Origin of the sequence: Chryseobacterium elymi (genome assembly GCF_003385495.1) — a bacterium.
Classification (GTDB): Bacteria; Bacteroidota; Bacteroidia; order Flavobacteriales; family Weeksellaceae; genus Chryseobacterium; species Chryseobacterium elymi.
Map to the genome: position 1 here is coordinate 1 of NZ_QNUH01000018.1, position 57671 is coordinate 57671.

50 protein-coding genes and 1 pseudogene (1 of these 51 running past the window's edge) are annotated in these 57671 nt (G+C 38.1%); 25 read left to right on the forward strand and 26 right to left on the reverse strand.

Going from position 1 to position 57671, the window contains the following annotated elements:
* Positions 1–427: pseudogene (locus tag DRF60_RS16730) on the reverse strand (prolyl-tRNA synthetase); the annotation flags it as partial.
* A 178-nt stretch (positions 428–605) separates the two neighbouring features.
* Between DRF60_RS16730 and proS the strand changes: the two are divergent.
* The 5 genes from proS (at position 606) to dnaJ (ending at position 6910) form a co-directional block, all read left to right on the forward strand.
* Positions 606–2081, forward strand: a complete 1476-nt coding sequence (gene proS, locus DRF60_RS16735) for a proline--tRNA ligase (RefSeq protein WP_116013324.1) — start codon at positions 606–608, stop codon at positions 2079–2081.
* Between the two features lie 119 nt (positions 2082–2200).
* A complete protein-coding gene (locus tag DRF60_RS16740) occupies positions 2201–3505 on the forward strand; it encodes an OmpA family protein (RefSeq protein WP_116013327.1) in 1305 nt (434 codons plus the stop codon).
* 113 nt (positions 3506–3618) lie between these two features.
* Positions 3619–4950: an Nramp family divalent metal transporter gene (locus tag DRF60_RS16745; RefSeq protein WP_116013329.1), complete on the forward strand. Its 1332-nt coding sequence runs from the start codon at positions 3619–3621 to the stop codon at positions 4948–4950.
* A gap of 198 nt (positions 4951–5148) precedes the next feature.
* Complete coding sequence (locus tag DRF60_RS16750; protein ID WP_116013332.1) at positions 5149–5685, forward strand: nucleotide exchange factor GrpE; 537 nt, start codon at positions 5149–5151, stop codon at positions 5683–5685.
* A 106-nt stretch (positions 5686–5791) separates the two neighbouring features.
* Positions 5792–6910: a molecular chaperone DnaJ gene (dnaJ, locus tag DRF60_RS16755; RefSeq protein ID WP_116013335.1), complete on the forward strand. Its 1119-nt coding sequence runs from the start codon at positions 5792–5794 to the stop codon at positions 6908–6910.
* A gap of 94 nt (positions 6911–7004) precedes the next feature.
* Here the strand turns inward: dnaJ and DRF60_RS16760 are convergent, their stop codons facing one another.
* Positions 7005–7904: a DUF808 domain-containing protein gene (locus DRF60_RS16760; RefSeq protein WP_116013338.1), complete on the reverse strand. Its 900-nt coding sequence runs from the start codon at positions 7902–7904 to the stop codon at positions 7005–7007.
* Positions 7905–8146: 242 nt separating this feature from the next.
* Here DRF60_RS16760 and DRF60_RS21905 point away from each other — a divergent pair, with 242 nt between their 5' ends.
* The gene (locus tag DRF60_RS21905; RefSeq protein ID WP_394337468.1) at positions 8147–9121 is read left to right on the forward strand and encodes a hypothetical protein; all 975 of its coding nucleotides are present in this window, start codon (positions 8147–8149) and stop codon (positions 9119–9121) included.
* Positions 9122–9218: 97 nt separating this feature from the next.
* Positions 9219–10088, forward strand: a complete 870-nt coding sequence (locus tag DRF60_RS16770) for an alpha/beta hydrolase (protein ID WP_116013341.1) — start codon at positions 9219–9221, stop codon at positions 10086–10088.
* Positions 10089–10124: 36 nt separating this feature from the next.
* On the opposite strand, the gene DRF60_RS16775 is transcribed toward DRF60_RS16770, so the two are convergent.
* The 5 genes from DRF60_RS16775 to DRF60_RS16800 all read right to left on the reverse strand — a co-directional run bounded on the left by DRF60_RS16775 (position 10125) and on the right by DRF60_RS16800 (position 16083).
* Positions 10125–10820, reverse strand: coding sequence for a DedA family protein (locus DRF60_RS16775; RefSeq protein WP_116013344.1), 696 nt, complete (start codon positions 10818–10820; stop codon positions 10125–10127).
* 87 nt (positions 10821–10907) lie between these two features.
* The gene (gene prfB, locus DRF60_RS16780) at positions 10908–12020 is read right to left on the reverse strand and encodes a peptide chain release factor 2 (RefSeq protein WP_116013346.1); all 1113 of its coding nucleotides are present in this window, start codon (positions 12018–12020) and stop codon (positions 10908–10910) included.
* Between the two features lie 216 nt (positions 12021–12236).
* Positions 12237–13343 carry an NAD(P)/FAD-dependent oxidoreductase gene (locus DRF60_RS16790; protein ID WP_116013351.1) on the reverse strand — a complete coding sequence of 369 codons (1107 nt, stop codon included), beginning with the start codon at positions 13341–13343 and terminating at the stop codon, positions 12237–12239.
* A 188-nt stretch (positions 13344–13531) separates the two neighbouring features.
* Positions 13532–14896, reverse strand: coding sequence for an ATP-binding protein (locus DRF60_RS16795; protein WP_116013354.1), 1365 nt, complete (start codon positions 14894–14896; stop codon positions 13532–13534).
* Between the two features lie 125 nt (positions 14897–15021).
* Positions 15022–16083, reverse strand: coding sequence for an alpha/beta fold hydrolase (locus tag DRF60_RS16800; protein ID WP_116013357.1), 1062 nt, complete (start codon positions 16081–16083; stop codon positions 15022–15024).
* A gap of 128 nt (positions 16084–16211) precedes the next feature.
* On the opposite strand from DRF60_RS16800, the gene DRF60_RS16805 reads away from it, so the two are divergent.
* The 4 genes from DRF60_RS16805 (at position 16212) to DRF60_RS16820 (ending at position 19395) form a co-directional block, all read left to right on the forward strand.
* Positions 16212–17123 (forward strand): ABC transporter ATP-binding protein, encoded by a 912-nt coding sequence (locus DRF60_RS16805; RefSeq protein WP_116013360.1) that lies wholly within the window; start codon positions 16212–16214, stop codon positions 17121–17123.
* Positions 17116–17961 carry an ABC transporter permease gene (locus DRF60_RS16810; RefSeq protein WP_116013363.1) on the forward strand — a complete coding sequence of 282 codons (846 nt, stop codon included), beginning with the start codon at positions 17116–17118 and terminating at the stop codon, positions 17959–17961. The genes DRF60_RS16805 and DRF60_RS16810 overlap by 8 nt, the downstream gene beginning before the upstream one ends.
* A gap of 146 nt (positions 17962–18107) precedes the next feature.
* Positions 18108–18746: a hypothetical protein gene (locus tag DRF60_RS16815; RefSeq protein WP_116013484.1), complete on the forward strand. Its 639-nt coding sequence runs from the start codon at positions 18108–18110 to the stop codon at positions 18744–18746.
* Position 18747: 1 nt separating this feature from the next.
* On the forward strand, positions 18748–19395 hold the full coding sequence (locus DRF60_RS16820; RefSeq protein ID WP_116013366.1) for a hypothetical protein: 648 nt from the start codon (positions 18748–18750) through the stop codon (positions 19393–19395).
* A gap of 172 nt (positions 19396–19567) precedes the next feature.
* On the opposite strand, the gene msrB is transcribed toward DRF60_RS16820, so the two are convergent.
* The 4 genes from msrB to DRF60_RS16840 form a co-directional block, all read right to left on the reverse strand.
* Complete coding sequence (gene msrB, locus DRF60_RS16825) at positions 19568–20659, reverse strand: peptide-methionine (R)-S-oxide reductase MsrB (RefSeq protein ID WP_116013487.1); 1092 nt, start codon at positions 20657–20659, stop codon at positions 19568–19570.
* Positions 20660–20679: 20 nt separating this feature from the next.
* Positions 20680–21123, reverse strand: coding sequence for a DUF417 family protein (locus tag DRF60_RS16830; protein ID WP_116013369.1), 444 nt, complete (start codon positions 21121–21123; stop codon positions 20680–20682).
* A gap of 79 nt (positions 21124–21202) precedes the next feature.
* Positions 21203–21475, reverse strand: a complete 273-nt coding sequence (locus tag DRF60_RS16835; protein ID WP_116013371.1) for a hypothetical protein — start codon at positions 21473–21475, stop codon at positions 21203–21205.
* 13 nt (positions 21476–21488) lie between these two features.
* Positions 21489–22043: a sigma-70 family RNA polymerase sigma factor gene (locus tag DRF60_RS16840; protein ID WP_116013374.1), complete on the reverse strand. Its 555-nt coding sequence runs from the start codon at positions 22041–22043 to the stop codon at positions 21489–21491.
* 306 nt (positions 22044–22349) lie between these two features.
* Here DRF60_RS16840 and alaS point away from each other — a divergent pair, with 306 nt between their 5' ends.
* From alaS to DRF60_RS16860, 4 genes are all read left to right on the forward strand, one after another.
* A complete protein-coding gene (gene alaS, locus DRF60_RS16845) occupies positions 22350–24953 on the forward strand; it encodes an alanine--tRNA ligase (RefSeq protein WP_116013376.1) in 2604 nt (867 codons plus the stop codon).
* 189 nt (positions 24954–25142) lie between these two features.
* Complete coding sequence (locus DRF60_RS16850) at positions 25143–27524, forward strand: peptidase associated and DUF5686 domain-containing protein (RefSeq protein WP_238640231.1); 2382 nt, start codon at positions 25143–25145, stop codon at positions 27522–27524.
* Between the two features lie 30 nt (positions 27525–27554).
* Entirely contained in the window at positions 27555–27791 is a 237-nt protein-coding gene (locus DRF60_RS16855) for a hypothetical protein (RefSeq protein ID WP_111956178.1), read from the forward strand.
* A gap of 9 nt (positions 27792–27800) precedes the next feature.
* Complete coding sequence (locus tag DRF60_RS16860; RefSeq protein ID WP_116013382.1) at positions 27801–29270, forward strand: M20/M25/M40 family metallo-hydrolase; 1470 nt, start codon at positions 27801–27803, stop codon at positions 29268–29270.
* A gap of 1025 nt (positions 29271–30295) precedes the next feature.
* Here the strand turns inward: DRF60_RS16860 and ilvA are convergent.
* The 7 genes from ilvA to folP form a co-directional block, all read right to left on the reverse strand.
* Entirely contained in the window at positions 30296–31552 is a 1257-nt protein-coding gene (gene ilvA, locus DRF60_RS16865; protein ID WP_116013385.1) for a threonine ammonia-lyase IlvA, read from the reverse strand.
* An 11-nt stretch (positions 31553–31563) separates the two neighbouring features.
* Entirely contained in the window at positions 31564–32610 is a 1047-nt protein-coding gene (gene ilvC / locus DRF60_RS16870) for a ketol-acid reductoisomerase (RefSeq protein WP_072922848.1), read from the reverse strand.
* A 47-nt stretch (positions 32611–32657) separates the two neighbouring features.
* The gene (locus tag DRF60_RS16875) at positions 32658–32939 is read right to left on the reverse strand and encodes an ACT domain-containing protein (RefSeq protein WP_116013388.1); all 282 of its coding nucleotides are present in this window, start codon (positions 32937–32939) and stop codon (positions 32658–32660) included.
* Positions 32940–32958: 19 nt separating this feature from the next.
* On the reverse strand, positions 32959–34686 hold the full coding sequence (gene ilvB / locus DRF60_RS16880) for a biosynthetic-type acetolactate synthase large subunit (RefSeq protein ID WP_116013391.1): 1728 nt from the start codon (positions 34684–34686) through the stop codon (positions 32959–32961).
* A gap of 7 nt (positions 34687–34693) precedes the next feature.
* Positions 34694–36388 carry a dihydroxy-acid dehydratase gene (gene ilvD, locus DRF60_RS16885; protein ID WP_116013394.1) on the reverse strand — a complete coding sequence of 565 codons (1695 nt, stop codon included), beginning with the start codon at positions 36386–36388 and terminating at the stop codon, positions 34694–34696.
* Between the two features lie 198 nt (positions 36389–36586).
* Entirely contained in the window at positions 36587–37459 is an 873-nt protein-coding gene (gene ilvE, locus DRF60_RS16890; protein WP_116013397.1) for a branched-chain-amino-acid transaminase, read from the reverse strand.
* Positions 37460–37793: 334 nt separating this feature from the next.
* Positions 37794–38681 (reverse strand): dihydropteroate synthase, encoded by an 888-nt coding sequence (gene folP, locus DRF60_RS16895; RefSeq protein ID WP_449384871.1) that lies wholly within the window; start codon positions 38679–38681, stop codon positions 37794–37796.
* A gap of 339 nt (positions 38682–39020) precedes the next feature.
* On the opposite strand from folP, the gene DRF60_RS16900 reads away from it, so the two are divergent.
* From DRF60_RS16900 to tpiA, 6 genes are all read left to right on the forward strand, one after another.
* Positions 39021–39584 (forward strand): DUF1599 domain-containing protein, encoded by a 564-nt coding sequence (locus DRF60_RS16900; protein ID WP_116013400.1) that lies wholly within the window; start codon positions 39021–39023, stop codon positions 39582–39584.
* A 6-nt stretch (positions 39585–39590) separates the two neighbouring features.
* Positions 39591–40700: a BT_3928 family protein gene (locus tag DRF60_RS16905; protein ID WP_116013402.1), complete on the forward strand. Its 1110-nt coding sequence runs from the start codon at positions 39591–39593 to the stop codon at positions 40698–40700.
* A gap of 4 nt (positions 40701–40704) precedes the next feature.
* Complete coding sequence (locus DRF60_RS16910; RefSeq protein WP_116013405.1) at positions 40705–41385, forward strand: DUF6058 family natural product biosynthesis protein; 681 nt, start codon at positions 40705–40707, stop codon at positions 41383–41385.
* A 1-nt stretch (position 41386) separates the two neighbouring features.
* Positions 41387–41737 (forward strand): TerB family tellurite resistance protein, encoded by a 351-nt coding sequence (locus tag DRF60_RS16915; RefSeq protein WP_116013407.1) that lies wholly within the window; start codon positions 41387–41389, stop codon positions 41735–41737.
* 29 nt (positions 41738–41766) lie between these two features.
* The gene (locus DRF60_RS16920; RefSeq protein ID WP_116013493.1) at positions 41767–43893 is read left to right on the forward strand and encodes a S9 family peptidase; all 2127 of its coding nucleotides are present in this window, start codon (positions 41767–41769) and stop codon (positions 43891–43893) included.
* A 106-nt stretch (positions 43894–43999) separates the two neighbouring features.
* A complete protein-coding gene (tpiA, locus tag DRF60_RS16925; RefSeq protein WP_116013410.1) occupies positions 44000–44761 on the forward strand; it encodes a triose-phosphate isomerase in 762 nt (253 codons plus the stop codon).
* A gap of 89 nt (positions 44762–44850) precedes the next feature.
* Here tpiA and DRF60_RS16930 read toward each other — a convergent pair whose 3' ends face one another.
* The 3 genes from DRF60_RS16930 to dnaG form a co-directional block, all read right to left on the reverse strand.
* Positions 44851–46113 carry an esterase-like activity of phytase family protein gene (locus DRF60_RS16930; protein WP_116013413.1) on the reverse strand — a complete coding sequence of 421 codons (1263 nt, stop codon included), beginning with the start codon at positions 46111–46113 and terminating at the stop codon, positions 44851–44853.
* A gap of 347 nt (positions 46114–46460) precedes the next feature.
* The gene (clpP, locus tag DRF60_RS16940; protein WP_116013418.1) at positions 46461–47147 is read right to left on the reverse strand and encodes an ATP-dependent Clp endopeptidase proteolytic subunit ClpP; all 687 of its coding nucleotides are present in this window, start codon (positions 47145–47147) and stop codon (positions 46461–46463) included.
* 120 nt (positions 47148–47267) lie between these two features.
* Complete coding sequence (gene dnaG, locus DRF60_RS16945; protein ID WP_116013421.1) at positions 47268–49250, reverse strand: DNA primase; 1983 nt, start codon at positions 49248–49250, stop codon at positions 47268–47270.
* A 266-nt stretch (positions 49251–49516) separates the two neighbouring features.
* Between dnaG and tsaE the strand changes: the two genes are divergently transcribed.
* The 4 genes from tsaE to DRF60_RS16965 all read left to right on the forward strand — a co-directional run bounded on the left by tsaE (position 49517) and on the right by DRF60_RS16965 (position 52688).
* Complete coding sequence (tsaE, locus tag DRF60_RS16950; RefSeq protein WP_116013423.1) at positions 49517–49924, forward strand: tRNA (adenosine(37)-N6)-threonylcarbamoyltransferase complex ATPase subunit type 1 TsaE; 408 nt, start codon at positions 49517–49519, stop codon at positions 49922–49924.
* 68 nt (positions 49925–49992) lie between these two features.
* Entirely contained in the window at positions 49993–51186 is a 1194-nt protein-coding gene (locus tag DRF60_RS16955) for an alanine dehydrogenase (RefSeq protein ID WP_111956148.1), read from the forward strand.
* Positions 51186–51581 carry a hypothetical protein gene (locus tag DRF60_RS16960; protein WP_116013426.1) on the forward strand — a complete coding sequence of 132 codons (396 nt, stop codon included), beginning with the start codon at positions 51186–51188 and terminating at the stop codon, positions 51579–51581. The genes DRF60_RS16955 and DRF60_RS16960 overlap by 1 nt, the downstream gene beginning before the upstream one ends.
* Positions 51582–51845: 264 nt before the next feature.
* A complete protein-coding gene (locus DRF60_RS16965; RefSeq protein WP_116013429.1) occupies positions 51846–52688 on the forward strand; it encodes a prephenate dehydrogenase in 843 nt (280 codons plus the stop codon).
* Positions 52689–52882: 194 nt separating this feature from the next.
* Here the strand turns inward: DRF60_RS16965 and DRF60_RS16970 are convergent, their stop codons facing one another.
* The 5 genes from DRF60_RS16970 to DRF60_RS16990 form a co-directional block, all read right to left on the reverse strand.
* Positions 52883–54301 carry an L-serine ammonia-lyase gene (locus tag DRF60_RS16970; protein ID WP_116013432.1) on the reverse strand — a complete coding sequence of 473 codons (1419 nt, stop codon included), beginning with the start codon at positions 54299–54301 and terminating at the stop codon, positions 52883–52885.
* A gap of 101 nt (positions 54302–54402) precedes the next feature.
* On the reverse strand, positions 54403–55746 hold the full coding sequence (locus DRF60_RS16975) for an ammonium transporter (protein WP_116013435.1): 1344 nt from the start codon (positions 55744–55746) through the stop codon (positions 54403–54405).
* 108 nt (positions 55747–55854) lie between these two features.
* Complete coding sequence (locus DRF60_RS16980) at positions 55855–56496, reverse strand: alpha/beta hydrolase family protein (RefSeq protein ID WP_116013437.1); 642 nt, start codon at positions 56494–56496, stop codon at positions 55855–55857.
* Positions 56497–56697: 201 nt separating this feature from the next.
* Complete coding sequence (locus tag DRF60_RS16985) at positions 56698–57327, reverse strand: YceI family protein (protein WP_116013440.1); 630 nt, start codon at positions 57325–57327, stop codon at positions 56698–56700.
* 78 nt (positions 57328–57405) lie between these two features.
* Positions 57406–57671: the 3' portion of a YceI family protein gene (locus DRF60_RS16990; protein ID WP_116013443.1), read on the reverse strand. The gene runs 301 nt beyond the window's last position; the window shows 266 of its 567 coding nt (coding positions 302–567); the start codon falls outside the window, past its right edge — the gene reads right to left on this strand; its stop codon occupies positions 57406–57408.

Here is a 57671-nt window from a genome sequence, read left to right on the forward strand (position 1 = left end):
AGCCCCAGGACATATTCATACCCCAGCCCCAGCCGCGATTCATCCCCCAAAAAGGGCCGAAACCACCATACCATCCCCAAGGAGAGCCCCAGGAATTATCATAGTAGTTGGTCTGAGACCCGGCAAATGTACCCCAATCTGAATCGGTCGCGTTCGTGTTCCAGTTACTATCACTCCATGTGCTATATCTGTTGTCCTGCTCTCTGGAATTTGCCTGTGCATTCTGGATCACATTAGACTCTTGGTAATAATCATAATTTTCTCCTACCCTGTTACCGCCATCATTAATGATCACCCCTTCTGGCAGCGTATCTTTATTGGGGTCATAGTATACCCCATCGGTCTCCGTGTATCCACCCATCTGGGCACCACAGGACACAAGCAGCAATCCACCTGATATTGCTAAGATCCCTTTGGATTTTAACATACCGAGCAAATTTTTATGTATATTTCTTTTCATGATAACGTAAAGATTTTTAATTTAAATTATATTTGCAATCTGTACCAAAAATGTACCAAAACACTGGTAAAAAAATCTATCAAAAATAGATTTTTATTTTTAGATTACAATAATGTACAAAAGTTAAAAAAATTTTAAAAAAATAATGGCAAAATTAACCTCAAGAAGCGAAGATTACAGCAAATGGTATAATGAGTTGGTGGTAAAAGCTGACTTAGCTGAAAACTCTGGAGTGCGAGGATGCATGGTGATAAAACCATACGGCTATGCAATCTGGGAAAAAATGCGTGATGAAATGGATAAAAGATTCAAAGAAACAGGTCACGTTAATGCTTATTTTCCGCTTTTCGTGCCCAAAAGTCTGTTTGAGGCAGAAGAAAAAAATGCAGAAGGTTTTGCTAAAGAATGTGCAGTAGTTACCCATTATAGATTGAAAACTGATCCGGACAATCCACACAAACTTATTGTAGATCCGGATGCTAAATTAGAAGAAGAACTTATCGTACGTCCTACTTCTGAAGCCATTATCTGGAATACATACAAAAACTGGATCCAGTCTTACAGAGACCTTCCGATCCTGATCAACCAATGGGCCAACGTTGTCCGTTGGGAAATGAGAACCCGTCTGTTCTTAAGAACAGCAGAATTCCTGTGGCAGGAAGGGCATACGGCACATGCTACCAAAGATGAAGCTGTGGAAGAAGCTGAAAAGATGAATGATGTATATGCAGATTTTGCAGAAAAATTCATGGCAATGCCTGTTATTAAAGGATTAAAAACGCCGTCTGAAAGATTTGCAGGAGCTGACGAAACCTACTGTATCGAAGCATTGATGCAGGACGGAAAAGCACTACAGGCAGGAACATCTCATTTCTTAGGCCAGAATTTTGCAAAAGCTTTTGATGTAAAATTCACCAATAAGGAAGGTAAGATTGAACATGCATGGGCCACTTCTTGGGGAACTTCCACCCGTTTAATGGGAGCTTTGATTATGACCCATTCTGATGATTTTGGATTGGTACTTCCTCCTACCCTGGCTCCAATTCAGGTAGTTATTGTTCCTATCTTCAAAGGAGAAGAGCAATTGGCTCAAATCAGCGAAGTGGCACTTGATATCGTGGCTAAGTTAAAAATAAAGGGCATCTCTGTTAAATTTGATGATGATACGCATAACAAGCCGGGATGGAAGTTTGCTGAATATGAATTAAAAGGTGTTCCTGTACGAATAGCTTTAGGGCCTAAAGATTTGGAAAACAAATCTGTGGAAATTGCAAGAAGAGATAATCTCACTAAAGAAAGCCGTTCTATTGAAGGAATTGATACTTATATTCAGGAGTTATTACAAACTATCCAGAAAGATCTTTATGAAAAAGCATTAAATTTCAGAAAAGACAACATTACAAGAGTTGACAGTTACGAAGATTTCAAAAAAGTTCTTGAAGAAAAGGGAGGCTTCATTTATGCGCACTGGGACGGAACTGCTGAAGAAGAGGAACAGATCAAGGATGAAACGAAGGCTACTATCAGATGTATTCCTTTAGATGATGACACTGAAGAAGGTATTTCTCTGATAAGCGGGAAACCGTCTAAGAGACGTGTATTATTCGCAAAAGCTTACTAATAATTTTTGCTGATTTCCAAAAAAAATGCTGGAAATTAAATAAATATTCAAAAAAAAGTGACTTTTGGACAGATTTTTGTTTAAATTTATGCAACATTAATCTAAAAAAATAATTTATTATGTCTTTAAATGTCATTGATTTAATTAAAGGACAGTTAGGTCCCGCTTTAATTTCGCAAGCAGCTTCTCAGTTTGGAGAAAGTGAATCCGGTATTTCAAAAGCAATTGGAGGATTGCTTCCTGCAGTTGTAGGAGGATTAGCCAATAATTCTGATAACCCGGGAGTTTTGGATGCAATTACCAATGCCTCTTCAAGCGGAATTTTAGGAAATTTAATAGGTGGTGCGTCCAATAGCCCTATAATTTCCAACTTATTGACCTCTATTTTTGGAGACAAAATTGGCGGTATAGTGAATGCTATTGCTACTTATGCAGGAATCAGCAATAATTCTTCCAGTTCACTGCTAAATTTAGTAACAGGAGCTACAGTAGGTACTATCGGAAAATATGCTGCTGATAATAATTTAGGCAAATCAGGTATTTCAAACCTGTTAGGAGAACAAAAAGGAATTATTTCTTCACTTTTACCGGCAGGACTTTCCCTGGCATCTCTGAATATGGGCGATTGGGCAAAAGGATATAAATTTGATAATGATAATGATGCTATCAGACCTACAACCAGTGAAGAGCCTAAAATAGAAGTTACAAGAAGTACTACATCTGAAGGAACCAATCCTGACAGAAATAATAATGAAGGCGGAGGTTCAATCTGGAAATGGTTGCTTCCGCTTTTACTTTTAATTGCTGCAGCTTATTTTATTTGGAAGCAGTGTGAGAAGAAAGAAACAACCACAACTACCACAGTAGCAGATTCTACAGGATCAACCACTGATACTGCGGCTACCATTGCTTCTGGTGATACTTCTGCAACAACGGCAACAACAACCAGAACAGATGAAAACATTGATCTTAATGGTGTAATGCTGAAAGGTTACAAAGGAGGTATGGAAGATCAGATGATCACTTTCCTTAAGTCGGGTGATTATAAAAATGCAGCTGATGATGCAGCATTGAAAGATAAGTGGTATGATTTTGACCATGTAAACTTCAAAATGGGAAGTTCTACTGAATTGGAAGCAGGTTCTCAAGGACAGCTTGATAATTTAGTAGCGATTTTGAAAGCATTCCCGGATGCAAAAATCAAAATCGGAGGATATACTGATAAAACAGGAAATGAAGCTTCCAACGTAAAATTATCTCAATCCAGAGCTGATTTCATCAAAAATGCTTTAGGAAAAGCAGGAGTTGGTGCTCAGGTTTTAGGAGCTGAAGGTTACGGAAGTAAATTTGCCACAGTAGATGCTACAGCTTCTGATGCAGAAAGAGCTGCAGACAGAAAAATGTCTGTAAGATTTGCAAAATAGATTTTTAGAATCTTTAAAATAGAATCCCGAAAATTAGTTTTCGGGATTTTTCTATTCCCTTACTTTTGTATTTATATTTATTTAATTAAATTTGTTAGTCATTTCTAACATTTATGAATTTCAAATTAAATAGCGCTTGGCGTAAAGATAAAACATCGCATTCCCTCTCTGAGGTCTATTCCTCTATAAAAGTTCCACGTAATGCTCCGTTTTGGAGAAAGTATCTGGCGTTTGCCGGTCCAGGGCTAATGATTGCCGTTGGATATATGGACCCGGGAAACTGGGCTACTGATATTGCCGGAGGTGCTCAGTTCGGGTATACCCTGCTTTCTGTGATTCTTATTTCAAATATTTTCGCAATGGTTTTACAGCATTTATCTATAAAATTAGGGGTTGTTGCCGAAAGGGATCTCGCTCAGGCCTGTCGTGATCACTTCAATCCCACAACTAATTTTATTCTGTGGGTGTTTTGTGAAATCGCTATCGCCGCCTGTGATCTCGCCGAAGTAATTGGTTCTGCCATCGCATTAAATCTCCTGTTTCATATTCCTCTTACCTGGGGAATCGTGATCACTACGGTGGATGTTTTGATCATTCTTCTACTTCAGGCTAAAGGTTTCCGGTGGATAGAAAGTATTGTGGGCGGACTCATTTTTATCATTCTCGCCTGCTTCATTTATGAAATTGTAATTTCACAACCGGCTTTCAATGAGATCCTTGGGGGACTGATTCCTCAAAAGGAAATTATTCAGAATCCGGCTATGCTCTATATCGCTATAGGGATTCTGGGAGCGACCGTCATGCCCCATAATTTATACCTGCATAGCAGTATCGTTCAGACAAGAGACTATCCGAGAGACAGGGAAGGAAAAAAAGAGGCTATAAAATTTGCTACACTGGACAGTACCGTTTCATTGATGCTGGCTTTTTTTATCAATGCTGCCATACTTATTCTGGCTGCTGCAACCTTCCATACTACAGGAAATAAGAATGTGGCTGACATTCATGATGCATACAAAATGCTAACTCCCATCTTAGGGGCTTCTATGGCAAGTATTGCCTTTGCCATTGCTTTACTGGCTTCAGGGCAGAACTCCACCTTAACCGGAACTCTTGCAGGGCAGATTGTTATGGAAGGATTCTTAAATATCCGGTTAAAACCATGGCTAAGAAGACTGATCACAAGACTTATTGCTGTTATTCCGGCTTTAATTGTAGCAATTATTTATGGTGAACAGGGAACAACAGATTTATTGGTTTTAAGTCAGGTAATTTTATCTATGCAGCTGAGTTTTGCGGTAGTTCCCCTGGTTATGTTTACCAATGACAAAATCAAAATGGGAGAATTTGTGAATAAGCCTTTTTTAAAAATATCTGTTTGGCTTATTTCTATTATCATTATCATTCTCAATCTGTATTTGCTGTACCAAACGTTTACCGGATAGAAAAGTGAAACATGGAAAGCGAAACGTGAATCGTTAATGGTGAATTGTGAATTCTTACCATACCGGTAATTGACCATTAACTTGCGTAGCAAAATTGACCATTCACAAACAATCAGCTTCTCCATTTTCTGCCTTAATGTCCATTTTTTATATTTGGCAGGTTCTTTGTCAATCAACTCTTTAAATAAATATTGAATTATGGAAAATCAGGATATTAACGAAGAAAGCATCAATAATCAGGAAGTAAACAACATTCAGGACGAAGCGGTATCTGGAGACAATGTGACAGCAGCTCCTTCTGCAGAGGAACTTTTGGCAGAAGAAAAAGACCGTTATATCAGATTGTACGCTGAATTCGAAAATTATAAAAAAAGAACAACTAAAGAGAAGATGGAATTCTTCCAATATGCCAATCAGGATATGATGGTTTCTATGCTGGGTGTTTTGGATGACTTCGAAAGAGCTTTAAAAGAAATTGCTAAAAACGGAAATCCATCTGATCTTCAGGGTGTAGAGCTGATCTATCAGAAGTTTAAAAACAAACTTACTGAAAAAGGCCTGAAAGCTATGGAAGTAAATGCAGGTGATACGTTCAATGTTGACTTCCATGAAGCCATTACCCAGATTCCTGCTCCATCTGAAGAGCTGAAAGGCAAAATCGTAGATGTTATTGAAACAGGATATACTTTAAGTGATAAAGTAATCCGTTTTGCAAAAGTAGTAACAGGAAACTAATATTAAAATAAATGATAAATGGTGATAGATAATTGATTGGCAGCAGGCTTTAGGTCATATGCAATAGGCATCAGTTATCATTTATCAGTAATCAATTATAATCAACATGTCAAAAAGAGATTATTACGAAGTTCTTGAGATCAGTAAATCTGCATCAGCTGACGAGATAAAGAAAGCATACCGAAAAATGGCCATCAAATATCACCCGGATAAAAATCCAGGAGATAAAGAGGCTGAGGATAAATTTAAGGAAGCTGCAGAGGCCTATGAAGTACTGAGCGATGAGCAGAAGCGTGCCAGATATGACCAGTTCGGCCATGCCGGAGTGGGTGGTAATGGCGGTTTCGGAGGCGGAGGCTTCGGAGGAGGTATGAATATGGAGGATATTTTCAGCCAGTTTGGAGATATTTTCGGTGGAGGCTTCGGAGGCTTTGGTGGAAATGGCGGAGGACGCCAGCAGGTGAAGGGATCTAATTTAAGAATCAGAATCAAGCTGAGCCTTGAAGAAATGGTGAACGGAACACAAAAAACCATCAAAGTAAAAAAAATGAAGATGGCGGAAGGTGCTACTTCAAAAGTATGTCCGACCTGTAACGGTTCCGGTGTGCAGCTCAAGGTAATGAACACAATGTTCGGGCAAATGCAGACGCAGACTACCTGTAGTACGTGTCAGGGAATCGGGAAAGTAGCAGATAAAATCCCTGCTGGAGCTAATGCACAAGGACTGATTAAGGATGAGGAAGAAATTTCCATCAATATTCCGGCAGGTGCAAGAGACGGTATTCAGCTTAATGTAAGAGGAAAAGGAAATGACGCGCCTTTCGGTGGAATTCCCGGAGACCTGTTGGTGATTATTGAAGAGGAAGTAGATAAAACAATTAAGAGAGAGGGAGATAATCTTCACCAGGAACTATATGTTTCATTTGCAGAGGCAGCTTTAGGAACTAAAAAAGAGGTGCCTACGGTAGGCGGTAAAGTGAAAATTACCGTTGATCCGGGTACTCAATCCGGAAAGATCCTCAGATTAGCAGGAAAAGGCCTTCCAAGCATCGACAGCTATGGAAAAGGTGATATGTTCATCCACATTAACGTATGGACGCCACAAAAACTGACAAAGGACCAGAAAGATTTCTTTGAAAAGCAGATGTCAAGCGGAGAAATGGTTGCAGAACCTTCCGGCAAGGAAAAAACTTTTTTTGATAAAGTGAAAGATTTATTCAATTAATATAGAGAGGTCTTATAACCTTTTTTATTTAAATACAAAAAAACTCAGCAGTAATGTACTGCTGAGTTTTTTGTTGCTATATATTTGTAATCAATTATTTCTTAACTGTCAGTGAATAGATCTTCTTCCCTGCCGTAAAAATAGCCACAGCTCCTAGTCCCCCTATAAGACCCAGAATGATTTCTTTTAAAATGGTCAGAAAATCATTAGAAGACCAGGAAGGTAAAACATGATGAAGGAATTCTATTCGGTGTGCAAAAATACCACCGGCTACCATAATTAAGGCAATGGTACCGATAACTCCCAAAGATTTAATAACAACCGGTAAAGCTTTCACTAAAAAGTGCCCAAGCTTTCCGAAGAATCCTTTATCATTACTTTTTTTGATTAACTTAAATCCTGCATCATCCATTCTTACGATCAAAGCAACAATTCCGTAAACGCCTACAGTTGCAATAAATGCTACCAAACTCGTTACCAAAATCTGTGTAATAAATGGGTGACTTTCTTCCAAAACTGTTCCCAAAGCAATAATAACAATCTCAATTGATAAAATAAAATCTGTAGTAATTGCCGATTTTATTTTTGTTTTTTCTATCTCTTCGTCACTTTTTTCATCTTCAACAATTTCCTCCACTACTTCATGACCTTCCTTTTCACGATGAAAAAGAAACTCTATAATTTTTTCAACACCTTCAAAAGCCAAATATAATGCTCCCAGAATCAATACGTAATTAATTGCCGGAGCATACAGCCAATTGAGTAAGAATACAACAGGCAGAATGATCAATTTGTTGATGAATGAGCCTTTTGTAATTGCCCACAAAACCGGAATTTCCCGTGAAGAAAGGAAACCTGTAGCTTTCTCTGCATTCACAGCCAGATCATCTCCAAGGATACCTGCTGTTTTCTGTGTAGCTATTTTACTTGTAACCGCCACATCATCCATCAGCGCAGCAATATCATCTAAAATTGCAAAAAAACCAGATGCCATATTATTTTAATGTTTTTTTAATATATGTTAAGTCGAGCAAAAATAATTATTATAATCTGTTTTTATTTGTTTCTGGATATTAATTTTAAATATTTCTGATGATGATGTATTTATCTGAACAAAACTCTGCTTACTTTTACCCTGTTTAAAAAATAAAATACCATGCACTGTAATCATTATATTAAGAATACTGGCAGAAAATGAAAACAGGAGAGAAACAATAAACAGATCTGGATTAAAAAATGAAACGATATTTTATATTTTTACTGCTTTCAGCACTCTGCTTATATTCTCAGGAAATAAAGAATAAAGAAGAGTTCAGGAAATGTAAAAAACAATATTCTAAAAAGACCTGCCTTTCGGATGAAGATCAGGACGGTATTATCTTTTATCTGGACAAATTTCCGAAAGAAAGTGGTTTCTCAGAAATTAAATTCTGCCCGTGGCCAGATCAGGATGCTGACGGTGTTATTGATAAGGAAGATGGATGTGTCAACGAAAAAGGTGATGCTGAAAACAACGGTTGTCCATGGCCGGATACTGATGGCGATGGTATCCCGGATAAAGACGATGCCTGTCCTGTGGCTCCCGGTGTTCCTGAGGGTAATGGTTGCGCTTCGGATCATTGTAAAGAGTTTTTTGAAAAGGAGGATAATATTTTAAAAGAATTTAAACAAAAACATACCCTGGAAAAAGAAAAGTTTGAAGCGTTGAGAATGGTCATATTCAACAATATTCCAAAAGAATTATTCCCCAAAAACAATATATCGGTAAGTATACATACCAGTACTTTTATCAATGATAACATAAGCAACTGTGCTTCGATGTCTGCTTTAGGATTCAGTAAAAGTTTATTTCTCGACCAGCTTTTCTGGACAAAAGAAACGTTTGATTATGTTGCCAAAAAACTAAAAAAAAATCTTTTTCCCACTTATGACTTTGGAAGAATGCCAATTAATAATGTTCTCTTAAATGATTACAAACAGGAAGGCTATTATAATTTTATAGAAAAATTTCCGCAAGCTTCTGAACCAACAAGAAATGTAATGGTATATTATTATCGCGGGAATAAGCAGAAAGCTGAATTCCACCCCTATAATACTAGATTTAAACTAGATTTTGGTCTTTATGCCAATAAGGATATCGTAATTATTGAAATAAGAAATATTCCCCGAGGTCATTATTTTTATACATTCTCATATATTGGCAACCAATGAAAACTAACTAAAAAGGAGGCACAAAATCATTAACCAAAATCATAAAAATCACGTTTTTATCTTCGGTTTTCATCTACATTTTGCCTAATTTTATCTTATGAAAAAGCTCGTTCTCAGATACCATTTTTTTGTTGTAGGATGTCTTAGTTTCGTGCTGCAGTCATGCAATACAAAATTCAGGGTCTGGGTAGGTACCGGCGGGCAACAGAAAATATATAATTTAAAATACGGTGAGCATAAAAGGCAGAAAATGGATGTTTTCCTTCCATTGGATTATGCAGAAGATGCCCCGGTAGTTCTTATCATACATGGCGGTGCCTGGACTCTCGGAAAAAAGGAACATATGATCAAGATCCAGAAAATTCTTTTTGAGTATAAGATCCCGAGTATCAATATGAATTACAGGCTGGTATCAAAACGGAAAAATATCACATATAAGCAGCAGCTGGAAGATATTGGCTCTGCGATTGAAAAGTTTAATTCTCTTGCGGAAAAAGCAGAGCTTCAGCCAGACAATTATATTCTTCTGGGAGAAAGTGCCGGCGGACACCTTGCCCTGCTATACGGATACAAACATCCTGAACAGATTAAAAAGATCATTTCCATGAGCGGCCCGACAGATTTTTACAGCCCGGAATACCTGAGTTCATTTTATTCAAAATATGCTTCACCCACTTTTCAGAAAGTGGTAGGAACAAAATTTGACCGTAAGAATATATCTGAAGCTTTTAAAGAGGCGAGCCCTATCGCCAACATATCCAACGTTCCCACATTATTGTTCCAGGGGAATAATGACTTTCTGGTGAATCAGCATCAGGGGCTGGCCATGGATTCTGCACTTACCCAACAGAATGTACCACACAAACTCATCTTTATGGAAAAAACGGGCCATGTTCCGAGGTTTTTCAGCAAAATAAAAAGAGACAGCATTATCTATCCGAATATTCTGGAATGGATAAAAAAATAACCTGCGAAAAGCAGGTTATCTATATTTTCTGTATTCTTATTCAGAATCTTTATCTTCGTATTTAGAGAAATCTTCCTTCTTACCAAAAACAAACTTGATAATTACCGGAAGTGTTGTTACCAGAACGATGATAATAATAATCAGTTCCAGCTTCTCTTTTAGATTGATTCCGAACTGCTCCTGGAAAAGCTTGTCTAGGTAATGTCCGGCAAAAATGAGGATAAATGACCAAAGAATTGCCCCGATAACGTTATCTCTCAAAAATTCTTTTTTGTCCATTTTCACAATACCTGCAACAATGGGAGTAAAGGTTCTTACCACCGGTAAAAATCTGGCCATGATGATCGCCAACGCTCCGTGCTTTTCAAAAAAGTCGTGGGCTTGGTAAAGATATTTCTTTTTAAACAGCAGGGTATCCTGTTTTTTATATAAAGCGGGACCTGTTTTCACTCCAAAATAGTATCCAATTTCGTTTCCTATAATTGCAGCAAGTGCTACACAGGAAGCCAGAATCGTTGTGTCCAGAAAATCGCTCCCTGTGGAGCCAAAAGTCTCTTTGATGATTTCAACGGCATAAATTCCTGATACGAACAGTAATGAATCTCCGGGCAGGAAAAATCCTACAAAAAGACCTGTTTCAGCAAAAACAATAAATAAAATAAGCCAGAACCCACCCATTTTGATATAAAACTCGGGGTTCATTAAATCTCTCCAGCTATTGAAATCTTCCATATATAACGATTAACAACAAAAGTAAGCGTAAAAAGTCTTAAACAAAAATTAATTATAAGATTTTAACTAAAATAAGGATATGATATTTTACAAGTCCATATCATCGTCTGAAACAGCGGTACCATCAGCCATCAGGAAGGCTTTCAGGAATGGCGTAAGATTTCCGTTCATGACGGAATCCACATCTGAAGTTTCATGACCGGAACGAACATCTTTCACCAGCTTATACGGATGCATCACATAGTTTCTGATCTGGCTCCCCCACTCTATTTTCATTTTATTGGCCTCTATCTCGTTTCTTGCCTTCATACGTGCCTCAAGCTCCATTTCATATAGTCTTGAACGAAGGAGCTGCATGGCTTTTTCTTTATTTTGAAGCTGGGAACGAGACTCGGAGTTTTCAATGATAATTCCTGTCGGTGCGTGGCGAAGACGTACGGCAGTTTCTACCTTGTTTACGTTCTGTCCTCCGGCTCCGGAAGATCTCATGGTTTCAAATGAAATATCTGCAGGATTAATGTTGATTTCGATGGTATCGTCTACTAAAGGGTAAACATATACTGAAACGAAACTTGTATGGCGTTTTGCATTGCTGTCGAAAGGTGAAATTCTTACCAGTCTGTGTACACCGTTCTCGCCTTTCAGATATCCGAAGGCATATTCACCATCAATTTCCAGCGTAACGGTTTTCACTCCGGCTACTTCCCCTTCCTGATAGTTAAGTTCACGGATTTTGTAGCCCTGTTTTTCGGCCCACATAGTATACATTCTCATCAGCATCGAAGCCCAGTCACAACTTTCTGTACCACCGGCTCCTGCCGTGATCTGAAGAACGGCAGAAAGCTCATCTCCTTCATTGGAAAGCATATTTTTAAATTCAAGGTCTTCTATTTTTTCTACAAGCTGTGGAAATGTTTCATCCAGCTCTTTTTCGGAATCGGGATCTTCTTTGGCAAATTCTGCCAGTACCTGCAGATCTTCAAACTGGGTACTGATCTCTTGATAATCCTCTACCCATCTTTTTTTGGAACGGAGCTGCTTCAGAAAGACTTCGGCTTCTTTTGGACTGTCCCAAAATTCCGGAGCAGCAGTTTTTTCATCATCATTCGCTATTTCTATCTTCTTTTTTTCGATCTGAAGGTATTTATATAAGTCTGTAATTCTAGACTGAACTTCTTTTATCTGGTCGTTGTTGATCACGAATTTTTTATTTTATGCAAAAATACGGAATTCTTTTGTGAGTTGAGAAGTGTTTGGTAGTTCCAGTGTGGGAGATTTTCTGAGTATGAATTTGGAGTACAAGGGATACATGTTTAGTATTATTATTGGATTAGTATCATTTTTTAATTCACAATCAATCCATTGACCATTCACTTGGGCAGCAAAATTCACCATTGATAAACCTCCCAACTTCCATCAAATCATTCCGGCCACCATCTCCCCTATCTTCGGAGCCAGTGCGACTCCCATTCCTGATAGTCTTACGGCACAGAACTGCCTTTCAGAAAGCTGTTTTACGATGGGAGTTTTTTCTGAACCCATGGCCATGATTCCTGACCAGCGAAGGGCAATCTTAAAGTCTTGCTCTGGTAAAATAACTTCTTTTAAAAAGGTTTCCAAGTGCTTCTGCAGAAACTCTGTGGTTTCAAAAGCTGTTGTTTCTTCGGTTTGAAAATCCTGATTCCGGCCGCCGCCTAAGAGAATCCTGTTTCCAAGGTTTCTGAAGTAATAAAATCCTTCATCATAATGGAATGTTCCTCCAAGCTTTAACCTATCTATTGGCTCGGTTAAAAGAATCTGTCCCCGAGCAGGAATAATTTCCTCTTTTTCAAGAAACTTTGAACTGAAAGCATTCGTACAGTAAATAATCTGCTCAGCCTTTACAGAAAGATCTTCCGAGAGACGGATCTCGATTTCTCCTGTATTTTCATTGATGCTTTTCACTTCTGTTCCAAAAAGAAATTCGACTTTCAGTTCATAACATTTTTCTAAAAGCTTCTGCAGTAATTTTCCGGAATGAAGGCTTCCTTCGCAAGGATTTTCAACCAGAAATTCAGATTTCCCCAGACCGAATTCCTTGATTTTTTCCTGATTCAGGAAATAAGTCTGATCAAGACCGGTAATTGTTTTCAGCTTTTCATTAACGGTATCTAAATGTTCTAAAGGTTCAGCATTATTTAAAATTTCATAACCTCCGTTCAATTCAAAATCTATTTCATCACTGTTAAAATATCTTTTGATTTTCTGCAGACCTTCAAACCTCATCTTCACAAGTTCCAGTGTTTTTTGCCAGCCCATTTTCTGAGAATCGGCAATCACTTCTGTCAAACTTCCAAAGCATGCAAAACCGGCATTCCGGGTTGAAGCTCCCAGCGGAACTGTACTTCTTTCAATAATTAATACCGATTTTTCAGGATATTTTTCCTTAATGGATACAGCAGTCCAAAGCCCAGAAAATCCTGATCCGATGATGACGATATCTCTTTTTCTGTAAAAGGTTTCCAGTTCCCAGATGCTATTCATTTTTTTGTAAAATGTAAAAAGTATTAATGTATTAACGATAGAGATAGTCCAGATTTTAGATATCAGATTTTAGACTGAGGATAAGATTAAAATTAAGAACGTTTTGGACATCCTGTATCCGAAAGCCCTCAAAAATACTATTACTCTCAAACTCTCCTACACTAAAACCCTCAAACCCGAAACCCGCATTACCCTTTTGCTCCATCATGTCCTTCTTCTCCATTATGCTGAAATCCAATTGCTCTTCTTGGTTCTTCAACGGCCTTATAGGTATCCAGCTCTTTTTTCAGGGCCTGAATCCTGAATTTAAATTCGTCGAAATTGTTAATAATAGTATCTGCCAGGAATCTTGCTACCTGATCCAGGTATTCTCCAGTCAGCTTTCCGGCAGCATCTCTCAGTGCAGCCTCCAAAAGTTTCTGATCGATCTTAAGATTTTCATTTTTGGTCTGCTGATATCTGTTTTTAAGACGCTTCTTCAGACTCTGTGTAAAATCAATGAGCATGGTATTGCTGAATGCCTTCATTTTAGATGAGATCTCATGCCAGAACGGAACTTTATCGGCTTTGTTATTTTTAAGAATTTTATACAGAAGGGAATCTTCTTCAAGCTCTCTGGTCATCGCATATAGAATAATCTCTGACCGCTCTGCAGCATTGGGTGGAAATATAGGAATCATTACATCAAATCTTCCCGGAGCAAGAATTTCTTCGTCAATCTCCGAAACAGAATTGGCGGAACCTACCATCAGCAGTTCTTCTTTTTCAAACTTCCCGATATAATGTAAGATCAGCTCCTGAGTTTCCAGATTACAGGAAGCAATATCCATTTCCGCTCTTCTTTCCATCATGATCTCATCAAAATCGTCAAGAAAAAGCAGAACTTTTTCTTCTTTCATCATCGTAAGAAGAAAATCATTAAAGTTGGTTTTATTCCCGTCTACGAAAGAGGTTCCTAAATAATGTTTTTTGACTTCTTTAAATTGATATCCGATAATCTCGGCGATTTTGGTTGCCCAGAATATTTTCCCGCTTCCGGGAGGTCCGTACAGAATAATTCCCGCGGGTTTGTGAATTCCCCAGTCTTTGATCTGCTGGGGATTTAAGAATGGCTCTAAAACGGCCGATATATAAAAGAATAAGTCTCTGTATCCTATAAAATCTCTGTGTTGGAGGGTTGTTTTCTGTCCGAAATAATCATAGACGAACTGATAATTGCCACCAAGCTTATTATCTATGCCATAACTTGAGATTGATGAACGGAAAAAACCATTATCAAAAATATTGGGATTTCCTTCTTTAATCGCTTCTTCAATTTTTTCTTTAGGCTGATGGATCACTTCAGCGATCTGTTCCAGGGTTTTATTTTTGTCCAGATCTTTTTCATAGAGCTTTAAAAAATCCAGGTTCTCACGGACAAACCTTTCGAAATCTTTCTTCACTTCAAAGTTTGTACTGATGCAGACCCCCAGCTCAAGATCAAAATCCTGAATAAACTGTTTGATGGCTTCTGCTGAAATATTAAGCTCTTTAGCTAACTCAATTAACTTCATAAACTACCGATTAATTCTATCAAATTTAATATTTTAATCTTAAAAATCTATTGAAAATATCTTAAAGTTTAACACGAGCCCACACCGATGTTGGGAAGAAAAAAATAAAAAAAGTAGGAACCATTTTACTTAACCGAAACTTTTTTAACCATATCGTTTACAGCCTCTTCTATCATCTTCGGCTGGTCCTGATTAATATAGTGTCCACTTTTAGGTATAATAATCTGCTTACTGTTGGTAGATAAATTCAGCAAATCTTTTTGCATTTTATCCCACGCTTCAAGCATTTCATTTTTCAATTTCTGATTTTTAATAAAGCTATCATATCTCGTCTTATCTCCCGCTGTAATCACATATAAAGGAATGGAGCCAAACGAGTTGATGGCGGCAGCTTCTGTTTTAATAGATTTCATATGATCCTGTTCTTCCAGAGTAGCATCGGCGCTTTTGTAAAGCAGCGCAGGCATTAGAGTATTTTGATACGCATACTGAGGCCCGGCTGGAAACATGTTTTCAAACATAAGTCTTGCTGCTCCAAAGCTATTGGCAAATTTTAATATACCGCCCGGAAGTCCCTGATTAACCATTTTATGCATCTCAGGCGAAAGATATTTTTCATCAGCCGGATACTGGCTGTCTACCAATATCACTCCTGCCACATCCGCCGGGTATTTTTGTACGAAAAAACGGGTAAGCATCCCTCCAAAAGAGTGCCCGACAAGGATATAAGGTTTCGGGGCTTTTGATTTTTCGAGCAGCGTATGAAGCTCTTCTGCTATTTTTTCGCCTGTTTTAGGATTTGTGCCTCTCTCACTCCACAGAATCCCGGATCTGTCATAGGAAAATGTAGTATAGTTTTTGGGAAGATTTTTCTGGATATGGTACCACTGCAGATGACCAGCGGGATCGAAGGCTGTTTCGAAAACTACTGTTGGCCCGCCTACTCCCTCCATCAGATAATGCATCTTATGATTTTCAATTTCTGCAAACTGACCGTCCGGCTGGATTTTTTCAGCAATTGAACGGGATATTCTTTCAAAAATAAATCCGGTAATTAATAACAGGATGACGACTAAAAGCAGGGCCATTAGCAGTCTTTTTATCCATTTCATGGTTTTCATAGTTCTGTTTTTTGATGTGATGGTTTCCTCAATAGGTCTGTATTCCATAAAAATAGTTACATCCATACAACAATGAGCCTGTAAATCTTGTTACATTAAATTTCAGTATTGCTTACACAACTCGATCTTAAAAATATTATAGTGTTGTAACAATCTCTTAATTATATAGACTACTACTATGTAAAACAAATTACATGGAAAAAATTTTGTCAGTAAAGAATTTAACCAAAAAATTCAAAAGAACTGTTGTCAACAATATCTCCTTCGACGTAGAAAGGGGAAATGTTTATGGGTTATTAGGCCCCAACGGAAGCGGAAAATCCACGACATTCGGAATGTTGTTGTCTACGATCAACCCAACCAGCGGAGATTGGTATTGGTTTGGGCAGAAAGGAACGGATCCGGATACGCTAAAGAAAATTGGAGCTATTATAGAACAGCCTAATTTTTATCCGTATCTGGATGCTGAAACGAATCTGAAGATCGTCGCTGAAATCAAAGGAACCCCTCACGCAAGAATTGATGAAGTCCTGAAAACCGTGGGCCTATTGGAAAGGAAAAAAGATGCTTTTAAAACGTATTCTTTAGGGATGAAACAGCGTCTCTCCATAGCCTCAGCCATGCTGAACAATCCGGAGGTGATGATTCTTGACGAACCTACCAACGGACTGGATCCTGAGGGAATTATCCAGATCAGGGATATCATCAGCAAAATTGCCAAGCAGGGTATCACTATTATCATTGCCAGCCATCTTCTGGACGAAATTGAAAAAATATGCAGCCATGTTATTGTTTTGAAGGAAGGAAATTCCATTTATTGCGGCCGGGTGGATGAAATAACAGCTAATAACGGATATTTTGAATTAAAGGCTGACAACAATACACTGCTTTTAACCGCTTTAGAGGACTTACAGTGGTTCAGTGCCGTGAAAGCTGACGGAGAGATCATCAAGGCTCAGATTCGTGATGATGCATCCATATCTGCTTCAACTTTGAATCAGAAGCTTGCCGAAAAGGGCATCTATCTGTCTCATTTAACTAAGAAAAAACTGTCTTTGGAGTCTCAATTCCTTGAACTTGTAAAAAACACGAATACCCATGCTTAAACTATTAAAACTAGAATATTATAAAAACCTGAACTACAAACCGTTCAAGGTTTTCACGATCTTATATTTTGCCATTCTGATTGCTCTTCTTTTCATCGGGCTGGTGGATCTGAATATTTTCGGAGGAACCGTTAATTTAAAAGAGCAGGGCATTTACAATTTTCCGGAGATCTGGAATTTCACTACATGGATAGTCGCTTTATTAAAGATTTTCCTTGGGCTGATTATTGTTTTTTCGATCTCTCAGGAATTTACCAACAGAATGTTTAAACAAAATACTATCGATGGATTAAGCAGGAAAGAATTTATAGGATCAAAGCTTTTAACGATTACTATTTTTACAACGGTTTCCACCCTGATTGTATTTATCATTGCGATGTTTTTGGGACATCAGTATTCTAAGGTAACGGATGCTTCAAAAGTTTATGCGGAAGTTTATTATATCGGGAATTATTTTGTAAAACTGTTTACATTTTTCTCTTTCCTGATGTTCCTTTCGATATTGCTGAGAAAATCTATGTTTGTATTCCTTGGTTTCTTCGCCTACTGGGTGGTTGAGAAGATTTTGGCGGGTATTGAAGCCTATCAGAAATTAACAGGAATACCGGAAGAACAAAGAAAAGCAGTCCTTGAGAATGATTTTTTCATCACCAGTCTTTTACCATTGGAAAGCATGTCAAACCTGATTCCTAATCCTTTAATGCGACTGAATATGCTGAAAGTTATGGGAGTAAAATATGATGCTCATTATCCTACGGAAAGTATGATAGCGTGTATCATTTGGTCTGTAATCTTTATTTTTGGGTCTTACTGGATCCTGAGAAAGAGGGATTGGTAGGTGTATGAGATTTAAAGATTGAATTGATTTAAATGATTTAAAAATTAAGTGGTCCTTTGGGATCACTTTTTATTTGGACAGTATTAAAAGTCAGGGATAATCATCCAGATAATCAATTTTTTATTAATTTTATCAAAAGGACAGGAGTGAAAAAAATATACTATTTACCGGGACTGATCAGCGCTGTATTAATTCCAGTGTTGTTCTGGTATTATGGAAGCCAGAGGGTACAACCCCAATATACAGTTGTAGATTTAGGACTTCCTGCCAAACATATATTTAATCCTGAAATCGACAATACATTTGAGCCCTATAGAAACTGGAATTATAAACAAATTGTTGTAAAATCCAATACGGCTCTTCAAAACCAAAAATATTATATTTCTGAGTTAAAAAAACTACAGGAAAGGAATCAAAAAGAAACAGGCATTGAGTTTATCATTGATGACCATAATAATTATCAGGATTTTATTGCTTTAATAGACGCTATGAAACTTGCAGACCAGGATAGTTATGGAGTTGATATGGATAAAACCAATCATTTTTTTGCGCTCCATTTTTATAAAGACCCAAATGGGGTTGAAAAAATCCATAGAATGGACTGCGGAACCAGAGATGCTACTATTTTTTACAGGCTAGATGATCATTATAAAGGGATTGAAAAGTTTAAATATCTACTCTATTTACCAAAACAGGCTTATTATATCATTTTCGGTTTTTTAGTGTTTCTGAATATCTCCATGTTCAGCATTAAAGAAAACCTTCAGATCCAAAGAAAATACTAGCATGAAAAAGATCTATTACTTTCCGGGACTGATCAGCGCTATTATTATTCCGCTGTTGTTCTGGTATTATGGCAACCGGAAGTTTGAGGAGGTGAATTTTAATGTTATGGATATCTGGCTTCCAGCAAAAACAAAAGCTGGAGAGAAGCCATACTTTTTAAGTTTTGAGCCTTACAGAAACTGGAATTATAAAAAAATAAACGTAGCTCCAAATCAAGCAAAGAAAAACACAAAGCTTTACGTTGCTGAAATTAAGAATTTGCAGAAGAGAAATGAGAAAAATTCAGGGATTGAATTTATTCTGGATGACCGCAATACTTATAATGATCTGGTTGCATTACTTAATGATGTAGAGCTTGCAGGACAATTCAGCTACACTCTGGATGTGGAAAAAACATGGCACTTTTTTGTTACCCATGATTATGTTGGTTCGAATATTCAGATACTGGATGATTCTTCATTTATACGATGCGGTACAGGACTTTTTGCTAATTACCAACCGAACAATGCGTGGCTAAAAGGATTTCAAACATTTGAATCGCAGCTTATTCAACTTCCCAAACAATCGTTTTATATCATATTCGGATTTTTATTTCTAATGAATATCTCAATGCTCAGCATTAAAGAAAGATTTCAAATTCATTACTAAAAGGTCTTTTATTTTGAGGCATGTCTTCGTTATTGATTACACAATAATTAAACCTTATAGGTTTAGTCAATAAAAACACAAACACCTGTGTCATCCGCAAAATCTGCGGGAGAAGTTTTTATATTTTAGTCTAAGCAAAAAAAGACCGCCTCACAGCGGTCTCTCATTCATATTACTTTTTATCTAACAACGGAATATAATCTCCGTAGCCTTTTTTCTCCATGTCAGCTTTTGGGATAAACTTCAGCGAAGCACTGTTGATACAGTAGCGAAGTCCTCCTTTATCTGCAGGACCGTCTGTGAAAACATGTCCAAGGTGAGCGTCTCCTGTTTTACTTCTTACTTCCACCCTTACCATTCCGGCAGATTTGTCCATTTTCTCATCGATCAGTTTTTTGGTAATCGGTTTTGAAAAGCTTGGCCATCCGCAACCGGATTCAAACTTATCGGTTGAAATAAACAATGGTTCTCCGGTGGTAACATCTACATAGATTCCTTCACGCGTTTCGTCCCAGTATTCATTCTGGAAAGGCCTTTCCGTTGCATTTTCCTGGGTTACCTTATATTGTTCTGCGGTTAGTTTTTCTTTCAAAACTTTTTTATCCTGCTTCTGGTATTTTGCTTTGGGAAGCGGGTTGGCATTTTTAGCCATTTCAAAAAGGCCCGGCTCAATATGACAGTAACCTCCCGGATTTTTGCCGAGATAATCCTGATGGTAATCTTCCGCTTTATAGAAGTTTTTCAACGGAATTGTTTCTACTACAACCGGCTTGCTGAAATTCTTAGATAATTTCGCAACTTCCTCTTTTACAATCGCCTCTGTATTTTTATCTGTAGAATAAATCCCTGTCCTGTACTGATCTCCCCGGTCATTTCCCTGTTGGTTTAAACTTGTAGGATCAATTGTTTTAAAATATAAATTAATCAGCAGCCTAAGATCAACCTGTTCAGGATCATATTTCACTTTTACCGTTTCAGCAAAACCTGTCGTATGGCTTACCACCTGCTCATACGTCGGATTTTTAACATTCCCGTTTGCGTAGCCAACTTCAGTTCCTACAACGCCACGAATTTGTTGAAAAAAATGCTCTGTTCCCCAGAAACACCCGCCTGCAAAATAAACTTCTTTTACATTTTTACTGTCCATAATGGTCTCATTTTCTCTTTTGGTTTCGGTGGATTTTATTTTTTTTGAATCTCCACAACTCATTGCAAATACTCCTATTCCCAGAATCATTCCGAGTAATATTAATATATTTTTCATTTTTATCTTTTTATTTGTATTCATTTTTTTTGAATTATCATTAATCCAAATCCTAAAAGCATTAGATCTTTCAGAATAAAAAAATCTGTGACAGGGACTCCATCTACTATTTTCCACATTCCGGGAGTGGTAAACAGATAGCTCAGTGTTACAAGAAATGTCATAATCATCCCGCCTCCGGCATACTTTCTTAGAAATGCAAATTTCACACTAAATATCAGTAGTAAAGCAATGATAATTTCTATCACTCCGATAGCATTTGACACCATCTGGATGCCTGCTATTTTATATACGAAAAAAGTAAGGAAATGGTTTTCGACCAGAGGTTTAATGGCAGCAGCTTCTGTGGGAGTGAATTTAAATATGCCAATCCAGAGTAAAATAAGCGCGCTCCCAAAAAACGAAATATAATATCCTGTTTTGTACGTCAGCGATTCTACGTTAAGTTGTGATGTTGCGTTCATGTCTTTAAGATTTTGAATGATCCTTTATTATTGTCAAAAGTATAGTCGGAAACATTTCAAAATCCTGACAGTATTTCTTCTAAAGATTTAATTTTTCTAAAACTTTATTTTTAACATCCTGAATATCAGAATCATTAATTTCAGTATTTTCTTTTTGAGACCGTTTACGTTTTAAAATATCATCCAAAATTTTAAGTTTCTCTTCATAAGCTCTGCACCATTTACAGATCCTCAGATGCATGGAAAGCTGCCAGTCTTCCTTTTGGGAGATCGCTTTGGCATTCCTTTTTTCCATCAGCATCGTTGCTTTGCTACATGGCAGGAACAGAATATGAATAAATTTTCTCAACATTTTTATGATATGGTTATAAGTTGGCAAACCAGTTGACCTCCAGGCATTCCCTCAGCTGCATTCTGCTTCTCTGAAGAATCTTCCATAGATTGGTCGCAGAAATCTGCAATTCCTGACTCACTTCCGGTGCTTTTTTTTCCTGAAGATAATACATTTTCATCGGAATCTTCCATCTGGCGGGCAAATCCTCAATGCAATCTTCCAGCGTTTTATTGAAATCATTATTATCCAAAAGCTCCGGCTCTTTATCCGAAACATTCCAGTCATTCAACACACCGTCATTCTTCCAGGAGCCTGTTTCATCAAAAAAATGATCCAGTCTGATCTCCGGCTCTGATTTATATTTTTTACGGTAAAAATCGGCAGCTTTTCTGTTTAAAATAGCCGTCAGCCAGGTTAGCGGCTGGCTTTTTTCTTTAAAAGAGTCATAAGACGAATAGGCCGCTAAAAACACATCCTGTACCAGATCCTCTGCTTCCGTTTTATCTGAAAGCAGATAAGCTGCTCTTTTCAGAAGAGGCCCGGAATATTGTTCTACCCAGCTTTTCAGCACTTCATTTTTCGTCATTTTTTATTCTTTAATATCATAAAAACTCATTTTATTGATTTGCACAGACCATTCTATTTTGGTTTCAAAATCATGAAAATCGGTCAAGTCTTTATTTAATATTAAAACGAATATAAAAAGTTAAATGATAATATACAAAGTTTTATTACGATCGTCATTGTAACTACAGGTGAAGCAATCTCAAAATATAAACACTTCCCGTCCTGCACCATTCAAAACATAACATAAAATTATTTACAAATCGCTTAAAAACATTAAATTTGCATCTTATCAAAAATTTGATAGTTTTAAAAGCAAAGCAATACTATGACATCACAAGAGATACGTCAAAAATTTTTAGATTATTTTAAAAGTAAAGACCACCTTATTGTTCCTTCAGCACCTATCGTCCTGAAAGACGACCCTACCCTTATGTTTTCCAACTCAGGAATGACACAGTTCAAAGATTTCTTCTTAGGCTACAAAACGCCTACGGCACCAAGAATTGCCGATACACAGAAATGTCTCAGAGTTTCCGGAAAGCATAATGACTTAGATGATGTGGGAAGAGATACGTACCACCACACCATGTTTGAAATGTTAGGAAACTGGTCTTTTGGTGATTATTTCAAAAAAGATGCTATTGCTTTTGCCTGGGAATTACTGACTGAAGTATTCGGAATTCCAAAAGAAAATTTATACGTAACTATTTTCGAAGGAGATGCTTCTGAGAATTTGGAAAGAGATCAGGATGCTTACAATTTCTGGAAATCACACATTTCGGAAGACAGAATTATCAATGGAAACAAAAAAGATAATTTTTGGGAAATGGGAGAAAGCGGACCGTGCGGACCGTGTTCAGAAATCCACGTTGACCTTAGAACTGAGGAAGAAAAAGCTAAAGTTTCAGGACTTGATCTGGTAAATAATGACCATCCTCAGGTAGTGGAAGTATGGAACCTGGTATTCATGGAATTCAACAGAAAGGCAGATAAAAGTTTGGAAAAACTTCCTCAGCAGCATGTGGATACTGGAATGGGCTTCGAGCGTCTGTGTATGGCACTTCAGGGCAAATCTTCAAATTATGATACCGACGTTTTCACTCCGCTTATTGCTAAAGTGGAAGAACTTTCAGGTAAAAAATATACAGGAATTTTAGAAGACGAAAAAGATATTGCGATCCGTGTTGTGGTAGACCATATCAGAGCGGTTGCTTTTGCAATTGCAGACGGACAGCTTCCTTCAAACGGCGGTGCGGGCTATGTGATCAGAAGAATTTTAAGAAGAGGAATTTCTTATTCTTATAGATTCTTAGGCATGAAAGAGCCTTTCCTTTATAAACTTGTTGCTGTACTTCAAGAGCAAATGGGTACTTTCTTCCCTGAGATCGAAAAGCAGGGGAAACTGGTTTCCGAGGTGATCAAAAGTGAGGAGGATTCATTCTTGAAAACTATTGAAAACGGGCTGATCAGAGTTGAAAAGTTAATTCAGCAGACTATTGCAGATAATTCAAAAGTATTACCAAGCGAAGAAGTTTTTGAATTATATGATACGTACGGATTCCCGGATGATTTAACCAGAATTATCGCAGAGGAAAAAGGACTTACCATTGATGAAGCAGGATTCAAAGTTGAAATGGAAAAGCAAAAACTTCGTTCCAAAGCTGATTCTGCCCAGAAAGTGTATGACTGGGTAACTTTAGAAACAAAACCTGAAAACTTTGTAGGATATGATCAAATTGAATCTGAAACCTATATTACACGATACAGAAAAGTAGAAAACAAAGACGGAGAATTTTACCAGGTAGTACTGAGCAGCTCTCCTTTCTACCCGGAAGGCGGAGGTCAGGTGGGAGACAAAGGTGTTCTTGAAAATGCCGTTGAAAGCTTTGAAGTTTTGGAAACTAAAAAAGAAAACGGACTGATCATTTCCCTGATCAATGGTCTTCCGAAAGATGCAGGAGCTGTTTTCTATGCTAAAGTTGATGCAACCGACAGAAGAAACTCCCAGGCGAATCACTCGGTAACTCACCTTTTACATGAGGCATTAAGAGAGGTTTTAGGCACGCACGTAGAGCAGAAAGGTTCTTATGTAGGTCCTGATTATCTTCGTTTTGACTTCTCTCACTTCAATAAAATGACGGAGGAAGAATTGACTTTGGTTGAAGAAAAAGTAAATGCAAAAATTAAAGAAAGTATTGCTTTGCAGGAATTCAGAAGCATTCCTATTCAGGAAGCTTTGGATAAAGGAGCAATGGCTTTATTCGGTGAAAAGTATGGTGACAGTGTAAGAATGATTCAGTTTGGAAGTTCTAAGGAGCTTTGCGGAGGAACTCACGTAAAAAATACAATCGAAATCGGTCATTTCAAAATTACTTCCGAAAGTTCTGCTGCTGCAGGGATCAGAAGAATTGAAGCCATTTCAGGAGATAAATCTGAGGAATACTTCAAAAATCTGGAAAACCAGATTCATGAGCTTTCTCAACTATTGAAGTCTAAAGATGTTGTAAGATCTACTGAAAAACTGATTGAAGAAAATATATCTTTAAAATCTGAAGTAGAAGCCCTTAAAAAGGAAAAAGCAAAAGGCGAAATCGGCGAATGGAAAAATGCATACGAGCAGAAAGGAAACAAACAGCTGCTCGTGAAGAAAACTTCCCTGGATGCAGGTTCTGTGAAAGATATTGTATTCCAGCTGAAGAGAGAAATCCCAACTTCAGTAACGATTATTCTTTCCGATGCAGACGGAAAACCAATGATCACTGTCGGAGTTTCTGATGATCTGGCAGCAGATTATCAGGCCGGAGCTATCGTAAAAGACCTGGCAAAAGAAATCCAGGGCGGCGGCGGCGGAAATCCGGGCTTTGCAACAGCAGGAGGTAAAAACCTTGACGGCCTGGAAAATGCCTACCAAAAAGCCTTGAATATTTAGAATTAATCCTTTTATCATAAAACATTAGTTAACTCCTGAAAACCTCAGGAGTTTTTTTCTCTATTTTTTCTATCTGAACCTTAGATGAAATCAATGTATTAACAAATCATAAAAACTTTCCCAACACAAGAAATATTACTACTTTTACTTAGTTTTTACATGAAAAGGGTTTTAGTTTTATTGTTTTTAATGATCTGTTTCTTTGGTTCTTCCCAATCAAGGATTAAGGTCATTGATGAAACCAACCAGAAACCGATATCCAACGCCAAAATATCCTGCGAGGGGAAGGTTTTAGGCTTTACGGATATACAAGGCGTCCTGAAATTTAGATCATCCTGCAGTACTCTTGAAATTCAGGCGGAAAAATATCAGAAAGAAGTAGTATCTGTTGAAGCAGATATGGAAGTTTCTTTGCTGAAAAAAAATTCAAAAATAACTGATATTGAAGAGGTTGTCATTGAAGACCGAAGTGATCCGAGGGCTATAGAGATCTTAAAGAAAGTAAACCAGCTCTTCAAAAACAATTCACCGAAAAGTTTAGATTCCTATACTTTTAAGTCCTACGAAAAAATATCCCTGGATATTGATCAGGACAGTATCAATCAGTTTAACCAGTTCTTTAATGATACCCAGTTTTTCAAAAAAAAGAGAGAAAAAGATTCATTAAATAATATATCCGCCAAACAGATCTTTTCAAAAAGCAAACTCTTTCTATGGGAAAGAGCTCAGGAGTTTTTATATTCCAAACAATATGGTGAAAAGATTAATATTCTGGATAACAGGATTTCCGGCCTCAAGCAGCCAATCTATGAAATGATCGCCATTCAGCAGAGTAACCGGGATAAGATCCCCAACCAGATCAAGCAGGAAAACAGAGGTCTTTACCGTTTTTTTCTTTCGGATACCATTGAAGTAAACGGAAGAAAAACTTTCGTAATCCGTTTCCGTGAGGTAAATTATAAAAAACCTGATAAGAGGAGAAAATACAATGGTGCGATCTATATAGACACTGATACTTACGGTATCCAGAAGATCGAGAATTTCAGCAAGAACAAAAATGACGGTATTATCACGAGTACCTGGATTTTCTATAATAATAAATGGTTCCTGGCACAGGAAAAGGTAAAACTCAGAATGAGCAGGGTGGCTATGGAAGAGGAGAAAGATAAGACGCAAGAACATCCTGAGAAGAAAAAGAAGACCAGTTTCGGAACGTATGCTTTTCTCACTTCCTCTTATTTTGATTTCAAATCGCCTATTGAGGAAAACCAGAATGATTTTAAAGGCTATACATTTTCGGTGAAAAATGCAGACGGGCATCTTCTGGATCAGTACAGAACCGATCCTCTCACGGAAAGAGAAAGCAATACATATACTACTATAGATAGCCTGGGCAAAAAATATAATATCGACAGCAAAGCGAAAATCCTTACAGGCCTTATCAATGGCCAGATCCGGATGGGAATTGTAGATTTTGCCGTAGATGAAATTGTAAACTATAACTTATATGAAGGTTTCAGATTAGGCTTAAAAGCAAAGCTTAACGAAACTTTTAATCCTTATTTCTCACCGGATTATTATTTCGCGTATGGTTTTAAAGATGATAAATGGAAATACGGGATCGGTCTTGATATAAAGACGACACTGGATAAAAATTCATTTTTCAGAGCTGAATATTATAATGACGTAACGGCATCGGGAGAGTTTTACAGAAGGCTGTGGAATTTCAAGATGAGAACGATGAATTATGGAAATAACATCAACAATGATAAATACTATCATTACAAAGGGGCTTCCCTATCCTATCTGAACGATGTTACGAACGGACTGACTTTGGTTTTCGCAGCCAAAAGAAATATTGAAGAGGCTAAATTTGATTACGAGTTCAGGGGAAAAGGCGGCGAGTTTGATAATTTCAATACATTATTTACGTTAAAATATTCCCCGAATTCTACAAATATTATGACACCTCAGGGAAAATCAATCATCGATCAGAAATATCCTGAGCTGTATTTCAACTATGAGCAGAGCTACAAAGTTCTGGGCGGAGATTTTAATTATACCCGTTTTGATGCACTATTTGTACACAATTTCAAGACTATGTTCGGAACTACCGGGTTCAGGTTGTATGGCGGAATGGTATTGGGTGAAGCGCCTATCTGGAAACATTTTACAATGAATGGGCTGGCCTCTCCAAGAAAGGATTTTAATTTCAACTTTACGTCTTACCTGGGTTTTGCAACACTGGAGGGTGGAAAGTATTATAATGATAAATTCGTTGCCTATTATTTTACCCACAAACTTCCTTTATATTTTAAAAGTTTCGGACAGAATATTTCGAGCTTTGATTTTATACTGAGAGGAACAATCGGAGATATGAAGCATCCGGAATATCATGAGTTCAAATTCAGAAAACTGGATCATCTGTATCAGGAAGTGGGTCTGGAATGGAATAATTTCTTATCAAGTTATTTTAATTTAGGGTTGTTCTACAGAGTTGGGTACTATACCACTCCCAATTTCAAGCAGAATTTTGCCATTCAGTTCAAACTGAAACTATTAGAATTTTAAACAATATTTGTAAATACATAAAAACGAAACATGCAGCGAATAGAAATAAAAGCGGAACAGTTTTTTGAATTATTAAAACTAAAAGACACTTCAATGTGGGAGATTTTTTCGCAGATGATCGATGGTAATGAAAAGGAAATTATATTTCTTAACAATGAAGATAAAGTCCTTTTTAATTATATCCTCCCTGCCGAACAGGAAAAACTTGAGGAAGACAGAAAAGAATTTTCAAAACAGTTCTCAGATAAATTGGCTAACTTCAATTAAAAATTTTAAATGAATAAAAGCTACGTATTCTCTCTATTGAGTATTCTCCTTTTCAGCTTTGGAAATGCTCAGAATTATAAAAAGCCTTTAGTTTCTGCCATCAAAGAAGCCGATTTAAGGAAAGACATGTATGAGCTTGCTGCAGATCAGTTCTGGGGACGTGAAGCAGGAACTTTAGATGAATTAAAAGTTTCAATGTGGCTTGCCGACAAAGCCAAAGAAGCCGGAATGAAACCCGCCGGTGACAACGGTACATTTTTCCAGTTTTTTGACATGTATAGGCATCAGGTGACCTCTCAAAGTAGTTTGAAAATTGGAAACAGCAGCCTTAAGCTCTGGAAAGATTTTCTTGTTGCAGAACCCGTCAATGCAGCGATTGAGACTGAAATTGTGTACGCAGGAAATACAGAGCCTGAAGAGCTTTCCAAATTAAATATCAAAGGAAAAGTTCTTGCCGTGAATGCCTCCGATAAAAATATCAACAAGGAAATGACTCTTTTTGTAAGAAGATATCCCGGTTTTGTAAGAACAAAATATTACAACAAAGCTCTTGAACAGGGCGCAAAAGCCGTGATTTTCATCACGGATCATATTTCCGAAAAAAGCTGGGTTGAAGTTCTCCCTCAAATGACGAGAGGAACTTACGGCGTAGAAGGTCTGAGAGAGAAAATAACGGATAATATTCCTGTTGTATGGATCAAGAAAGAAAATGCAGACTGGGTAAAAAACAATCCTAAAATTGCTCTGAACCTAATCACAGAAACCTATAAATATCCTTCTGTAAACATCATCGGAAAAATTGAAGGCACAGATCCTGCCCTTAAAGAAGAATACGTTTTGCTGAGCGGTCACCAGGATCATGACGGAATCAGACATCCTGTGAAAAATGACACTATCTACAATGGTGCCGACGATAATGCCAGTACATGCGTTGCCATGCTTGCCATGGCCAGAGCTTACAAGAAACAGCCCGGAAAAAGAAGTATTTTGTTTGTTTTCCATGGAGCGGAAGAAAGAGGATTGCTGGGTTCCAGATGGCACGCTGCTCATCCGGTCGTTCCGAAAGAAAAGATTGTAGCTGTTCTGAACGGTGATATGATCGGTAGAAATGATAATAATGAAGCCGCTCTTCTGGGAGGAAATTCTCCGCATAAAAATTCTGAGGAACTGGTAAAAATGGCCGAAGATGCCAATAATGAAAGTACAAAATTCAAATACCTGAAAGACTGGGATTCTCCAAATCACGCTGAATATTTCTACTTTAGAAGCGATCATTTACCGTATGCAAAAATTGGAATTCCCGCTGTATTTTTCACAAGTGTTCTGCATGACCAGTACCATACCCCTCAGGATGAATCTGAAAATATCAATTACAAAAAACTGTATAAAATGACGGAATGGATGTACAGGACATCCTGGAAAGTAGCCAATGAGGCTGAACGCCCGAAAGTGATTTCTAATTTTACGCTTGAGAGATAAATAAAAGTTTCGGCGGCCCTACGGGCCGCCGAAACTCCTTTTTGTCATGGCGAGGAGCATGGCGACGAAGCAATCTCTTTACTTTTTATTTTCAGATTGCTTTTCCCTGGCTCATAATAGATTATGCGAAATATTTTATATTATTCTTTTGTCTTGAAACAAAAGAATCAAAAGTTCAAGACCGGGAAACTTCCGCTAAAAATGAATCCTGTTCTCTAAAAATTCTAAAACTTGCGCGGTAGCAATCTATGTTGAGAATCAAAAGTGCTCCCGCGCTTCAGACAGTAAAATTTTCTTAACGTTCACAGGAATCATTTTCTTAACGCTCCATTTTCCTATGTCGACATTGCCACTGTTATAAAAACTATCCTCAAAACATCTGTCAATCCCTTAAAATTTGGGGTTAAAAATCTGCGTCATCTGCAAAATCTGCGAAGAGACTTAAATACATTCTTTTGTCTTGAAACAAAAGAATCAAAAATTAAAGACCGGGAAACTTCCGCTAAAAATGAATCCTGTTCTCTAAAAATTCTAAAACTTGCGCGGCGGCAATCTATGTTGAGAATCAAAAGTGCTCCCACGCTTCGGACAGTAGAATTTTCTTAACGTTCACAGGAATCATTTTCTTAACGCTCCATTTTCCTATGTCGACATTGCCACTGTTATAAAAACTATCCTCAAAACAGCTGTCAATCCCTTAAAATTTGGGGTTAAAAATCCGCGTCATCTGCAAAATCTGCGAGGAGACTTAAATACATTCTTTTGTCGTGAAACAAAAGAATCAAAAATTAAAGACCGGGAAACTTCCGCTAAAAATGAATCCTGTTCTCTAAAAATTCTAAAACTTGCGCGGCGGCAATCTATGTTGAGAATCAAAAGTGCTCCCGCACTTCGGACAGTAGAATTTTCTTAACGTTCACAGGAATCATTTTCTTAACGCTCCATTTTCCTATGTCAACATTGCTCTCTGAAGCTCAAAAATCTGCAAAATCTGCGAGCGATAATAATTAAATCAATTCAAATTTTTAAATAAGTAGATTCATCAAAGACGGATCATTATTCAGATAATTGACAAAAAAATCATATTTCTTCATGTTATCGAGCAGCGGAGTAAAATCTTCACTATCTTTTAATCCAATTCCTAAAACAGCAATTCCTTTCTCTTTTGAGTTCTTTTGCGTGTATTCAAAAAAAGTAATGTCATCATTCGGCCCCAAAACATTCATCACAAAAGTTTTCAAAGCTCCCGGACGCTGTGCAAATCTAACGAGAAAATAATGCTTTAACCCTGCATGAAGAAGAGCTTTTTCTTTGATCTCTTCCATCCGGGTAATATCATTATTACTGCCACTGATGATACAGACCACATTTTTTCCTCTGATCTGATCTTTATATTTTCCCAGTGCAGCCACAGAAAGAGCCCCGGCAGGTTCCACGACCACAGCATCTTTATTGTAGAGGGAAAGAATAGTTTCGCACACCATTCCTTCATCCACTAAAGCCATATCGTGCAGCACATTTTTACAGAGTTCGAAATTAAGATCTCCTACTTTCTGTACAGCCGCTCCATCTACAAAACGGCTGATTTTTTCAAGAAGCACCGGTTGTCCTTTTTCCAGTGCCTTTTTCATGCTTGCTGCTGCAGAAGGTTCTACCCCTATAATCTTCGTGTCTGGTGATAATTCCCGGAATACAGAACAAACGCCTGCAGCCAAACCACCACCTCCAACCGGAAGAAAAAGATAATCAACAGGCTCATCCGACTGCTCAAGAATCTCCAGCGCTGCTGTTGCCTGACCATTAATAATATCCTGATCATCGAACGGGTGAATAAATATCCCCTGATTCTCTTTACAGAACTTCAATGCGGCATCCTTAGCTTCATCGAAAGTATCCCCGTAAAGCACAATATCTATATCATCTCCTCCAAACATTTTTACCTGTTCCAGCTTTTGTCCCGGCGTGGGCAAAGGCATGAAAATAGTTCCTTTCACCTTCATCGTACTGCATGCAAAAGCTACTCCCTGAGCATGGTTCCCCGCACTGGCACAAACCACACCCTTTGCAAGATCTTCAGGAGACATCACAGCCATTTTATTGTAAGCTCCCCTGATTTTGTAGGATCTCACCTGCTGCAGGTCTTCTCTTTTAAAGCTGATATTTGCATCATAAATACCGGAGAGATTATTATTGATCGCCAGAGGCGTTCTTACCACTACATTTCTGAGTCTTTTTGCTGCTTTGTAGACATTGTCCAAAACAGAAGGATACGTTTCTTCCATTATTTTCGTGATTAATTGTTCTCTGGTCTGAGGCTGCGGACGGTTTTTCCTGCTCTCCACATTTCGCTTTCTCTAAGCTCAGTCAGTTCTACTTCCAGTTTTTCCCTGTAATCGTGTTTGCTGTTACTGTCGATGGAACGCTGGGCTTCATCTCCTTTGGCAACACTTTCATACAATTCTTCAAATAATGGAGAAGTAGCATCTCTGAAACGTTTCCACCAGTCCAGTGCTCCTCTCTGTGCTGTGGTACTACAGTTCGCATACATCCAGTCCATACCGTTTTCTGCAACCAATGGCATTAATGATTGTGTAAGTTCTTCAACTGTTTCGTTAAATGCTTCGGAAGGACTGTGCCCATTTTTCCTCAACACATCGTATTGGGCGGCAAATATTCCCTGTACGGCACCCATTAATGTTCCTCTTTCTCCCGCAAGGTCGCTGAACACCTCCTTTTTAAAATCTGTTTCAAATAAATACCCGCTTCCGATAGCTATTCCCAATGCAGTCACTCTTTCTCTTGCTTTTCCGGTGGCATCCTGATATACGGCAAAACTACTGTTCAATCCACGATCCTGCAGGAACATTCTTCTTAATGATGTTCCGGATCCTTTAGGGGCAACCAGAAATACATCAACCTCAGCCGGCGGAATAATTCCTGTTCTTTCATTAAAGGTAATTCCGAAACCGTGAGAAAAATACAGTGCTTTTCCGGGGGTAAGATGCTGTTTTACTTTCGGCCAGTATTCGATCTGGGCCGCATCACTCAAGAGATAGCAAATAATCGTTCCTTTTTGCAGCGCTTCTTCTATTTCGAATAAGGTTTCTCCCGGTACAAATCCATCTGCTACAGCTTTATCCCAGGATTTTGAGTTTTTTCTCTGGCCCACGATCACATTGATTCCGTTGTCTTTCTGGTTCAGTGCCTGTCCCGGCCCCTGTACGCCATAGCCGATCACGGCTACGATCTCATCCTTTAATACTTCCTGAGCCTTATCTAATGGAAATTCCTCTCTTGTTACTACATTTTCTTCTACTCCGCCAAAATTCAATTTTGCCATTTTTAAAATTTTTATATGTTGTTAATGATATTTGATTGTTGCTTTATTCAGCTTGCGTGTGCAGCTGCGGTCAGGTATGGATTTTTATGGTAATGGACCTCAAGAACATCTACCTGTTTTTCCATCTGCCGGGTAATTTTCTGTACAGATTCTTCCGTTTCCCTGATAACGATGACAAACTTTTTTATTTTTTCAATATCGGAAGGCCCTGCATTAAAATTCACAATAGAGATTCTTCTCCTTGAAAAAATAGCATTGATCCTGCCGATCAGCCCCAGATAATCTTCTGTGTAGGCTGTTATGGTGTATTCCCTGTTTTCTGAATTCATCTTTTTCCTATTTAAATTGTTATGTCTTATTATTGGTCAGTACGATCTCTGATACGCTTTTCCCCTGAGGAATCATTGGAAAAACATTGTGTTCTTTCCCGGTCATGACTTCAAGCAGAAAGGCTCCTTTATGATGAAGCATTTCACTAAGCCCTGCTTCCAGGTCTTCTCTCTCCGCCACTTTTCTTCCCGGGATTTTATATCCTTTGGCTACCTGTACAAAATCCGGACTCTGAATATCTACCGAGGAATATCTTTCCTCGTGAAAAAGTTCCTGCCACTGTCTTACCATTCCCAGATAGCAGTTATTAAGGATCAGGATCTTGATATCCGGCTGATACTGCATGAGTGTTCCCAATTCCTGGATATTCATTTGTGCACCACCATCTCCCATCACCGCAATAACATGACGGTTGCTTACTCCATAAGCGGCTCCTATTGCAGCCGGAAGGCAGAATCCCATGGTTCCTAGTCCTCCACTGGTGATATTGCTTCTGGAATGTTTAAAAGATGAATATCTGCAGGTAGCCATCTGATGCTGCCCTACATCCGTTACGATCACAGCTTCACCCTGAGTTATATCATTCAGGTGCCGAATCACTTCTCCCATCGTAATTTCTCCTTCGGAAGGATACAATTCGTGGCTGATCAGCTGATGATGTTCAATTTCATAACAGTCTTTAAACTTTTGATGCCAGTCCGTATGCGCTCCCGGTTCTATCAGCTGTGTTAAAAGTGGTAAGGTTTCTTTGCAGTTTCCGAGAATGGGAACCTCAACTTTTACATTTTTATTGATCTCTGCTTTGTCAATATCCAGATGGATAATTCTCGCCTGTTTTGCATATTGATCCAGCCTTCCGGTCACACGGTCATCAAAGCGCATTCCCACTGCAATCAGCACATCACATTCATTGGTAAGGATATTGGGACCGTAGTTTCCATGCATTCCTACCATTCCTACAGACTGTGGATGGTCCGTTGGGATCGCGCTCATTCCTAAGACCGTCCATGCTACCGGAATTCCTGATTTCTCAGCAAACTGTAAAAACTCCTCCTCTGCTTTTCCCAGCATAATCCCCTGACCTGCAATGATGAAAGGCCTTTCTGCATGATTAATCAAAAAAGAAGCTTTTTCAATAGCATCCATATGGGGAACAGGATCAGGTCTGTAACTTCTCAAAGAATCACAAAGTGTGTAACCTTTGTTGAACACCTTTTGCAGCTGGGCATTTTTCGTAACATCGATTAATACCGGGCCTGGTCTTCCTGATCTTGCAATGTAGAACGCTTTCGCCAATACTTCCGGAAGTTCATCGGCATTGGTTACCTGGTAATTCCACTTGGTAACGGGGCTGGTAACATTCATGACATCGATTTCCTGAAACGCATCGGTTCCCAGAAGATGGTCAAAAACCTGTCCCGTAATGCATACAATAGGTGTATTATCCAACAGGGCATCAGCTAATCCTGTTACCAAATTGGTTGCTCCCGGACCACTTGTCGCTAATACTACTCCCACTTCTCCGGATACTCTGGCAAGCCCCTGCGCTGCATGGACCGCTCCCTGCTCATGGCGGACCAGAATATGCTCCAGCTGATCTTTATAGTCGTAAAGGGCGTCATAAATAGGGATAATGGCACCGCCCGGATATCCGAATATGGTTTTTACCCCTTCCTGAAGAAATGCTTCAAGGATGATCCGGCTGCCGCTGATTTCTGTTTCTGTGGATACATTTAGATTCTTCATTGTCTATTTATTGAGTGATTTCATCTGTTACACAGCCTTCTGCAGCTGATGATACGGTGAGTGCATATTTGTACAGCAATCCTTTTTTTACTTTAAGTTCAGGTTTTTGCCATCCTTTCTTTCGTTGCTCAATTTCTTCTTCGGAAACTTTGAGCTGTATGGTGTTGTTGACGGCGTCAATTTCAATAAGGTCGTTATCTTTCACAAAAGCAATCAGACCGCCTTCATAGGCTTCAGGAGTAATATGTCCCACTACAAATCCATGGGTTCCTCCACTGAATCTACCATCAGTAATTAAAGCTACACTTCCGCCAAGTCCTGCTCCGATCAGTGCGCTGGTAGGTTTCAGCATTTCCGGCATTCCTGGTGCGCCCTTGGGTCCTTCATGACGGATGACAATAACATCTCCGTGCTGAACTCTTCCGTTTTCAATTCCTTTGATCAAATCTTTTTCTCCATCAAATACTCTTGCTTTTCCTGAAAATTTTTCACCTTCTTTTCCGGTGATCTTGGCTACACTTCCTTTTTCAGCAAGGTTCCCATACAATATTCTCAGATGTCCCGTTTCTTTGATTGGATTTGATAAGGGTCTGATGATCTTCTGCTTCGTAAAATCAAGGCTGGGAACATTTTCAAGGTTTTCAGCGATGGTTTTTCCGGTAACCGTTAAACAATCGCCATGCAGTAAGCCTTCTTCCAGTAAGTATTTCATGACGGCAGGTGTCCCTCCATGGTTATGAAGATCCTGCATCAGGTATTTCCCACTTGGTTTAAGATCTGCCAATACCGGTGTGATATCACTCATTTTCTGGAAATCGTCCTGAGTTACAGAAACACCGACACTTTTAGCCATCGCAATAAAATGCAGAACCGCATTAGTGCTGCCTCCAAGAATGATGATCAGACGAAGTGCATTTTCAAAAGCCTTACGGGTCATGATGTCAGACGGTTTGATATCTTTTTCCAGTAATATTTTAATATATTTTCCTGCTTCCAGACATTCATTCTGCTTTTCATCACTTAGTGCGGGATTGGAGGATGAATACGGAAGACTCATTCCTAAAGCTTCTATGGCCGATGACATGGTATTGGCTGTGTACATTCCTCCGCATGCGCCTGCTCCCGGACAGGAATTTTTAATCACTCCGTTGAAATCTTCTTCTGAAATTTCTCCGGCAATTTTTTTTCCTAAAGCTTCAAAGGCCGAAACGATATTAAGCGGTTCATTCTTATAGCATCCCGGGGCTATCGTTCCTCCATAGACCATGATGGATGGCCTGTCCAGTCTTCCCATGGCGATAATGGTTCCCGGCATATTCTTGTCGCAGCCCGGTAATGCAATAATTCCGTCATAATATTGTGCCCCGCAGATGGCTTCGATGCTGTCTGCGATCACGTCGCGGCTGACCAGTGAATACCGCATTCCGTCTGTCCCGTTACTCATCCCGTCACTTACACCTATGGTATTGAATATTAATCCTGCAAGACCGTGATTCCAGGTTCCTTTTTTTACGACTTTTGCAAGATCATTGAGATGCATATTGCAGGTATTTCCATCATATCCCATACTGGCAATACCGATCTGGGCCTTGTGCATGTCTTCTTCTGTAAAGCCTATTCCGTAAAGCATTGCTTTTGCTGCCGGCTGTTCTCTGTTTTGTGTGAATGTTTTTGAATATTTATTTAACATATTATCCTGCATTTGCTGTTCTTATCATCTATGTGCGCATCAATAATTTCATTTTTTTCGAAATTCATCAATGAAGCTTTTACTTAATTTTGGACCAAAACTACAGCTTGTAATATCTTTTTCATTTTCACTTTTATGAAAATTACAATATTCAACTGTTTAATAAATAGAAATAATTACTTGATTATCAGATATTTAGATTCTACAAATTTACAATGACAGAACTCTTACCAGTTTCTGATAGGCCTGCTGTACTTTGTTGCTTGCTGTATCTTCCCAGTTCTTAGTGAAAGGAACATTATCCAAAGAATCCAACGCTACAATTTCAGCTGCCGTACCACAGAAAAAAGCGGCATCAGCACCTTTCATGTCTTCAGGTTTAAAGAAGGTTTCCTTAACGGGGATATTCAATTCACTGCATATTTCAAACACGGTCTGCCTTGTGATGCCCGGCAGTATGCTTCCTTTTGCGGGCGTAAATAATGTTCCGTCTTTTTCGTAGAATATATTGGCTCCTGAGCTTTCAGCAACATTTCCGTATTCATCAAGTAAAAGGGCTTCGTCATAGCCTTTGTCTTTGGCATCCTGACAGGCAAGAATAGAATTGACGTAATGTCCGCCTACTTTGGCTTCCACTTTAAAGGCATTAGGATTTGGACGCTGAAAACCTGAGGTCATGATTTTCATTTTGTTTGCGAGATAGCCATTGCTCCATTCCCAGGCAAGCAGGGAGAGATAGGATTTTTGCCCTTTTGAAAGGGACATATTAGGCGAACAGGTTACCAATGGGCGGATATAAGCGTCTTTGAATCCGTTACGTTCCAAAAGCTCATAAGTGAGATCTGTCAATTCACTGACTGAATAATCAAACGGGATATACATCATTTCTGCTGATCTTTTCAGCCTTTCGTAATGCTCTTCTGCTTTAAAAATTTTGGTTCCGTGATCGGTATTGTAGGATTTTATGCCTTCGAAAACGGAATAACCGTAATGAAGTGACTGTCCGTAGAGATCCATTCCTGCCTCTCCGGCCTTGAGAAAGTTTCCATCAAAATACACGATAGTTTTGTCGTTGTAATACATTGTATAAGGTTTTAAAATTACAAATGGGTATAAAAAAGCCCTCTCACAATGTGAGAGGGCTCAAATATGTATAGTCATACTTTATCCTTCTCACCAAAGTAAGGGAATAATAATGACGATAATAATTACTGCTAATAACTGATCCATAGTTTATGAAATAAAAAAAGCCGCTTCAATATGAAACGGCTTATATAATTTAAATAAAAATATTTACAATGCCGCTCCTCTACTGTTGTTAATCACAACAATAATGCTAGAAATGACAATAATATTTTTCTGATTCGTAAAATTCATACTGCAAATGTATTAATTTTTAAATACTGAGCAAGCTTTTTTAACACTTTTTATTTTTTCCGCAAAACTGTCTGATGGTTGCTGCAGTTTCCGCCACATCATGTACTCTTAAAATTTTGGCTCCCTGCTCCAAAACTATCCTATGAAGTTTCTGTGTTTCTTCATTGATGTCCAGAGGAGATTTCCCAAGCGGTTTATAGATAAATGATTTTCTGGAAATACCGATCAACAAAGGAAATTTTCCAAAACCCAGATGCTCAGTTTCACTGATCATTTTCATCTGATCTTCCACCGTTTTTCCGAAACCAAAACCGGGATCAAGGATGATATCTTTCACTCCTTTTTCAAGAAGCTCATTGGTTTTTTTAGAAAAATAACGGTTGACTTCCAGTGTAATGTCTTCAAATTTCACTTTTTCATGCATCGTCTCATAAGATGGGTTCACATGCATCAGAATGTAGGGAAGCTTCGTTTCACCTGCCACATCAAACATTTTATCGTCATACTGTCCGCCGGAAATATCGTTGATTATATCAATTCCTTCATTAAATCCGAATTTTACGGTTTCTGCATAGAATGTATCCAGTGATATCAATGCTTCCGGAAATTCTTTTTTGATTTGGGAAATTATGTTTCCGATCCTGGCTATTTCTTCTTTACTGCTCAGAAATTCAGCATTCGGACGTGTGGATTGCGGTCCGATGTCGATGAATTCTGCCCCGTCTTTCAAAAGTGTCTCTGCATGCTCCAACGCTGATTTTTCATTATTAAACTTTCCACCGTCAGAGAATGAATCCGGAGTCAGGTTGAGAATGCCCATGATTTTAGGCCTGTTGAATTCCACCAGCCTTCCATTGCAATTGATGGAGTGAAAAGGTTTAGGGGTCGGAAAGTCTGAGGGTAAGTGGGTTTCGGAGTTTGAGAGCATACTTTGTTTATAATTGATATTCTTCTGCAAAATTAAGACTTATTGTGAAATGTGAGGAGTTAATGGTTTGTTTTTTGCTGGTTCGTAGTTGCTAGTTGGGGATTTGGTATTAATTGGTCTTTTTTACTGACATACCACAATTAATATTGAACTCAACTTTCTTCCTTTTAAAATATCCTGACAAGGAACCAACAAATAATAATTAATAACCAATTCTCACAGAAATTTAGATAGAACAATAACTCTCCTACTCTCAAACACCCAAACTCTGACAAAAATCAATTCCGGATTCCTGCTACCTAAAACCTAATTCGTATATTTGGGAGATTAAGAGAATTTATGTCAAAAACATCAGTACAGTTCGGGAAAGTTATCAGTCAGTGTCGTGACCTTTTCAGTAAAAAATTACAGGATTATGGAGCCGCATGGAGGGTTTTGAGACCCAGTTCTATTACAGATCAGATTTACATTAAAGTGAACAGGATCCGTACGCTGCAGATGACGGATAAAAAAATGGTGGATGAAAGTGAGGAGGATGAATTCATCGCGATTGTTAACTACTCTATCATCGGACTTATTCAGCTTGAAAAAGGGTTTTCGAATGATTTTAATGAAAATAAGGAGGAAATTTTGAGCCTGTACGACAAATATTCGAATGATGCTCAGGCTTTAATGGAAAAAAAGAACCATGATTATGGTGAAGCTTGGAGGGATATGAGAATTTCTTCTATTACCGATCTTATTTACCAGAAAGTACTGAGAACGAAACAGATTGAGGATAACCAGGGAAAGACCATCGTTTCTGAAGGCTTGGATGCGAACTATTTCGACATGCTGAATTATGCTGTTTTCTGCCTGATCAAGTTCTCTGAAAAAGAAAATATTTCCGAACCTCAAAAATAAATTACTATGATCAAAGGTTTATTACGCTTTATTATTGCTGTTATCTTCATTCTTTCAGGCTTTGTAAAGGCTGTGGATCTGGTAGGATTCTCTTTCAAAATGGAAGAATATTTCGCGCCACCGGTTTTCAACATGCCGTTCCTGGAAAAATTTGCGCTTCTCTTCTCGATCATTGTGGTCGTACTGGAGCTTTTCTTAGGATTTATGCTGCTGTTGAAACTGAAGCTTAAATTTACTCTTTCAGCGTTAATAGCCCTTTGTATCTTTTTTGGGTTCCTTACTTTTTACTCTGCTTACTTCAATGTGGTGACGGACTGCGGTTGTTTTGGAGATGCAATAAAATTTACGCCATGGCAGAGCTTTATGAAAGATATCGTGCTTCTTGCCGGTCTCATTATCCTGTTTATACTTTACAGAAAGGAATTCAGTAAAAAAGATCCATATGACAGCAGTACGAAAGAATCTTCAGGTAAGTTCAAATATGTTCTTTTAGGTCTTTTTTCTGTGATCATGATTTACATTATGGTTCAGGGAATCATGCATGAGCCGCTGATCGATTTCCGGGATTATAAAACCGGGACCGATATGAAAGCTGAAAAGGAAAAGATTAATAAAAACCCTTCTGAATATAAGACTTTTTATTCGCTTAAAAATGAGAAGACAGGAGAGGTTTTAAAGGTCAATCAGGATGATTATATTAAAGAAACAAAATACTGGGCAGAAGGTTCTCCTTGGAAAATTGAGGAAGGAAAAAATGAATCTGTCCTGACTAAAGAAGGGTATAAATCAGAGATCGTAAAATTTAAAATTGAAGATCCAACGGGCATGGATCTGACGGACGAAATCATCAATGCACCGAAGGCTGTTTTGGTATTCTCTTATCATCCAAAAGAAGTTTCTGCTGATCTTATCCAGAAAGTCGAAGCTAAGGTGAATGCTCAAAAAGAAGCTGTGATCTACGGTGTTTCTACGGATCATAATACCTTTAAAACCATTAAAAATGCTATGATGGATGCTACAGCAATCAAAACAATCGCGAGAAGCAATCCATTTGTGTTGATATTGGAGAAAGGGAAAATTGTAGACAAACAACCTGCAAAAGATTATATAAAATAAGGCTATGGAAAAGAATTTGAGATATATTAATGAAAATTACATTACTGAAGATAATATATGTGCTGTAACAGGCATTACCAAAGATGAACTTAATATACTTATTCAAAACCATTTAGTTCCGGATGCCTCTTATGTGATTTCTCACAATATAAAAATCACTTCATCTCTGAATGATGAATTCCAAAGTGAGATCACTGAAAAATATTTCAGTAAAAATTGTATTCAACTGATTCAGGAGCACAAAAATCTGGAGAATTCACTACAATATAAAGCTGAATTTAAAGAGAAGTTCATTCGTGACTTAATGAAGCATCCCGATAAAAATTTTGCTTATCATCATATTTCGGAAAATGATCTTGAAGATCAGCAAAAGATAAATGAAATTTTTGAGGATGAATGGGATGCTTATTGTAAAGGTATTTATGGAATCTGTACTCTCCATTCAACTGAAGAAGAAATCGTAAAAAAGGAAATTGTAGTAAAGAAACTCATCCAATTCAACTCCCTGTTTTATCAAAAGACGCTTAGCAATGATGAAAAAGAGGAGCTCATGAAATTAAATGAAGAATTTAACAAAGTAGCTTCAAAATTTGCACCTTATCAAAGGGAAGTAAGCAGCAGAGGAAAATATCTCGATAAAATTTTAGAAAAAAATAATTTAGATCATTTAATAAAGAATTACTAATATGCAAAAATCAAATAAATCTATCGCCGGCTATCATCTTTTAATGATCCTTTCTTCTGTAGACGGAGAATTTGCTCCTGAGGAAGGAATGCTTGTTCAACAGTATATGGCGGACGAATTTCCGTTCAGAATGAACCTTGACAATGAGCTGGAAACCCTGGCTCTTCTAAAACCTGAAGAATGGAAAGATCACTTTGAATTCCACGCAAGATGTTTTCATGATGATTCTACAGAGGAGGAACGTATAAAATTCGCAGAATTTGCTAAAACACTGATCAAAGCTGACAATAAAGTAACAGATGAAGAGCATACTTTCTATAAGCTTTTAAAAAATCTTTGGAATTTAGCATAGAGCAGCCACACCAGAAAACAAAAGATATTATGAAAAAATTCTATCTTGGAATATTAATTATGAGCGCATCTACGATACAATCTCAAAAATTCCCTGTTCTTAAAGCTCCTATGGCAGAAAAGCAGGAGCATATCCGGGAAATCCATGGTGATAAAGTAAATGATCCGTATTACTGGATGATTGATTATTTTAAAAAAGGAAAAGATTCAACAAAGGTCGTTGATTATCTGAAGGCTGAAAACACGTATTGGGAAAGCATGATGAAGGATACTGAACCTTTCAGGGAAAAGCTTTTCCAGGAAATGAAAGCCAGAATCAAAGAAAAAGACGAATCTGTACCGGTTTTCAAAAACGGATTTTATTATTATACCCGTACAGAAGCCGGAAAACAATATTTTAAATACTGCAGAAAAAAGGGAAGCCTTACCGCTCCTGAAGAGATCCTTCTGGATGTGGATAAGCTGGCGGAAGGACATGCTTATTATGCTGCATCAGGTTTCAGCATCAGTCCTGATAATACTAAAATGATTTACGGAGTAGATGATGTTTCCAGAAGACAATATAAACTATTTTTAAAAGATCTTTCAACTGGTAAAATCACTGATCTTGGTATTAAAAATACAACAGGCTCTGCAACCTGGGCTAATGATAATAAAACAATATTCTATACTGCCAAAAATCCGGAAACTCTCTTAACAGAAAAAATTTTCAGGCATACCTTTGGAACAGATTCCACAAAAGATGTTTTAGTATATGAAGAAAAGGATAAAACCAATTATATAGGTGTAGGAAAAACTAAAAACGATAAGTTTATCCTGATCGACTCCCGTGCTACTACTTCTTCCGAAACAAGATATCTGGATGCTAATGATCCTAATGGAAGTTTCGAAATTTTCCAGCCAAGAATAAAAGATGTTTTGTATGATGTAACTTCACTGGAAGATAAATTTCTGGTCATCACTAATAAAGACGCTCTTAATTTTAAAGTAGTGGAAACTCCATTAAATGAAACAGGTGTCGAAAGCTGGAAAGATTTTATTCCTCACAGAAACGATGTACTGATGGAAGACATTAGTGCATTTAAAAATTATTTGGTTTTCAGTGAAAGACAGAACGGGCTTTCCCAACTGGTCATCTACGACAGAAAAACCGGAAAAAAAGAATTTCTTAAATTCGATGAACCGGTATACACAGTTTATCCTTCCGGAAATCCCGAATACAATACCGATAACTTCCGTTTTGGTTATACTTCCATGATTACGCCAAGCTCTCAGTATGAGCAGGATTTGAAAACAGGAAAAAGAACTCTTCTGAAGCAACAGGAAGTGCTAGGTGGATATAACAAAGAAAACTACATCACGGAAAGGCTTTTTGCAACGGCAAAAGACGGCACAAAGATTCCAATTTCTATTGTTTATAAGAAAGGCTTCAAAAAAGATGGAAACAGTCCGTTACTTCTTTATGCATATGGGTCTTACGGAAGCTCCATGGATGCAACTTTCAGCAGCACCAGACTGAGTCTTCTGAACAGAGGTTTTGCTTTTGCCATCGCTCACATCCGCGGTGGCCAGGAAATGGGAAGACAATGGTATGAGGACGGAAAAATGATGAAAAAGAAGAATACTTTTACCGATTTCATCGATGCCGGAGAATATCTTGTTAAGGAAAAATATACCTCATCAAAACATCTTTATGCACAGGGCGGAAGCGCCGGAGGCCTTTTGATGGGTGCAGTGGTTAATATGAGCCCTAATTTATGGAATGGCGTTATTTCGCAGGTTCCATTCGTTGATGTTGTCAATACCATGCTTGATGAAAGTATTCCGCTGACTACCAATGAATATGAGGAATGGGGAAATCCAAACAATAAGGACGCTTATTTTTACATGAAATCTTACTCTCCTTATGAAAATATTGAGAAGAAAAATTACCCTAATATTTTGGTAACCACAGGACTGCACGATTCTCAGGTACAGTATTTTGAGCCTGCAAAATGGGTATCCAAGCTTAGGGATATGAAAACTGACAAAAACGTACTATTATTAAAAACTGATATGGATTACGGTCACGGTGGTGCATCGGGAAGATTTGATTACCTGAAAGACATTTCGCTGGTCTATGCTTTCATGTTTAAATTAGAGGGAATAAATAAGTAAATAATAGCTCGCTGATTATGTAAATTTCGCAGATTTAAGATCATCTGCCTAATCAGAAAAATCTGCGAGAGATAAGAATTAAAATAATAAAAATTCGGATAAAATTATGAGAAGAAAAATAGTTGCAGGAAACTGGAAAATGAATAAAAATGTCATTGACGCACAACAGTTAATGATTCAATTACTGAGCTATAAAAATAATAATACCACCAACTGCGAAGTATGGATTGCGCCGCCTTCTTTATATCTGATGATGGCTAAAGATATCTTCGAGAAAGATGAGATCGGTGTATTCTCTCAGGATATGAGTGAGCATGAAAGCGGTGCTTATACGGGCGAACTTTCTGCAGATATGCTGGAATCTATCGATGTGACAGGTTCATTGATCGGGCACTCTGAAAGAAGACAGTACCACGGTGAAACAGATTCTCACTGCAACAGAAAGATCAAATTAGCGCTTGACAGAGGCCTGATCCCTGTGTACTGTAATGGTGAAACATTGGAGCAGAGAAAAGCAGGTCAGCATTTCGAAGTGGTAAAAAACCAGACTGAAGTTGCTCTTTTCACGCTTTCTGCTGAAGAAATCAAAAAAGTAGTGATTGCTTATGAGCCGGTTTGGGCTATCGGAACAGGGGAAACGGCTTCCCCGGAACAGGCTCAGGAAATCCACGCACATATCAGAAGCATCATCGCTGCAAAATACGGACAGGATGTGGCTGACGAAGTTTCTATCCTTTACGGGGGTTCAGTGAAGCCGGATAATGCCAAAGAGATTTTTTCTCAGCCTGATATTGATGGCGGATTAATCGGTGGCGCAGCTTTAAAACTGGAGGATTTCTCTAAGATTATTGAAGGATTTAATTCATAGGTTTTGGCTAAATTCCTATTGAATATACACCATATACAGTTAAAAGCGGCGGCATCTTCGATGCCGCCGCTTTCTTAAAAAAAATCTAATTATTGAATATCAACTACATACATTGTTCCTTGGTCTACTTTTCCGGTTTTAGGAAGAATCTTGGCCTTCGGATTTCCGTTTCCGTCATCTAAAATTCCAAAATCATCATCATTGAATGCGGCCAGTTTATTGTTTCCGAGATAAACGATTCCTTCAAATTTATCGTGTTCATATCCTAATTTTGCTACCAGATCCACGGCTAAAACCTTTGACACCGGCTTGATTCCGGCATTGGTAATTTCATCCCATGTAGACTGCTCTAAAGCTTTATTATTAATCTTCATCCCATCAACAGCTGTAATATCAGTCCCGGTCACATCTGAAGCTCCGGCTATATTAATTCTGTATACTTTTTTGCTTCCGCCCTGCGATCCGAAATTCCCGTCTCTTTCGATTACTAAAAATTCTGTGCTGCTGATGGCTGTAATATCACATACCGAGTCTGAAGCACCTCCATTCTGCTTATACAGATACTGTTTCGTCTGTCCTGTCACAATATCGAAAGTGACAATCCTGGTTAGAGTTGTATTGGTCGCCAATGCCTTTGTTGGGACATACATGGTAGACTGTATCGTTCCTACCAGTGTTTTTCCATCCGGAGTGATACATAAGCCTTCCATTCCCCTGTTCGCTCTTCTTTTGGCTAAAACGGCAGGAAGTTTTCGTGGTCCTGTGTTAACGCCTATCGGGCTGATTCTTTCCAACTCTACTCCTTCTGCATTGTAATGAACGATGTGCGGTCCGTACTCATCGGAGACCCAGAACGTTCCGTCTGCTGCTGCCACAATACTTTCGCTGTCCAGTCCGTAATTATCTGTTCCTAAAACATTTCCTGATGAGTCATAAGCTGTTTCTCCTGTACTGCCCATTCCTGCAGGATTGGGAAGACCGGTGATCGGCTGGCCGGAAGGATTTTTCAGCTTAATATATTTAATGATCTCAATATTTCCTTCTGCATTAATTTTAAAATGCATGATGGTTGGGGTAAAATTCGGGACAGGGAATTTTTTCCCGTTCAGATAGTCTGTATTGGGACCACGATCTGTGATCACATAAAACTCTCCTTTTCTCGTAGGATGTGCTGTCGCACCGGAACCAAATCCTCCGTTAATGACATCTACACCATTCACCGTTGCTAATTTGGAAAAAGGAAATTCCTGGGGAAGTTTCGCATAATTGATATCCTGATTATTTATCTTTTCGTCATCCTTACATGATGCGAATGCCGTAAATACTATCGCCGATAACAGCAGTTTTTTCATAATTACTTTTATGCCGCGAAAGTATACATTGATTATAAACTGAGCTTGAATTTAATAATAATTGTATTTTAACAATACATTCTAAAGAGTATTCATTGTTAATCATTTTTAATCACCCCGTCAAAAATTCTCTGAATTTTTGCCACCCTCCACTAGAGGGGAATGTGATCCGACGAATTTTTCGTCAATATCAAAATCTTTGATTTTCATAAGACTTAAGTGATCTTTTTCTTCAAAGCTTTTAAACTCAAAACAACTAAAAGTGTTTAAAAAATTTTGTCTCTTTTGTGGTAAAACAAAAAAACGCACTGAATCAGTGCGTTTTTCAATATTCCTAAAAAAGGAAATTATTTTTTCTCTGTAGATCTCTGTAGAACTTCGTCTACCATTCCGTAGCCTTTCGCTTCTTCAGAAGTCATCCAGTAATCCCTGTCAGAAGATTTCTCTACCCATTCATAGGTTTGTCCAGAGTGCTGACCGATGATTTCGTAAAGCTCCTGCTTCAATTTTAACATTTCTCTTAAGTTAATCTCCATATCTGAAGCTACTCCCTGAGCACCTCCTGAAGGCTGGTGAATCATTACTCTTGAATGTTTAAGTGCAGAACGCTTTCCTTTTTCTCCTGCCACAAGTAAAACCGCTCCCATTGAAGCTGCCATTCCTGTACAGATTGTTGCTACATCCGGCTTAATAATCTGCATGGTGTCATAGATTCCTAAACCTGCATAAACACTTCCACCCGGAGAGTTAATATAGATCTGGATATCTTTCGAAGGATCTGCACTTTCAAGGAATAAAAGCTGTGCCGTTACGATGTTCGCAACCTGATCATCAATTCCGGTTCCTAAGAAGATAATTCTATCCATCATCAGACGTGAAAATACGTCCATCTGTGCTACGTTTAATCTTCTTTCTTCCATAATATACGGCGTAAGGTTTGTTGGGCCGTACATTCCCATATACTGATCGGTAACCAGACCGTTGTTTCCTAAATGTTTTACAGAGAAATCTCTGAAGTCTTTTTTAATGTCCATATTTCTATTATGTATTATTAAATATTTTTCGAAGTTTAAATTACAACTTTTATTCCTAAAATTTTATAGGACTTTTTGTCACAGAATACCCATCTGATCATCAGTATTATGTCTGTAAACTTATCGTTTCCTATCAATGTAGATTCCTTTGATCGGTGAATATTCAATAATATTGCTCAATCTGATAGAGGCTTGTTTCAACAGGGTAATCTTTTTAATCAGTTCATAATACTTTGTCTCATCAGAGCCTCTGTATTCATCCAACTGTCGTGCTGTTTCTTTAATCAGATAATCTATATACCTGTATTTGTGCAACAGAACATCACCTTGAACCTGTTCTGCTATTTTGTCTCCGTAATTGGGAGGATAAATGTTTCTGGAACCCCAGTTCTCCAATTCATCAGGAGGCATCAGAGCATCCACTACTTTGGTGGTGATCTCTTCATCCATGAATGTCACAAAAAAGTTCCCGCTTCTAAGCTCATCTTTCTGAATACCTTCTTTTACCTGATCAATGATAATTTCATTGCCTTTTACTAAAAAATTGTACTGCTCTTCCTCAAAATGCATCAGGATTTCTTCAATAACCGTGATCTGGTATTCCTCGTTTTTTTCATTGGTCCTTTTCAGAACGATATCTCCGAACATCAGCATATGATCTACAAGTTTGCTTTCCATAAACAGAACATCGTACAGATAAGGATCTTCCTTTTCCTCGTTCAAAGGCACAATCTCCAGTTTTGGCTGAACCTTTTCTTTCTGTTGCTGAACATGCTGATGCTGGTTCTGTATGATCTGTTTCTGAACATCGAGCTCATTGAAAAGACTCTGCTCCGAAAGTCCGAATTTATTGGAAACCTCTTTAAGATAAACTTCTCTTTTTAAAGCATTCTGAACAAAACCTACAGATTTTACAATATCCCGGATCGCTTCAGCTTTTTTAATCGGGTCATTTCCGACTTCCCTTAAAAGGATTTCAGCTTTAAAATCAATAAAATCCTTCGCTTCATTTTCGATGAATTTTTCAACATATTCCTGCGGATGTTTTCTGGAAAAAGAATCCGGGTCATCACCGTCCGGAAACAGCAGGACACGGATATTCATACCTTCCGTCAAAAGCATGTCGATACTTCTGAAACTGGCTTTAATTCCGGCATTGTCACCGTCAAAAAGAATCGTTACATTCTCAGTAAGTCTTTTGATGAGTTTGATCTGCTCCGTTGTCAGAGACGTCCCGGAGCTCGCCACTACATTCTCGATCCCTGCCATATGAAGGGCAATCACGTCCATATAACCTTCTACAAGAAGGCAGATATTTTTTCGTGAAATAGCCTGTTTACTCTGATTTAAGCCATAAAGTACATTAGACTTATGATAAATTTCCGTTTCCGGAGAATTCAGATACTTGGCCGTTTTGACGTTATTTTTAAGAATTCTGGCTCCGAACCCTAAAACCCTTCCCGAAAAACTGTGAATCGGGAAAATAACCCTTTCCCGGAAACGGTCGATCCCGGAAGGTGTATTTTCAGGAAATATGGAAAGTCCTGATTTCTCAAGGATTTCCTTCGAATACCCTTTTTCTTCAGCATACACTGTAAAGGCATTTTTCTTTTCCGGTGAATATCCGAGCTGGAATTTCTTTATGATATCATCCTTAAGCTCACGTTCTCTGAAGTAAGCCAGACCAATACTTTTTCCTTCTTCCGAATCCCAAAGAATATCCTGATAATAGGAGTTGGCAACCTCATGAATTTTATACAGCTGATCTTTTTCGGTCTGTGCATGTTTTGCTTCTTCAGAAAATTCCCGCTGATCTTCTTCAATTTCAATTCCATACTTTTTGGCGGCGTGACGAAGGGCTTCAGGATAGGTGAAATTCTCGATTTCCATCAGGAAAGAAATAGCCGTTCCTCCTTTTCCTGTTGAGAAATCTTTCCAGATCTGCTTACTGGGTGAAACGACAAAACTCGGAGATTTTTCCTCATGAAAAGGACTGAGTCCTTTGAAATTAGACCCTGCTCTTTTCAGCTGAACGTACTCTCCCACTATTTCTTCTACCCGTATCGTTGAGAAAATTTTATCTATGGTCTGTTTGGAAATCATAGTGTAAAAATAAGTAAATTTATAGAGATAGAGAAAGTGTTTTGCATACGAGTCGGAGTGTTTTAGAGTTGCAGAGTTTTTCAGAATTTAACAATAACTATATTAAATATGAAAAACAAATATTTCTACAATTAACATACAAAAACCATATTTTCCACAACAATCCGCCACTCTATCACATTCCCACACTCCCACCCTAAAACTCTTCCACTCTTAAACCTTCCCAGTCTCCAGCTAAATTGCTTATTTTTGCACAAATTACTTTTATGCAGTTCACTATACAAGGGATCAAAGACTGGCAGGAAATTGTCGATAAAATTATTCCTGATTTAAAGCATAACATCCTTCTTTTAAAAGGAAATCTCGGCGCGGGTAAAACAACATTCACGCAGTTTCTTCTTAAAAACCTGGGAAGCAATGATGAAGTCAGCTCTCCTACCTATTCTATTGTCAACGAATACAATACACCGGAAGGAAAGATTTATCATTTTGACCTTTACCGTTTAAAAAATATTGAAGAAGTGTATGATATCGGCATCGAAGAATACCTGGATAATGCTTTTTTATGCATCATAGAATGGCCGGAAGTGTATGAAGAAGAGCTCTACGGGCTTAACTACCACACAATGAGCATCGTGAATACCGGGGACAAAAGAGAAGTTTCATTCGAGTAAATATTATGTATCTTTGCTTATTAATTCATTGTAAAATAACAACCTGTAAGACCTAATTTAATTAAAGAATGAGTACTACAAATATTTTTACTCCTTTCACTGAAGAAGAATTGATGCCGAAGGAAGAAAAATTGGAGGTTATAAAGAAAGGAAAACAGTTTAGCATTGGAATTCCTAAGGAGACCTGTCTTAACGAAAGGAGAACATGCATTACTCCGGATGCGGTACAGGTATTGGTAGAACACGGTCACGAACTTATTATAGAAGCAGGTGCCGGAGAAGGTTCTTTTTTTACAGATCTTCAGTATTCTGAATCCGGGGCAAAGATCACCAATGATCCCAAAGAGGCTTTCGGACAGGATCTTATCTTAAAGGTCAACCCACCTACAGAAGAAGAAATAGACTACATGAAGCCTAATACGTATCTGGTTTCAGCTCTTCAGATCAACCTGAGGGACAAAGATTATTTCTTAAAACTTGCAGAGAGAAAGATCAATGCCATTGCTTTTGAATTTATCGTAGATGAGTATAAGCAGCTTGCTTTGGTAAGACTGATTGGTGAAATTGCCGGTACAGTCTCTATTTTATACGCGTCAGAACTTCTTGCTTTGTCAAACGGCTTAATGCTGGGTGGCATTACAGGAGTAAGACCAGCAGAAGTTGTTATTTTAGGAGCCGGTATCGTAGGCGAATTTGCCACGAAAGCTGCCATCGGGCTTGGAGCCAGTGTAAGGGTTTTTGATAATTCACTTTCAAAGTTGAGAAGGCTTCATACCTTAGTAGACAGCCGTGTCCCGACTTCCATTATTGATCCGAAAGAATTAAGCAAGGCTTTAAGGCGTGCAGACGTTGTTATCGGAGCGCTTCCGAGATTAAATATGACCCCGATCGTTACTGAAGAAATGGTCGCGAAAATGAAAAAAGGCAGCGTCATCATTGATATAACAATAGATAATGGCAAAGTGATCGAAACCTCAGAGCTTACGACCATGGATAATCCTTACATTATCAAGCACGGCGTGATCCACTGCGGACTTCCGAACCTTACATCGAGAATGCCAAGAACGACTACAAAAGCCATCTCCAATTTCTTCCTTTCCTATATTCTGAATTACGATGAAGAAGGCGGCTTTGAAAATATGCTGATCCGCAAAAATGAAATGAAACAGAGTTTGTATATGTACAAAGGAAGACATACCAAAAAAGTGATCTGCGACCGTTTCGGACTTACTTACCATGATATCAATCTTTTAATTTTCTAATGAAAAAAGTTAAATTCTTTTTAATAGGCCTTATTCCGGGGCTGATTCTTGTATTTTTTATTCTGAACAAAAAAGGGGCGAGCTGCAGCGGATATCTTCCCAACAGTCGCGTAATTGCAGAAACTCTGTCTAAAGAATTCAAATATTCCGAAGACGTTAAAAACGGAATGAGTACTTATAAAATTGATGAAAAATTCATAAAAGACAGTATCATTACCAAAGGAAAAGTAGATTTTGACAGAAGCCACGCACAGAAAAAACCTTGTCCAGATTATGTTCTGACGTATCCTGAGAAGAACCCTTCTTACGAGATTACCTTTGAAAAGTGTGAGGAAACGGTTAATGTAAACAGTCTGAAAAAACTGAAATTGAGTGTCAGTTTGAAGGCGGAATAACCTCCCTAAGTCTGGAGCAAATGGATAAAGACGTTAAAAGAACCATCATCCACAGCGCGGATTAAGCCGGCAAAGAAGCACCATAATAATTTAAGTCAAAAATATCCTGAGTTTAAAAAATATTTTATACCTTCGCTCTGTGAATTTCAATAACGGAACATATTATTATAGAATTTTTAACTCAAAACTGGGCTAGGATTCTTATGAACATAACTTAAAAACCTCGTCCTTGACGGGGTTTTTTATTTTAAAAAATTTTAAAAGATGAAAATAAGTATTATTGGTACAGGGTTAATCGGAGGCTCAATGGCTTTAAAATTAAAGGAAAAAGGCATTGCAGATTTTATCTACGGAATCGACAATAATCAGCAGCATATTACGGAAGCATTGAATCGTCATATTATTGATGCTGGCACGGATCTAGAATATGGGGTTAAAAATGCAGACTTCATCATCATTGCCGTTCCTGTAGATGCGGCCAGAAAACTGCTTCCGGAGGTTCTGGACCTTATATCAGACCAACAGACTGTTATGGATGCGGGATCAACCAAAGCCGGAATTGTAAATGCTGTCAAAAGCCATCCGAAACGTTCCAGGTTTGTAGCATTTCACCCAATGTGGGGTACAGAAAACAGCGGTCCAGGATCTGCTGTTTCCGACAGTTTTTCGGGAAAAGCCGGAGTGATCTGCAATAAAGAGGAATCTGCCCCTGATGCGCTTCAACTGGTTGAAAAAGTGGCAGAAAACCTGGATATGCACCTGATCCATATGAATGCGGAAGCTCATGATATTCATACGGCCTATATTTCACATATTTCACACATTACATCATATGCTCTGGCCAATACCGTTTTGGAAAAGGAACGGGAAGAAGAGACCATTTTTCAGCTTGCCAGTTCCGGTTTCTCCAGTACAGTACGTCTTGCAAAATCTCATCCTGAAATGTGGGTGCCTATCTTTAAGCAAAACAAGGAGAATGTTCTGGATGTTCTGAATGAGCACATCACACAGCTCCGAAAATTCAAAGCCGCATTAGAAAAAGAAAATTATGAATATCTTGAAGAGCTTATCAGCAATGCCAACAGGATCAGAGGTATTTTAAGATAACAAGGCCGTTTACTTATTGTAAACAACATGCAGGAAGCATATATTGTATTACTTTACTGAATGAAATGCCCGTGTTTACCTTATTATACTTGACAGAAAAACTACTTTGTTTGCCTTTGTGATAAGAGTTTAGTTAAAAAAATCCTTAGATTAATTTTCTAAGGATTTTATATATAAAACAATATCGTTTACTTTTAACATTCAGGAACATTGACCGCAATGGCAAGTCCGCCTTCTGAAGTTTCCTTAAAACGGTCACTCATGGATAAAGCCGTTTCCCACATGGTCTGGATTACTTCATCCAGCGTTACTTTTGCTTTCGTAGGGTCACTTTCCAAGGCAATATTAGCTGCCGTGATCGCTTTCATGGCACCCATTGTATTTCTTTCAATGCATGGGATCTGTACAAGTCCTTTGATCGGGTCGCAGGTAAGACCAAGGTGATGTTCCATAGCTATTTCAGCCGCCATCAATACCTGACCAATGCTTCCTCCTAAAATCTCTGTAAGTCCGGCTGCTGCCATTGCTGATGAAACTCCGATCTCAGCCTGGCACCCACCCATTGCAGCAGAAATCGTAGCATTTTTCTTGAATAAGGTTCCTATCTCTCCTGCTACAAGTAAAAATCTCACAATATCATCTTCACTTATGAATTCGGTAAATGCCTGCGAATACATTAAAACTGCCGGAATAACACCGCTGGCTCCATTGGTAGGTGCTGTAATGATTCTTCCGAAACTGGCGTTTTCTTCATTTACTGCCAAAGCAAAACACGCGATCCACTTATTGATATTCGTGAAATTCTCTTCTGCGTCAACAACCAGCTTAAACCATTCGTCGATATTTTTATAAATCTTGTCTCCTAAAAGCTTTCTGTTGATCCCTGCAGCCCTTCTGGTCACATTTAAGCCGCCGGGAAGGATTCCTTCTTTATTGACTCCTTTGTAGATACATTCTTTAATGTTCTTCCAGATATTGAGGGCTTCCTGCCTGGTTTCTTCCTGGGATCTCCAGCTTTCTTCATTAATAAGGATCAGATCTGAAAATCTTTTAAATCCTAATTTTTCACAGTATTTTACAATATCCGAACCGTGATGGCAAGGATATAATGTTCGGACACAGTGTTTTTCTATGGAATTTTTTTCCTGGCTTGCAATAAATCCGCCTCCTACAGAATAAAAATCCTGAACAAGCTCGGTGCCGTCTTCAAAAACAGCTTTAAAGATCATTCCGTTGGGGTGAAAATCAAGTGATTTTTCCATATTCAGGATCAGGTGATGTCCGTATACAAAAGGAATTTCTTTTTCACCACCCAGATTCAGGATCTGAGTATTTTTTATCTTATCGACTTTCTCATCGATTTTTGTTGTGTCTATTGTTTTAAAATCCTCACCATTCAGTCCAAGCATTCCGGCAATATCTGTTCCGTGCCCAATTCCGGTTTTAGCTAAAGAACCGAAAAATTCAAGGAAAACTTCTTTCACCTCTGCAATTGATCTTTCCCTTTTTATAATTCTAATAAATGCAGAAGCTGCATTCCATGGACCCATCGTATGCGAACTGGATGGGCCTATTCCTACTTTAATAATCTCAAAAACCGATATTGATTCCATAGATAATTCTTCATTTTCCTCTTAAAACAAAGGTACGTGATAAATCCCAATAAATTCAGCCTTTCATTCGGATTAATGATAATTTAAGGATTCTAAATATACTATTTCAGACTTTCTCCATGCTGAGAAATATCTAGCCCAACAGATTCCGCGTCTTCGGAAACTCTAAGAGTAATTATAGAATCTGTAATTTTATATAGAAGCAGCGAACCGAAGAATGTAAAAGCTGAAACAAGCATTAGAGCAGCCATATGATGGGCGAAAACTTCAGCACCTCCATGAAGAAGGCTGGCATTTTCACCATGGGCAAAAACAGCAGTTAGGATCATTCCCATAATTCCTCCTACTCCATGGCAGGCAAAAACATCGAGGGTATCGTCTATTTTCTTCAACGCTTTCCAGTTTACCATAAGGTTAGAAACAATAGCTGCTGCAAATCCTATAAAAAGGCTTTCCGGAATAGTGACAAAACCACAGCCGGGAGTAATGGCTACCAGCCCTACTACAGCCCCAATACAGGCTCCCAATGCAGAAACGCTTCTTCCATTGATTCTGTCGAAAAATATCCAGGTCATCATAGCAGAAGCAGAGGCAATGGTGGTTGTTCCGAAAGCCATTGCTGCAGAAGCATTTGCACTCAGAGCGGATCCGGCATTAAATCCAAACCATCCAAACCACAGCATTCCTGTTCCAAGAAGGACATAAGGAATATTGGAAGGCTCATGATGCGGATTTTTCCTGTTTCCAAGGACCATAGCTCCAGCTAAAGCTGCAAAACCTGCACTCATATGGACTACAGTTCCACCAGCGAAGTCTTTTACTCCAAAAAATTTATTCAGAAGTCCGTCTGGATGCCATACCATATGGCAAAGCGGCGTATAGATGAAAATACTGAAAAGCACCATGAATAAAAGATAAGAGATAAAACGCACCCGCTCAGCAAAAGAACCGGTAATAAGTGCGGGAGTAATAACAGCAAATTTCATTTGAAAAAGAGCAAAAAGTACGAAAGGAATGGTGGAAGCCATCATTTTGTGAGGCAAAACTCCTACCCGGCTGAAGAATGGATAGCTTAAAGGATTCCCAATGATTCCGTAATGAATGCCCTTAATCTCAAAGCCTAAAGAATCCCCAAATGACAAAGAAAATCCAACAACAACCCATAAAATAGAAATAACACCGAGTGCAATAAAGCTTTGCAGCATAGTGGAGATCACATTTTTCTTTCCTACCATGCCTCCGTAAAAGAATGAAAGCCCTGGTGTCATCAAGAGTACAAGCCCCGCTGCAGCAAGAATCCATGCTACATCTGCCCCTATGATCTTATCTTCATTTAGAAATTCTCCGGTGTTGGGAAAATCAACGATTGGACTCCAAAATAATCCGCCGAATGCTACCAGAGTAATGACCGAGAATGAAACGATCCATTTTATACCAATTTTCATACAATTTACATTTAACCCCATCAAAATTAAATATAAATTTTATAAAAACATACATTTCAACCTAACAACCCTTAAAAAAATAACATCTAAAATAAAATACAATCAATTTTAAATAAAAACTTCTTTTAATATTTTAGATACTTCTTTGTGTTTTGTAGCCGGGAAAAGATGGGTCCCACCTTTGATGACATAATCCGGCTTTGAATATTTAATGGGAAAAACAATATCTTTATCTCCCAATATCTGAATAACCTCCGGAGTTTCTTCAAATTTCCACTCGGAAACTTTTTCTACAGACCATTTGAGGTAATAGGGATCTCTGACTCTGAAATATTCAAGAATTTTAGGGTTTTTGGGATCAAACAGTTTTCTGACCACAGAATATACATTAGCTGCTTTGTCATTAAACATCCCGACAGGAAGTATTCTTGGAATTTTGGTGATCTCCCCGGTCCTGATAAATTTAGATTTTTCTTTATCTGATTTGATGCTTCCCATGATGACCACTTTTTGGGCAGGCTTCAGCTTATTGATCTCCTGCACCATAATGCCTCCAAAAGAATACCCCAGCAGGCAGAACGGTTCGGCATCATCTACTTTTTCCGCCATTCTTTGGACATAGGAATGAAATGGCTCATTTTTGTCCGGAATGAGCCAGTCTATAAAATTTAACTCACAGTTCTCGGGAAATTCCAGTCTTTCCAACACTTTAAAATCGGCTCCGAGACCGCTTATTACATAAATTTTCATAGTACTAATTTATGAAAAACATGGTAAAAACATAAATTAAATTTCGGTTGTGCATTATTTAAACATTAAGATGAGTTTTGCTTTTTGGGTCCCACTATGCTCTGAAAGGAATAATTTGATTTCTCTTAAATTAGATGTATGCATAAAAAATGGGCAGTTTATAAAAAACCGCCCACTTTAATATTTGAAAGTATATTTTGCTTATTTCTTTTTCTTTACAGGAACCCTGTTGTTGTTATCCAGCTTTTCCGTAGAAACTTTGAACTGGATATCCATTTCGTTCTTGATGAAATAATCTTTCAGGGAAGATTGGTAGAATACCTTAAAGTCTCTTCTATTCAGAGAGAACTTAGCAGACTCTACGACTACTGTAAACTGGGTTACGTATACATTGGCAGGGAAAGTGATTGTTTTTCTTACCCCTTTGATGGTAACATCACCATAAACCGTTGAATTGTACTCACTGTTTGCTAAAGGAATGATTTTAGTCAAGTGAAATTTTGCGATCGGGAATTTTTTAACTTCAAAGAAATTGGTGCTTTTCAGGTCATTAGTAAGCTTGATCTGATCTTCATCCGAAACATCTCCTGCCATCAGGCTTCTCATATCTATAATAAATTCTCCGTCTACAAGGACCGTTTTATCGAAATTGAATTTCCCGCTTTTCAGCTTTACCGTCCCTGAATGCGAAGAAGCTTCAGTTTTTACAACTTTATATCCCCACCACCTGATCTCTGATGAAGTCACTTTTGAAACTTTATCAAACTTCTTCTGTGCAGAAACAAATGATATGCTCACACACATCATAGCAAACAATAGTAATCTTTTCATTCTTTTTTATTTACAATTTAACAAAAATAAAAAAAAGTGTAGAACTTCTACACTTTTAATAATCTTTTTTTGATTAAATTATTTAGCAGTTACCTTTACAAGCATTTCGATGTCATCTTTCACAAAAACATCCTGCATAGTAGATTTGTAGGCAACATCAAATTTCTGTCTGTCGAAAGAGAATTTTTCTGAAACTAAACTTACCACTCCTTTGCTGTAAGCAATCTTGGCAGGGAAAGTAATGGCGCTTGTCTTTCCCTTAACGGTAAGATTTCCTGTTACTAAAGAATTATAGATTTTATCACTGTTTTTCTTTACAGAAGTGATTTTGAAAGAAGCAGTAG

What these genes read in the sequence shown, in the direction of transcription:
- msrB (WP_116013487.1), bottom strand. Translation starts at nt 20,659, where the DNA reads ATGAAAAATATATTAATATTACTCGGAATGATTCTGGGAATAGGAGTA.
- DRF60_RS16915 (WP_116013407.1), top strand. Translation starts at nt 41,387, where the DNA reads ATGCAAAAATCAAATAAATCTATCGCCGGCTATCATCTTTTAATGATC.
- ilvB (WP_116013391.1), bottom strand. Translation starts at nt 34,686, where the DNA reads ATGAAGAATCTAAATGTATCCACAGAAACAGAAATCAGCGGCAGCCGG.
- DRF60_RS16805 (WP_116013360.1), top strand. Translation starts at nt 16,212, where the DNA reads ATGGAAAAAATTTTGTCAGTAAAGAATTTAACCAAAAAATTCAAAAGA.
- DRF60_RS16810 (WP_116013363.1), top strand. Translation starts at nt 17,116, where the DNA reads ATGCTTAAACTATTAAAACTAGAATATTATAAAAACCTGAACTACAAA.
- DRF60_RS16975 (WP_116013435.1), bottom strand. Translation starts at nt 55,746, where the DNA reads ATGAAAATTGGTATAAAATGGATCGTTTCATTCTCGGTCATTACTCTG.
- clpP (WP_116013418.1), bottom strand. Translation starts at nt 47,147, where the DNA reads ATGGACATTAAAAAAGACTTCAGAGATTTCTCTGTAAAACATTTAGGA.
- dnaJ (WP_116013335.1), top strand. Translation starts at nt 5,792, where the DNA reads ATGTCAAAAAGAGATTATTACGAAGTTCTTGAGATCAGTAAATCTGCA.
- DRF60_RS16965 (WP_116013429.1), top strand. Translation starts at nt 51,846, where the DNA reads ATGAAAATAAGTATTATTGGTACAGGGTTAATCGGAGGCTCAATGGCT.
- DRF60_RS16875 (WP_116013388.1), bottom strand. Translation starts at nt 32,939, where the DNA reads ATGAATTCAGAAAACAGGGAATACACCATAACAGCCTACACAGAAGAT.
- ilvC (WP_072922848.1), bottom strand. Translation starts at nt 32,610, where the DNA reads ATGGCAAAATTGAATTTTGGCGGAGTAGAAGAAAATGTAGTAACAAGA.
- folP (WP_449384871.1), bottom strand. Translation starts at nt 38,681, where the DNA reads ATGCTCTCAAACTCCGAAACCCACTTACCCTCAGACTTTCCGACCCCT.
- DRF60_RS16820 (WP_116013366.1), top strand. Translation starts at nt 18,748, where the DNA reads ATGAAAAAGATCTATTACTTTCCGGGACTGATCAGCGCTATTATTATT.
- DRF60_RS16955 (WP_111956148.1), top strand. Translation starts at nt 49,993, where the DNA reads ATGAGTACTACAAATATTTTTACTCCTTTCACTGAAGAAGAATTGATG.
- DRF60_RS16985 (WP_116013440.1), bottom strand. Translation starts at nt 57,327, where the DNA reads ATGAAAAGATTACTATTGTTTGCTATGATGTGTGTGAGCATATCATTT.
- ilvD (WP_116013394.1), bottom strand. Translation starts at nt 36,388, where the DNA reads ATGCAGGATAATATGTTAAATAAATATTCAAAAACATTCACACAAAAC.
- DRF60_RS16910 (WP_116013405.1), top strand. Translation starts at nt 40,705, where the DNA reads ATGGAAAAGAATTTGAGATATATTAATGAAAATTACATTACTGAAGAT.
- DRF60_RS16920 (WP_116013493.1), top strand. Translation starts at nt 41,767, where the DNA reads ATGAAAAAATTCTATCTTGGAATATTAATTATGAGCGCATCTACGATA.
- DRF60_RS16830 (WP_116013369.1), bottom strand. Translation starts at nt 21,123, where the DNA reads ATGAACGCAACATCACAACTTAACGTAGAATCGCTGACGTACAAAACA.
- DRF60_RS16795 (WP_116013354.1), bottom strand. Translation starts at nt 14,896, where the DNA reads ATGAAGTTAATTGAGTTAGCTAAAGAGCTTAATATTTCAGCAGAAGCC.
- DRF60_RS16850 (WP_238640231.1), top strand. Translation starts at nt 25,143, where the DNA reads ATGATCTGTTTCTTTGGTTCTTCCCAATCAAGGATTAAGGTCATTGAT.
- DRF60_RS16835 (WP_116013371.1), bottom strand. Translation starts at nt 21,475, where the DNA reads ATGTTGAGAAAATTTATTCATATTCTGTTCCTGCCATGTAGCAAAGCA.
- DRF60_RS16840 (WP_116013374.1), bottom strand. Translation starts at nt 22,043, where the DNA reads ATGACGAAAAATGAAGTGCTGAAAAGCTGGGTAGAACAATATTCCGGG.
- proS (WP_116013324.1), top strand. Translation starts at nt 606, where the DNA reads ATGGCAAAATTAACCTCAAGAAGCGAAGATTACAGCAAATGGTATAAT.
- DRF60_RS16740 (WP_116013327.1), top strand. Translation starts at nt 2,201, where the DNA reads ATGTCTTTAAATGTCATTGATTTAATTAAAGGACAGTTAGGTCCCGCT.
- tpiA (WP_116013410.1), top strand. Translation starts at nt 44,000, where the DNA reads ATGAGAAGAAAAATAGTTGCAGGAAACTGGAAAATGAATAAAAATGTC.
- ilvA (WP_116013385.1), bottom strand. Translation starts at nt 31,552, where the DNA reads ATGGAAGAAACGTATCCTTCTGTTTTGGACAATGTCTACAAAGCAGCA.
- tsaE (WP_116013423.1), top strand. Translation starts at nt 49,517, where the DNA reads ATGCAGTTCACTATACAAGGGATCAAAGACTGGCAGGAAATTGTCGAT.
- DRF60_RS16905 (WP_116013402.1), top strand. Translation starts at nt 39,591, where the DNA reads ATGATCAAAGGTTTATTACGCTTTATTATTGCTGTTATCTTCATTCTT.
- DRF60_RS21905 (WP_394337468.1), top strand. Translation starts at nt 8,147, where the DNA reads ATGAAACGATATTTTATATTTTTACTGCTTTCAGCACTCTGCTTATAT.
- DRF60_RS16960 (WP_116013426.1), top strand. Translation starts at nt 51,186, where the DNA reads ATGAAAAAAGTTAAATTCTTTTTAATAGGCCTTATTCCGGGGCTGATT.
- DRF60_RS16770 (WP_116013341.1), top strand. Translation starts at nt 9,219, where the DNA reads ATGAAAAAGCTCGTTCTCAGATACCATTTTTTTGTTGTAGGATGTCTT.
- DRF60_RS16855 (WP_111956178.1), top strand. Translation starts at nt 27,555, where the DNA reads ATGCAGCGAATAGAAATAAAAGCGGAACAGTTTTTTGAATTATTAAAA.
- DRF60_RS16860 (WP_116013382.1), top strand. Translation starts at nt 27,801, where the DNA reads ATGAATAAAAGCTACGTATTCTCTCTATTGAGTATTCTCCTTTTCAGC.
- DRF60_RS16800 (WP_116013357.1), bottom strand. Translation starts at nt 16,083, where the DNA reads ATGGATGTAACTATTTTTATGGAATACAGACCTATTGAGGAAACCATC.
- DRF60_RS16760 (WP_116013338.1), bottom strand. Translation starts at nt 7,904, where the DNA reads ATGGCATCTGGTTTTTTTGCAATTTTAGATGATATTGCTGCGCTGATG.
- alaS (WP_116013376.1), top strand. Translation starts at nt 22,350, where the DNA reads ATGACATCACAAGAGATACGTCAAAAATTTTTAGATTATTTTAAAAGT.
- dnaG (WP_116013421.1), bottom strand. Translation starts at nt 49,250, where the DNA reads ATGATTTCCAAACAGACCATAGATAAAATTTTCTCAACGATACGGGTA.
- DRF60_RS16745 (WP_116013329.1), top strand. Translation starts at nt 3,619, where the DNA reads ATGAATTTCAAATTAAATAGCGCTTGGCGTAAAGATAAAACATCGCAT.
- DRF60_RS16980 (WP_116013437.1), bottom strand. Translation starts at nt 56,496, where the DNA reads ATGAAAATTTATGTAATAAGCGGTCTCGGAGCCGATTTTAAAGTGTTG.
- DRF60_RS16750 (WP_116013332.1), top strand. Translation starts at nt 5,149, where the DNA reads ATGGAAAATCAGGATATTAACGAAGAAAGCATCAATAATCAGGAAGTA.
- DRF60_RS16790 (WP_116013351.1), bottom strand. Translation starts at nt 13,343, where the DNA reads ATGAATAGCATCTGGGAACTGGAAACCTTTTACAGAAAAAGAGATATC.
- DRF60_RS16900 (WP_116013400.1), top strand. Translation starts at nt 39,021, where the DNA reads ATGTCAAAAACATCAGTACAGTTCGGGAAAGTTATCAGTCAGTGTCGT.
- DRF60_RS16930 (WP_116013413.1), bottom strand. Translation starts at nt 46,113, where the DNA reads ATGAAAAAACTGCTGTTATCGGCGATAGTATTTACGGCATTCGCATCA.
- DRF60_RS16970 (WP_116013432.1), bottom strand. Translation starts at nt 54,301, where the DNA reads ATGGAATCAATATCGGTTTTTGAGATTATTAAAGTAGGAATAGGCCCA.
- ilvE (WP_116013397.1), bottom strand. Translation starts at nt 37,459, where the DNA reads ATGTATTACAACGACAAAACTATCGTGTATTTTGATGGAAACTTTCTC.
- DRF60_RS16775 (WP_116013344.1), bottom strand. Translation starts at nt 10,820, where the DNA reads ATGGAAGATTTCAATAGCTGGAGAGATTTAATGAACCCCGAGTTTTAT.